A 55,859-nucleotide genomic window follows, 5' to 3' on the forward strand; every position below is an offset into this window, starting at 1 on the left:
CGTGATTGAGCGCGGCACGGATCTCCGACTCCCACGCGTCGGGGCCGCCCGCCGTCAGCCGCCGGGGCGGGACGTTGATCTCCAGGTTGAACCGGCCCAGCTCGGTGGACCAGGCAGGGTCGGAGATCGCCTCCAGCACATCGCTGTTGCGCATCGCCGGCTCGGCCGCGTCGTCGACCAGATTCAGTTCGATCTCCAGGCCGACCTGCGGCCGCTCGGACTCGAACCGTGCCTCGCGCAGCATCTGCGCCAGCGCGTCGAGGCACTCCTGCATCTTGACCCGGTACCGGCGGCGGTCCTCGCGGGTGAAGACGAGCGCCGGGACGTCCCGTCCCATCGGCCCTCCAGGGTTCGCCTCGGCGGACACTCTCCACCCAGCGTCGCACCATCGCGCGAACCGCACCAAGCGGATCCCGCCCGGCCACGGGTGAGCTTACGCCGCGAAGGCGTGACCGCTCCGAACCATGTACACGCCCCTCCCGTCGCCATCTGCTGACCGGAAGCGCCGGTCCGGCGCCGCCCGCGTCCGCCGGGTCGCTGGTCTCCCCGGCCCGGGCGGCCGCCGCCCGGGACATCCGGAGGAGTTCGAGAACCTCTCCCAGTGCCGCCTGCCTCGGCACCTACTCCTCCTCCGTCGACAGCAAGCTCGGCATGACCTGGGTCGTCCCGTAGCCCTTCCATGTCTGGAGCGTCAAACTCCTCCTCGCCGCAGCCCGCGGTGGCGCAGCCGGTTGCGGGCAAGAAGCAGATCGCCGGGGGACGGGTCAACGCGTTCGTGGTGGAGGGGCAGCACCGTCAGCGGGGCGCGTCCGGCGCCGGGAACGGTCGCGCGCACCGCCGGCCGGACTGGGCCCGCCGACGCGGTGGTCCGGTCAGGGGAGCCTGCGGGCCACGCCGCCGTGGAAACCGATCTCGGCGGACCGGGGCGGCGGGGTGCCGTCCGGGCGCCAGAACGGGACCTGGGCCAGGCCCGGCTCGACCAACTCGAAGCCGTCGAAGAACCGCTCGACCTCGGCCCGGGAGCGGAGGTTCAAAGAGGCGGTGGCCTTGTTGTAGACGGCCTGGGCGGCGCTGCGGTCGGCGAAGTCGCCCGTGCCGTGCGACAGCACCCGGTAGCTGCCCGACGGCAGCGCGTCGCGCAGGGTGGCGACGACGCCGGCGGGCTGCTCCGCGTCCGTGAGGAAGTGCAGGATGGCCACGAGGAGCAGGGCGACCGGCTGGTCGAAGTCGATGACCTTGCGGACTTCGGGGTGGTCCAGGACGGAACGTGGGTCACGGAGGTCGCCCAGGACGATGCTGGTCGTACCGGAGCGGCTGAGCAACGCGTTGCCGTGCGCGGCCACGATCGGATCGTTGTCGACGTAGGCGACGCGGACGTCCGGCGCCGCCTCCTGGGCGACCTCGTGCACGTTCGGCGAGGTGGGCAGGCCGGTGCCGATGTCCAGGATCTGCCGGATTCCGTTGCCGACGACGTACCGGACGGCCCGGTGCAGGAAGGCCCGGTTCGCCCGCACCCCGATCCGCGCCTCGGGTGCCGCGGCGGCGAGCTCGTCGGCCGCCCGCTGGTCCACCTCGTAGTTGTCCTTGCCGCCCAGGAGGTAGTCGTAGATCCGCGCGGGATGCGGCTTGCTGGTGTCGATGTTCACGGCCTGGACGCCGTCCTGGGTCACGCTGCGCTCCTCTCGGCGACCGTCACGGCCTCGGCCCGTGAACGGCTGGCCAAAGCTTCCCACGGCCACCCTCCCTTGCCGTGGGAAACCGATCGGTTTACGGTGGTGGAAACCGATCAGTTTCCCATCTGGAGAAAAACATGACTTCGATCAAGGGCTCTGTCGTCGTGGTCACCGGCGGCAGTCGTGGCCTGGGCAAGGCGCTGGTGGAGGAGTTGTACGCGCGCGGCGCCGCCAGGGTGTACGCCACGGCCCGCGACCCGCGCAGTGTGACCCATCCCGACGCCGTGCCCCTCGCCCTGGAGGTCACCGACCCCCGGTCCGTCGAGGCCGCGGCGGCACGGGCGCACGACGCCACCGTGCTGATCAACAACGCCGGCATCTCGCTCGGGGCGGCGCCCTTCCTCGACGCGGCAGTCGACGACGTCCGCCGGGAGTTCGAGACCAACTTCTTCGGGCCGCTGCTGGTCACGCGCGCCTTCGTGCCGGTCATCGAAGGCAACGGCGGCGGACACCTCCTCAACGTCCACTCCGTGCTCTCCTGGCTGGGCGTCGCCGGCTCCTACAGCGCCACCAAGGCGGCTCTGTGGTCGCAGACCAACTCCCTGCGCCTGGAGCTGCGTCCGCGCGGCATCGGGGTCACCGGACTGCACGTCGGCTATATCGACACCGACATGACCTCCGGTGTCGACGCACCCAAGTCCACGCCCCACGAGGTGGCCGCCGTGGCGCTCGACGGCGTCGAAGCCGGGGCGTACGAGGTGCTGGCGGACGACGTCTCACGCCAGGTGAAGGCGGGACTCTCGGGAGACCTGGCGGCGCTGTACCCGGAGCTGGCGAACGAGAGGCCCTAGGTGTGCTGACCGGACACCAGGGCCCGGGTCACCGGTCGCGCGCGGAGGTGGCCGGTGCCGGGACCGGTCATTTCCGGGCGCCCGGCGGGGAACCTGTGATCAAGTGGCGAACATGAGTTCCCTGATTCGTCATGTCACCTTCGACGCCGCCGATCCCTATGCGCTGGCGACGTTCTGGGCCCAGACCCTGGACGGTTCGCTCGCCGACGACGACTTTCCGGGCGACCCCGAGGCCCTCGTCAGGACCGCGACCGCCACCTTGCTCTTCGTCAGGGTCGCAGACCCCAAGACGACGAAGAATCGCGTCCACCTGGATCTCCAGCCCCGGGACCGCACCCGGGACGAGGAAGTGGAGCGCCTGCTGGCCCTCGGTGCCACGCTTCAGGGCGACCACCGCCGGCCGGACGGAACGGGGTGGGTGACGCTCCACGACCCCGAGGGCAACGAGTTGTGCGTCGAACGCGGCGCGGCGGAGCGGGCCGGCGGCTGAAGCGTCGGCCCGGATCCCATCCGCGGACACGCGGCCGGAGTGTGGCAGCTCTGGACAGGGCCCCCTGGACTGTTTAGCCTTCCAGTCCAGAAATGGAAGATCAGTCCAAGAGGGCTGGGGGATCCAGGGGGCGTGGTGGGCGACACGGTGGCCGACGCACGGCAGGGCCGGCACGGTGACGCCGCTTGCGTGGACGCGGACGAGCACCTCGTTCGGGAAGCCGAGAAGATCGCTGTCGCACTCGGCCGCATGTTCCCGGGCCTGTGCGAAGTCGTGCTGCACGACCTCCGGCATCCGGAGCAGGCGATCCGGGCGATCGAGAACAATCTGTCGGGCCGTCAGATCGGCGACGGCGCCACCGAGTTGGGACTGGCGCGGATCGCCGACCCCGAGTACCCCGGTGTCATCCAGAACTACCCCAACCGATTCCCCGACGGCCGCCCGGCGAAGAGCACGTCCATCGGCATCAAGAACGCGGCCGGGGAATACATCGCGGCGCTCTGCCTGAACCTCGACGTCTCCGTGCTGTCCGCCGTGACGCTCGCACTGTCGAACCTCGTGGCCACGGAGAGCGGGCACCGGGACCAGCCCCTCGAGACGCTGCGGGACCGCGGCGCCCGCGAGCTGCGCCAGGCGGTGGAGGAACTGTCCGCCCGGCGCGCCGCCACCCCCCGTTCGCTGAGCCGCGAGGACAAGAAGGCGCTCGTACGGCAGCTCCACCGGGACGGCTACTTCGACTCACGGGACGCGGCACAGACCATCGCGGATCTGCTCGGTGTCTCCCGGGCGACGGTCTACAACTACGCGAAGTGACGCAGCGAGAGACCCCACGCACCTGGACCCCACCGCATCTCGACACCGCCGAAAGAGGACACCGCCATGGCCGCCGACCCGCCCGTGACCTTCGACGACGTCCGTCAGGCCGCCGTCCGCCTCGAAGGCGTCGCCCACCGCACCCCCGTCCTCACCTCCCGCACCCTGAACGCCCTTGTCGGCTCCCAGGTGTTCATCAAGTGCGAGAACTTCCAGCGCGTCGGCGCCTTCAAGATCCGCGGCGCCTACAACGCCGCCGCCCAGCTCTCCCCGGAACAACTGGCCAAGGGCATCGCCGCCTACTCCTCCGGCAACCACGCCCAGGCCACCGCCCTGGCCGCCCGGGAGCTGGGCACCAGCGCCGTCATCCTGATGCCCGAGGACGCCCCACGCTCCAAGAGGGAGGCCACGGCCGGGTACGGCGCCGAGATCGTCACCTACGACCGCTACACCCAGGACCGCACCGCGCTTGGTGAGGCGCTGGCCGCGGACCGCGGGCTGGCCCTCATCCCGCCCTACGACCACCCCCACGTCATCGCCGGCCAGGGCACCGCCGCCCTCGAACTCCTCGAGGAGACCGGCCCGCTCGACGCTCTCGTCGTACCCGTGGGCGGCGGTGGTCTCATCGCGGGCAGCGCCATCACGGCCAAGGCGCTGCATCCCGGGACGCGGGTCATCGGCGTGGAGCCCGAAGCGGGTGACGACACCAAGCGCTCCCTGGAAAGCGGTGCGCGCGTCACCGTGCCGGTGCCACGCACGGTCGCCGACGGCCAGGCACTGCCCACCCCCGGTGAGATCACCTTCGCCATCAACCAGCGCCTCGTGGACGCCATCACCCTCGTCAGCGACGCCGAGATCATCAGCGCCATGCGCTTCGCCTTCGAACGGCTGAAGATCGTCCTCGAACCGAGCGGCGCCACGAGCCTCGCTGCGCTTCTGGCGGGCCACCTCGACCTGCCGCCCCGCATCGGCGTCATCGCCTCCGGCGGCAACATCGACACCCAGCGGTTCACCCGGCTCGTGAGCGGCTGACCGGCCGTAACGCCGGGCAGCACGACAACCGTCGGGGGCGAGCGCCGCGGGCAACGGCACGCGACCCTGCCCGGGGAGTGAGCGGAGCCGCCCCATAAGGTCGGCGACATGATCAGTGAATTCAGCGACGCGTTCCTGCTGGCGGCCGAACGGCATGCCGCCTGGGGCGCGGCGCAGCTCGAGGTGCTGACCGGCTTCCTGCCCGAGGGGCCGTGGAGTGCCGATCTCTCCGCCTGCGTCTACCGGCAGGGGGAGTTGGAGCTGCGGGTCGCCGTACTGGGTACGTACGACATGGCCGAGCAGTCCTGGATGTGGGGGTGGGCGAACCCGGACCTGCGGGGCACCGAGGCCGTGGCCCTGACCGGCGCCCTCGAGCGGTACGGGCGGACGCACGGGATCGCCGAACTGGGCGAGGAGATCCTGAACCTGTCCCGTTTCAGCGACCCCCGCCGCGCGGCGGAGATGCTCGCCTTCACCGGCATGGGAGTGGCCGGAGCGCCCGGGTACATCGGCGTTCCCGCCGGAGGCGGCACACAGGTCTACTTCCTCCCCGACGACCCACAGGTCCCGCGCGCGGTCCTGGACCCGGTCGCCCTGCCTCGGACGCTGCTCACCGGAGCGGGACTGATCGGCCACTCCGCCCGGCACGTCGTAGGCGGCTACTTCGACCACCACGGCCTGCCCCAGCGTGCCGAGGCCGGCCGGATCATCGCCGACCTGCCCGGCGGCAGCACGGCCGAGGTCGACTTCGACGCGGCCGGACGGATCGCGAACGTCGGGGTGAAGGTGCTGCCCTGACGCCCGCGGTGCCGGGGCGGCGCGCCCTGCGCGCCGCCGTCCCCGGACCGTCGATCCGGTGCCGTGGGTGACACGGCACCGGCTTCTCGGCACGGGTCGTTGTCAGTGGCCCCCCTTACGGTTCAAGCAGTGAGGGCCCGCCGGAACGGCCGCGGGTCCGTCCTGGGGGAGGGGTCTGCCATGTCCACGGCGTCCACGGTGTCGACGACGTATCTGGAGCTGTCGCAGGAGGGTGCCGGCGCCCACAAGTTCTACGAGGTCGTCGTCGACGGCCAGGTGGTGACGGTGCGATACGGGCGGATCGGTGCCGCCGGGCAGACACAGACGACGACGTTCCCGACCGTGCAGAAGGCGCAGGCCGCCGCCGCGAAGAAGGTGGGAGAGAAGGTCCGCAAGGGCTACGCCCCGGCCGTCCGGGGACAGCGCCCCCCGCGGGCGGTGACCCGGCGTCAGGTCAGCTCCGCCCCGTCCACCGCGCGAGCCGTGGCACCCGTGCTGTGGCGGTTCCGCACCGGCTCCGCCGCGTTCGGCATCCATGTCGACGACGACCATTGCTGGGTGGGCAACCAGGCCGGTGACGTCTACACCCTGGACCACGAAGGCGCCGTCCTGGCCCGGTTCAGCCTTCCGGACGGCGTGAAGTGCCTGGTCGCCGACGACTTCTGGATCTACGCGGGCTGCGACGACGGCAAGGTCTACGACCTCTCCTCCAAGCTGCCGTTCGCCGCCTACGACATCGCCGCCGACGTCGACATCTTCTGGCTCGACATCCACGAGGGCATCCTGAACGTCTCGGACCGCGACGGCCGGCTCACCGTCATCGACCACGAGGACGAACACCAGTGGGCCCGCCGCGGCCGGGGCGAGCACGCCTGGATGGTCCGTGCCGACGACCGGGCCGTCTACCACGGCCACCACAGCGGCGTCACCGCCTACGCCCCGGACGGCGGCGGCGAGTTGTGGCACACGCCCACCCGGGGCGGTGTCCTCTTCGGCTGGCAGGAGGACGACGCCGTGTACGCGGGCACCGCGCACCGCGTGGTCCAGCGGCTGTCGAAGGCGACCGGCGCTGTGGAGGCGACGTACGCCTGCGACAGCGCCGTGTACTCGTGCGCCACCTCGCCCGGCGGGCGGTTCGTCTTCGCCGGGGACGCGGCCTCGTCCGTGTACTGCTTCGACCGGGACGGTACGCGGCTGTGGAAGCTCGGCACGGGCGGTGGCTCGGCGCTGTCGATGCAGTACCGCGACGAGCGCCTGTACCTGGTGACCACGGACGGCTCGCTGGTGTGCGTGGACGCGAGCGAGGCGGCCATCGCAGCGGCCCAGCAGGGCACGGTGCCGGTCGTCCGGGACGTCAAGCTCGCCGCCGCCCTGCCGGCCTACGCGCCCGCCACGGCCGTGGAAGCGGTGGCCACCGTGACCCGGGCTCCGGCCGGAGCGGTCGTGGTCGAGTGCGTCCAGGAGTCCGGCCGGCTGCGGGTGCACGTGCTGAGCGAGGGCTACGAGTCCTCCTGGAACGTCCAGTTCCCGCGCGCGATACGGCAGCCCGGCGCGCGCTACGTCGTGGACGCGCTGCACCCGGCGGCGGGCGGCTTCTACCGGGTCCGCGGCGACATCCGGCGCCTGCTGTGACGCGACATCAGACGGCCCCGGGCGGCAGGCGGCACGGCATCGCCCGCTCGGCCGCGTCGCCTTCCCCGGCCGGCTCCACCCGGTACAGACGGGCCTCCGCCCGGCGTGCCACGGCCTCCGTCAGGCGCCCGTCCGCGAAGAGGACACCCACACCGTCCTCCACGGCCCAGCCGGCGGGCAGCGTGCCGTCGGCGACGGCCTGCCGGTAGGAGGGGCGGCGGCCCGGCTCGCTGTCGTAGTGCGGGCACACCGAACCCGGCAGCAGGCCGAGCCCGTCCCGGAGGAACGTCAGCGGCCCGAAGGAGTCGGTGTGGGAGGCCTCGGCCCAGCAGTTGGCACCGGCGCTGATCCCGCACAGCAACGTTCCGTTGCCGTAGGCCTCGCACAGCACCCGATCCACTCCGTGTGCCCGCCACACCGCCAGCAGGTTCGCGGTGTTGCCGAGCGGGCACTCCCGCCGCAATCGAACCAGGGCCGAGCCGGTGTGCCGGCCGTGCGTCAGGGCCGCGCGGCCGCCGTCCGCCCCAGTACCTCCCGCGCGGTCGTGAGCGCCTCGGTGCGGTCCTGCGGGACCAGACCGATGCGGGTGCGCCGGTCCAGCAGGTCCGACTCGTCGAGGGCGCCCTCGTGCAGGACCGCCCACAGGAGTTCGGCCCGGGTGACCGGCCGGCCCGGCAGCACCGGCTCGGCGAGGGCGGGGTCCTGCGCCGCGAGCGCGTGGACCGCCATGGCCTCGGTGCCGTAGCGGCGGATCAGGCGGTCGGGTGCGGGCAGGGCGCGCAGCCGCCCGGGGGCGGCGGCACCGACCAACGGCAGCGCGGCGGTGGGGGAGGGGGCGGCGCGCAGGCCCCGGGCCTCGGCCGCGGCGTCCACGGCGTCCTGCGCCATCCGCCGGTAGGTGGTCAGCTTGCCGCCGACCACCGTGGTGACACCCTCGGGCGAGGTCAGCACCGCATGCCGGCGGGAGATGTCGGAGGTACGGGCGGGCGCCCCCTCGCGGCCCTCGTGCCCGGACATGTCCAGCAGCGGGCGCAGCCCGGCGAAGGCGCCGACGACCTCGTCCCGGGCCACGGGCGCGTCCAGGACCGAACCCAGCACGTCGAGCAGGAAGCCGATGTCGGTCTCCGGAACCTCCGGCACGTCGGGTATCCCGCCCTCGACCGGCTCGTCGGTGAGGCCGACGTAGACCCGCCCGTCACCCTGCGGCAGCACCAGGACGAAGCGGTTGGTCTCGCCGGGGATCGGGATGTGCAGGCCGGCGGGCAGGGCGCCGAGCCGTTCCGAACGCAGGACCAGATGGGTGCCGCGGGAGGGCCGTATCCGGATGCCGTCGACCAGGGCGCCCGCCCACACCCCGGTGGCGTTGATCACGGCACGGGCCCTGATCTCGCCTTCCTCGCCGGTGAGTTCGTCGCGGATCCGGGCGCCGGTCCCGGTCAGCTCCAGCACCCTGACCCTGGTCAGCACCCTGGCGCCGTGCGCGGCGGCCGTCCGGGCCAGGGCGGTGACCAGACGCGCGTCGTCGGTCACCTTGCCGTCCCAGGACAGCAGTCCGCCCCGCAGTCCGTCCGCGCGCACCGCCGGCGCCAGATGACGCGCCTCCGTGGCGGAAAGCCGGCGCGGGGCGGGCAGGACCTGCCGGGGTGTCCGGGCCGCCAGCCGCAGCATGTCCCCGGCCCGGAACCCGGCCCACGCCAGCGAGCCCTGTGCCCTGGACACCAGCGGTGTCAGCGGCAGCACGAACGGCTGCGCGGCCACGAGGTGCGGGGCCGTACGGGTCATCAGCACCCCGCGCTCGACCGCGCTCTCGTGTGCCACGTCGAACTGCGCGGAGGCGAGATACCGCAGCCCGCCGTGGATGAGCTTCGAACTCCACCGGGAGGTGCCGAAGGCCAGGTCGTGGGCGTCCACCGCGACGACGTCCAGTCCGCGGGCGGCCGCGTCCAGGGCGGCCCCGGCCCCTGTGGCGCCGAGCCCGACGACCAGGACGTCGGCGACCCTGCCGTCCGCCGCCCCGGTCAGTTCCCGGGTACGCCGGGGTGCGCTGAGGGACGAGCCGGGTACGGCCTCGGTGTGGCTCATGGCGTCAGGGTCCTCTCCAGGAGGGTGCGCAACTCGCCGAGGAAGGCGGCGGAGTCGAGCTCCGGGTCGTCCTCGTCGGTCATCGTGCGCAGGGACAGGGTGAAGGACTGCACGGTCAGCAGCAGGGCGCGGGCCTGCCGTTCGGCGTGACCGGGGCGTACGGAGCCGTCCGCGTGGCCCTCGCGCAGGGCGTCGGCCAGCAGCGCCAGCAGCGCCTCCTGGCTCGCACCGCGCCGGTCGAGGACATAGGGGAGCAGCAGTTCCGGGTCGACGTCGACGATCTTCCGGAAGAGCGGGTGCGCCCGGAACGCCTCCACCCCCGCCACCAGCCCGTCCACGATCCGGGCGCGCGTACGGGTGCCGGTGGCGGGCTCGGGGATCGCGCGGGTGGCCACGTCGATCCACTCGCGGGTCATCAGGTCGCCCACCAGGGTCCGCAGGTCGGGCCAGCGCCGGTACAGCGTCATCCGGGAGACGCCGGCGCGGCGGGCCACGTCGGCGAGGGTCGTGCGCCGGACCCCGACGGCCAGGACGCAGTCGCGTACCGCGTCGAGCACATGATCGCTGTCCGAACCGTTGTGACGAATAGGCGTCATGTGTAACAGTGTAACGCGCCGGGGCGGGGCGGAAGCCGCAGACCGCCGCCGTCGCCCGGGGTACGGCCGCGGAGCCGCCGCGCGAACCGAGCACACCGACCTGTGAGGACGACCGTTCAATGGACATGCTGTGGAACGGCTGGGGCGACCCGGCCAAGGCGGCACCGCTGCCCGACACGGTGACAGGACTGCTGCGCGACCTGCTCGGCGTCAAGCCACGCAGCGCACCCGCGCTCGCCCTCGAGGACATCCGGCTGCCCGCCACCACGGCCGAGCGCGCCGCGCTGACGGCACTCGCCGAGGCCGTCGGCGGCGAGGAGCACGTCCGCACCGACGGGGACAGCCGCATCCGGCACACCCGCGGCAAGTCCACCCCCGACCTGCTGCGCATCCGCGCCGGCGACTTCACGGACGTCCCCCAGGCCGTGGTCCTGCCCGCCTCGCACGACGACGTCCTCGCCGTGCTGCGGGCCTGCGCCGCACACGGCCTGGCCGTCGTCCCCTTCGGCGGCGGAACATCGGTCGTGGGCGGACTCGCCCCCCAGCGCAGCGCGTTCGTCGCCCTGGACCTGCGCCGCATGAACGAGCTGCTCGACCTGGACCCCGTCTCGCGCACCGCCGTCCTCCAGCCCGGCCTGCGCGCCCCCCAGGCCGAAGCCCTGCTCGCCGAACACGGCTTCACCCTCGGCCACTTCCCGCAGTCCTTCGAATGGGCCACCATCGGAGGCTTCGCCGCCGCCCGCTCCAGCGGGCAGGCCTCGGCCGGATACGGCCGCTTCGACGAGATGGTGCTCGGCCTGACCCTCGCCACCCCCGAGGGCACCATCGAGACCGGCCGCGCCCCCCGCTCCGCCGCAGGTCCCGACCTGCGCCAGCTGATCCTCGGCTCGGAGGGCGCCTTCGGCGTCATCACCTCCGTCACCGTACGGATCCGCCCGGTGCCGCAGGCGCGCGTCTACGAGGGCTGGCGGTTCACCTCGTTCGAGGAGGGAGCCGCCGCACTGCGCAGGCTCGCCCAGGACGGGCCCCGGCCGACCGTGCTGCGCCTGTCCGACGAGACCGAGACGCTGATCGGCCTGGCCCAACCCGAGGCGATCGGCGGCGACCTGGCACAGCGTGACGCCGGATGCCTGGCGATCACCGGCTACGAGGGCACCGCCGAGGACACCGCACAGCGCCGCGTGCAGGCGGCTGCCGTCCTGACGGCCTGCGGCGGCACCCTCGTCGGAGCCGAACCCGGCGAGCGCTGGGCCCACGGCCGCTACTCCGCGCCGTACCTGCGCGACGCCCTGCTCGACGCGGGCGCCTTCGCCGAGACCCTGGAGACGGCGGCCTTCTGGTCCCGCATCCCCGACCTGTACACGGCGCTCCGTACCGCGCTCACCGACACCCTCACCCGGGCCGGCACCCCGCCCCTGGTGATGTGCCACATCTCCCATGTGTACGAGAACGGCGCCTCGCTGTACTTCACCGTCGTCAGCGCCCAGGGCGAGGACCCGGTGGCCCACTGGGCCCCCGCCAAGCAGGCGGCCAACGAGGCCGTGCTGGCGGCCGGCGGCACCATCTCCCACCACCACGGGGTCGGTACCGACCACCGCGACTGGTACGTCCGGGAAGCCGGCCCGCTCGGCATCTCCGCCCTGCGCGCCGTCAAGCGCCGCCTGGACCCCGAGGGCATGCTCAACCCCGGCGTCCTGCTGCCCACCGACTGACCCACCGGATCCACCCGGACCGGCCCCACCAGATCCGCCTGCCTCGGAGGCACACCGATGCGACAGTTCACCGCCGTCGTCAACCCCACCGCCGGCGGCTCCACCGGGGCGGCAACCCTGCTCCACCTGGCCCGTCTGCTCCGCGAAGCCGGGGCCGAGCTGGAGACGGAGTACAGCCGCAGCCTCACCCACGCCCAGGACATCGCCGTCCGGGCCGGTGAGCGCGGCAGGATCGTCCTGGCCGTCGGCGGCGACGGAATCGCCGGCGGCATCGGCGGCGCGCTCAGCGGCACCGGGACGGTCCTGGGCCTGGTACCCGCCGGACGCGGCAACGACTTCGCCCGCGCGCTGGACCTGCCCGCCGACCCCGCCGCACTCGCCCGCATCCTGCTGCACGCCGAACCCAGGGCGGTCGACACCATCGAGGTGGAGTCGGCCGTGCACCGGCGCACGGTGGTCCTCGGCAGCGTCTACGCCGGGGTCGACGCGCTGGCCAACCGGCACGCCAACAACGCCCGGTTGCTGCGCGGCGCCGCCTCCTACTACGCGGGCGGCCTGCGCGCCGTCACCAGCTGGCGCCCCGCCGACTACCGCGTCACCGTCGACGGCGAGGAGCACAGCCACCGCGGCTACACCGTCGTCGCCGCCAACTCCCCCTACTACGGCTCCGGACGGCTCATCGCCCCCGGCGCACGGGTCGACGACGGACTGCTCGACATCGTCATGATCCGCGAGGCGCCGCGCCGGCTCTTCTTCGTGCTCATGAACGAACTCAGGACCGGCGCCCACATCCACCGCCCCGAGGTGCGCGTCCTGCGCGGCAAGGAAATCCGCGTCGAGGCGAGCCGGGCGGTCCCCTACGGTGCCGACGGCGAGGTGGAGGCCACCTTGCCGGTGACGGTGCGGGTGCGGCCCGGAGACCTGCCCATGCTGTACTGACCGGACCGAGGCGGCAGACGTCGGCTTGCGAGGCACTCCGCGCAGGGGTTCAGTGATTACGGACCCCTCGCGCCCCCTGCGCACCAGGAGCTGCCATGTCGATGTCGTTCGGTGCACCGTTCGGTTCCCCGGATCCGTTCAGTGAACTGTTCAACCGCTTCTTCGGCATGTCCCCGGCGTCCTCGCCCCCCGCGGTGCAGCGTGTGCCCATCGGACGGCTGCTGACGGAGTCCTCGCACCGACTGCTCAATCTGGCCGCGCAACGGGCCGTCGAGGAGGCGGCCTCCGACCTCGACACCGAACACCTGCTCTGGGCGGCCACGCAGGTCGCACCGTCGCGCAGGCTGCTCAGCCAGGTGGGCGTCGACCCCGACAGCCTCGCCTCCCGGATCGACAAGGTCCTTCCGCGCGGGGCCGGTGAGCCCTCCGCCCAGCCCGGCCTCACCCCGGCGGCCAAGCGCACCCTCGGTGCCGCCTACGCCCGGTCGCAGGCCTCCGGCGTGTCCTACATCGGCCCCGAGCACATCCTGAGCGCCCTGCTGGGCGACAGCGACACGGGCGCCGCCCGGCTGCTGCGCTCCGACGGCCTGGACACGCAGCGGCTCGCGGGCCTCACCGAACAGGCGCCCCGCACCGAGGGGCCGGCCACCGAACGGAAGAAGCCGGCCACGGCCCTGGACGAGTTCGGCCGGGACCTGACCGAGCAAGCGAAGGCCGGCAGGCTCGACCCGGTGGTCGGGCGGGCCGAGGAGATCGAGCAGACCGTCGAGATCCTGTCCCGGCGCACCAAGAACAACCCTGTGCTCATCGGCGAACCCGGAGTCGGGAAGACCGCCGTCGTCGAGGGACTGGCCCAGCGCATCGTGGCGGGCGAGGTCCCCGAGAGCCTGAAGGACAAGCGGGTCGTCGCCCTGGACCTGTCGGGGATGGTGGCCGGCGCGCAGTACCGGGGACAGTTCGAGGAACGGCTGAAGCAGGTCATCGAGGACGTCCAGGCGGCCGGCGGCGAGATCGTCCTGTTCATCGACGAACTGCACACGGTCGTCGGGGCCGGGGCGACAGGCGAGGGTGCCATGGACGCGGGCAACATGCTCAAGCCCGCACTCGCGCGCGGTGAGCTGCATGTCGTGGGGGCCACGACCATCGACGAATACCGCAAGTACATCGAGAAGGACGCCGCACTGGAACGCCGGTTCCAGCCCGTGATGGTCCCGGAGCCCACCGTCGAGGAGGCGGTGCAGATCCTGGAAGGCCTGCGCGACGCCTACGAGGCGCACCACCAAGTCCGCTTCGACGACGCGGCGTTGGCGGCCGCCGTCGAACTGTCCGACCGGTATGTCACCGACCGGTTCCTGCCCGACAAGGCGATCGACGTGATGGACCAGGCGGGTGCCCGGGTGCGTCTGCGCGGCGTCGGCCGCTCCGCCGAGGTGGTCAGCCGGGAGGACCGTATCGCCCAGCTCCGCCGGGAACTCGACCAGGCCGTCGCCGCCGAGGACTTCGAGAAGGCCTCGGAGCTGAAGGGGGAGATCTCCCAGGTGGAAGGCGAACTCGCCGGAATCGAGGAGCGGCGCGAGGGCGTCGTCTCCGTCACGGCCGCCGACATCGCGGACATCGTCTCCCGCCGCACGGGTATCCCGGTCTCCCAGCTCACCGCCAGTGAGAAGGAGAAGCTCCTCAAGCTCGAAGAGGAGATGCACGCCCGGATCGTCGGCCAGAACGAGGCGGTCACCGCGGTCTCGCAGGCCGTGCGCCGCAACCGAGCGGGCATGGGCGACCCGAACCGGCCCGTGGGCTCGTTCCTCTTCCTCGGTCCCACCGGCGTCGGCAAGACCGAACTCGCCAAGACCCTCGCCGCCCTCCTGTTCGGCGACGAGGACCGCATGATCCGCTTCGACATGAGCGAGTTCCAGGAGAAGCACACCGTCGCCCGCCTCGTCGGTGCCCCGCCCGGATACGTCGGCTACGAGGAAGCGGGCCAGCTCACCGGGAAGGTGCGCCGTCAGCCCTACAGCGTGGTGCTGTTCGACGAGGTGGAGAAGGCCCACCCCGACATCTTCAACACGCTGCTGCAGATCCTCGACGACGGCCGTCTCACCGACGCCCAGGGCCGCACCGTCGACTTCCGACACTGCGTCATCATCATGACGTCCAACATCGGCGCGCACCGCATCCTCGACCACAAGGGCGATGTGTCCGAACTCAAGGACGCGTTGATGGAAGACCTGCGGTCCCGGTTCCTGCCGGAGTTCCTCAACCGCATCGACGACATCATCGTCTTCCACGGCCTGACCGAGGACGACCTGGGGCAGATCGTCGAACACCTGCTGGACCGGAGCAAGCGCCGGGTGCACGCCCAGGGCATCACGCTCGAGGTGACGGAAGCCGCCAAGAAGCTTCTCATCGCGCATGGCCACCAGCCCGAGTTCGGTGCCCGCCCGCTGCGCCGCACCATCCAGGCGGAACTCGACAACCGCATCGCCACCCTGCTGCTCAGCGGCGAGGCCGACGCCGGAGACACGATCGTCGCCGACGTGCGGGACGACTCACTGCACTGCCTGGTACGGAAGAACAGTCGGACGGAGAACTGAGCGGGAGCCGCCGAACGGCCTCGCGTACCGCGGAGGTTGTACGTCACGAGGTACTGCCACGGCCGCCCTCGCCGCAGGCAGCGTCGTCGCCGCGGGCACCAGCTTCGCCGCACCCGAGGCCGACCCACCGCGCCGGCAGCGGGCCGTGGCACGGATCAGGGATGGAGCTTCTTCCGTTCGGCGAGCATGGCGACGAACCTCGCGATGCGGGCCGCCCGCGTCTCCGGCTTCTTGGCGTCCTCGACCCGGTAAAGGATCGCGTACCGGTTGCGGCTGTCCAGGGTGGCGAAGAAGTCGCGGGCCGCCGGTGCCCCGTCGAGGGCCGCCTGGAGATCGCCGGGCACCGTCGCCTTGCTCTGCGCCGAGTACGCCGCTTCCCAGCGGCCGTCCGCCTTGGCCTTCTCCACTTCGCGCAGACCGGCGGGCCGCATCCGGCCCTGCTCGATCAGAGCGGTGGCCTTCTCCCGGTTCACCTTCGACCACTTGCTGCCCCGCCGTCGCGGGGTGAAGCGCTGCAGCCAGTGCCGCTCGTCCAGCTTCTTCTTCTGCCCGTCGATCCAGCCGTAGCAGAGCGCCGACTCCAGCGCCGTCGCGTAGTCGACGCCTTCGAGTCCGGAGCCTTTCCTGGCAATCCTGAACCAGACGCCCGGGACGTCCCCGTGGTTCTCCTCCAGCCACGTCTCCCACGCGTCCTGCGTGGCGAAGGAGAGCACCGGCTCCGCCGCTTTCCCTGATCCCTCGGACATGGCCCTCATGAAAGCCCAGCCCCGTGAGCCGGTCAACAAGCAGGCCGCCGGGGCGCACACCCGTGTGGGCCGGCCAGAAGGCGTCCCGCGAGAGCTGTGGCACGCCTTCCTCGACGACGCTTCGGGGGCTTGAGGCGATGCGGCCGGGTAACCCGGCCACTATGGCGAGACTGCACCTTCCAGGGCGTGAAGAGCATCAGGGCGGCGACGCGGATCCGGCGCCGCATGTGCCCGCCCCCGACGAGGTCGGACCCGACCCGGAGGTCGAGCAGGCGGCACCGGACACCCCCACGAAGCTCCCCGCGCGGGCGTGGGTCGCGGCGTTCAAGGGCTCGCTGCGCGAGTTCCAGGACGACGAACTGACCGACCGGGCCGCGGCGCTCACCTACTACGGGGTGCTGTCCCTGTTCCCGGCGCTGCTGGTGCTGGTCTCCATGCTGGCGCTGGCCGGCCGGTCGACCACCGACAAGGTACTGGCCGATTTCCGGCACCTGGCACCCGGCTCCGCGCGGGACATCGTCACCCGGGCGGTGGAGCAGCTGCGGGACGGCGCGGGCGTCGGCTCCCTCATGGCCGTGGTCGGCATCGTGCTGGCGCTGTGGTCGGCGTCCGGATACGTGGCCGCCTTCATCCGGGCCGCCAACGCCGTCTACGACATGCCGGAGGGCCGCCCGGTGTGGAAGATCCTCCCCGTGCGCGTCGGCGTCACCGTGGTGCTGATGGTGCTTGCCGTGGCCAGCGCGCTCATCGTGGTGTTCACCGGCGCCCTGGCCCGCCGCGCCGGACAGATCCTCGGGATCGGTGACACGGCGCTGACCGCGTGGTCGATCGCGAAGTGGCCGGTCCTGGTCCTCCTGGTCACGGTGATGATCGCGATCCTGTACTGGGCCACCCCGAACGCCAAGGTCAAGGGCTTCCCATGGATCACCCCGGGCAGCGTCCTCGCCCTGCTGATCTGGATGATCGCCTCCGGGGGCTTCGCGTTCTACGTCGCGCACTTCGCCTCCTACAACGAGACCTACGGCACCATGGCCGGCGTCATCGTCTTCCTGGTCTGGCTGTGGATCACCAACCTCGCCGTCCTGCTGGGCCTGGAGTTCGACGCGGAGGCCGTGCGTCAACGGGCCATCGCCGGCGGGTATCCGCCCGAGGCCGAGCCCTACACCCAGCCGCGCGACACCCGGAAGTGGGACGAGGAGGACGTACGCCGGGTGGACGGGATGTGACTCCCCTGCGCGTCCGCCGGGCGACGGGCGCTGCCAGGATGCGCGGGGCGCGCCGGGCCTGCCGGCCGGCGCGCCCCGCGCCCGGTCACGCGGCGTACCCGCCGTCCACCGAGAACTCCGCGCCCGTCACATACCTCGCCTCCGGTCCCGCGAGGTAGGCCACCGTGGAGGCCACCTCCTCGGCGGTGCCGAAGCGGCCCAGGGCGGTCATGGCCGCCTGGGCCTCCGCATGGGGACCGTCCGCGGGGTTCATGTCGGTGTCGATCGGGCCCGGGTGCACGACGTTCGCCGTGATCCCGCGCCCGCCCAGCTCCCGGGCCAGGGCCTGCGACAGCCCGGTGACGGCCGACTTGGTCATCGCGTACAGGGTGGCGCCGGGGCCCGGTACGCGCCGGGTGACACAACTGCCGACGGTGATGATCCGCCCGCCGGGCGCCATCAGCGCGGCGGCGGCCTGGGCGGCCAGGAACACTCCTCGGACGTTCACGGCGAGGAGGCGGTCGACGTCGGCGAGGGACATGTCCTCCAGCGGCCCCATCAGGCCGGCCGCCGCGTTGTTCACGAGTATGTCCAGCCCGCCGAACGCCTCGGCCGCACGCCCCACCGCGCCCACCGCCTCCTCGGCGTCCGCGGAGTCCGCGCGGAGGGCGACAGCCCGCCGTCCCAGCGCCTCCACGGCCCGTACGACCTCCGCCGCCGCGTCCTTGCCGCGCACATAGGTCACGGCCACGTCCGCGCCCTCGCGCGCCAGCCGCAGCGCCGTCGCCGCACCGATACCCCGGCTGCCGCCGGTGACCAGGGCCGTCTTTCCGTTCAGGATCGCTTGCGTTTTCATGTGCTCATTCCACCGGGCGGCCCCGGAGGACGCTGGCGGCGTACGGACGTGGACCCCGGGCCAGGGGATGGCAGGGGAGCGGCTCGGTGAACGAGGTACGGTCGCGAGGCTCACACGCTGACCGCGATACCCGGTTCACCGGTCGTGCCGTCGGCCTGCCGGTCCCGGGGTGTCCCGTAGGCGGCGCGGAAGGAGCGGCTGAAGTGGCTGGCGCCGACGAAACCCCAGCGCCGGGCGACGGTTGCCACGCCGCCCGACTGATCCTCCGGCCGCAGCAGGTCCCGCCGGCGGGAAGGCCCCGGGAAGAGCTTCGTGTAGTCGGGTGTCCGTGGATGGCTGGTACACGGGAGTGCTGCGGTCCGGGCTTCCGCACCTTGGTGTTCCACGGCTGCGGCCGGTCGTGGTCGAGGATGCCCGGGATGCCGGGCCGCGGCTGTGTCGAGGCCGCGGCGGTTCGCTGATGCCGTCGGTGAAGTCGGCGGCGTGTGCTGTTCGCCGGCCTGCCGTTCGCGGCACTGGCGCCGGACGCGGCGGGGACCGGACAACCCGTACCCTGAGCCCGGCTCGCCCTCCCGCGCCGGCGGAAGGGCGATGTCCGTGCGGGTCGTCAGCCGGCCGCGCGGACGGCGTCCCGGATGAGGTCGGCGACGTCCTTGGGCCGGGACACGGCGACCGCGTGCGAGGCGCCCTCCAGCTCGACAACGGTCGCCCCGGCCCGCTTCGCGCCGAAACGCTCGACCTCCGGGTTGATCGCCTGGTCCGCGCCGGCGACCAGCGCCCAGGACGGCTTGGTCTTCCACGCGGCGGCGGAGGCGGTCTCCTCGAAGGCGGCCGCGGCGAGCGGCCGCTGCGCCACCGCGAGCACCTTGGTGACCTCGGGGTCCACGTCGGCGGCGAACACCGACGGGAAGGCGTCCGCGGCGATGGTGACCTCGACGGCGTCCTGGCCGCCGGGGACGGGGTACGTCCACTGCTTCAGGTTGCTGACGAGCGGCGACGAGGGGAAGCGGCCCTGCAACTCGCCGAGGCTCTCGCCCTCCTCCAGGACGTAGGCGGCCACGTAGACGAGCGCGACCACGTTCTCCGCGGTGCCGGCGACCGTGATGAGCGCACCGCCGTAGGAGTGGCCGACCAGGACGACGGGGCCGTCGATCTGGGCGGCCACGGAGGCGATGTAGGCGGCGTCGGTGGCGAGGCCGCGCAGCGGGTTGGGCGGCGCGATGACGGGTATGCCGTCGCGCTGCAGCTCCTCGACGACCCCGGACCAGCCGGCGGCGTCGGCGAACGCGCCGTGGACGAGGACGACGGTGGGAGTCGAGGCGGTCATATGGGTGCTGTCTCCTGTCTCAGGCGGTGTGCAGTGCGGTGTGCAGGGTGCGGACGGCCAGTTCGATGGCCGCCTGGGCCGCGTGGGTTCCGCGCAGGGCGTTGAGCATCACGAAGTCGTGGATGATGCCCTGGAAGCGGACCGCGGTGACGGGTACGCCGGCCTGGCGCAGCTTGTTCGCGTACGCCTCGCCCTCGTCGCGCAGCACGTCGGCCTCACCCGTGATGACCAGCGCCGGCGGCAGGCCCCGGAGCTGCTCGGTGGTGGCGCGCAGCGGGGACGCGGTGATCTGGGCGCGCTCGGCCTCGTCGGTCGTGTACTGGTCCCAGAACCACTGCATGCCGTCGCGGCGCAGGTAGTAGCCGGTGGCGAACTGGTGGTAGGAGGGTGTGTCGAAGCTCGCGTCCGTGACCGGGTAGAACAGCACCTGCTGGACCAGGGCCGGCCCCCCGCGCTCCTTGGCCATCAGAGTGAGCGCGGCGGTCATGTTGCCGCCGACGGAGTCACCGGCCACGGCCAGCCGCGAGCCGTCGAGCCCCTTGGCCGCGCCCCCCTCCACGACCCACTGGGCGACGGCGTAGTTCTGCTCGATGGCGGCCGGGTAGCGGGCCTCGGGGGAAAGGTCGTACTCGGGGAAGACGACCGCGGCCTCCGCGCCGACGGCGAGTTCGCGCACCAGCCGGTCGTGGGTGTGGGCGTTGCCGAAGACCCAGCCGGCGCCGTGGATGTAGACGATGACCGGAAGGGTGCCGGTGGCACCGGCGGGCTTGACGATCCGCGCCCGGACGCTGCCCGTGGGACCGCCCGGGACGGTGATCCACTCCTCGTCGACAGCCGGCTTCTCGATGTCGCCGGACTGCACCTCGTCGACCGTCTTACGGCCCTCGGCCGGCGGCAGGTCGAACAGGTACGGCGGACTGGCGGTCGCCTCCGCGAACTCGGCTGCGGCGGTTTCCAGTACCGGCTGCACCGGCGCTACGGCATCGGACATCGGTTCTCCTCGTATTCCCTGGGCTGCCGGAAGATCCGGCACACGAGCCGGGCTTGTCGCTGACTGGTCCGGCGCCGCTGATCGCCACCGTAAATCGGCCGAGCGCAGGCAAATTGCCCGTGAGCGTACCGCCGGTGTACCCACAGTGCACGGATTCGTCCGGCTGCGCACGCGGTGCGCTCCGGGGAACGGACCGGTGCGCGCAGCGGGGACACGACGGAAACCGCCGGACCCGACGTGACGGCACAGGCCCGCGGCCGGCCCGTGCATGCTCCGTTCGATTCGGAAAGGGGTACTGCGAACGTGTCATCCATGCCGGCAGGTGCTCGGCGGTCAGTGGGGCCTTCCCGCGTCACCCGCCGCGGGGCCGAGGACGTCGAACCGCATCCCGGCACGCGCTCCGTCCCACGCGCGCACCCCGGTCCGCCTCAGCCGACGCGGTCGGCGATGGTCCGCGCACACACCAGGGACTCGGTGTGCGTCGTGTCCACCTCCAGGTCGTAGACGACCCCCTGGTGCACCAGGTCCGCCTGCGACGCGGCCATGCCCTGGACCCGGTTCCCCCGGGCGATCTCACGCCCCGCGGCGACGGCGCTGTCACACCTGACGCCGACCCATAGAACGGCCAGTCCGTCCACGGCCTTCCGCCACCGCTCCTGAGAGGCCGCTCCTCCCAGGAAGACGTCGTCGACGATGACCCTGGCGCCTGACCGGACCATGGCCGCGATGCCCTCCCGCCAGGCGGCCTCCAGCGCGCGGAAGTCCGCTCCGACACGCACCTCGCCGTCGTCCGCGAACGTGATGCCCTCGTCCGCCGTCCGCGTCTTCGCCGGCATCGCGTCGACGAGCGAGTCGATCCCGAACGCCAGCCAGGGCTCGGGCAGTACGGCCTGCAGGTACCGCACCAACCCGGACTTCCCGGAACTGGAACCACCGTTGAGCACGATCATCTGAGGCCTCACACCGCCACACTAGGCCGATACCTGGCGGACTGCCGCCGACGAGGCGCACGGCGTGCGCGTGTGAGCCCTGGACGCGCCCCCGCCTGGGCGAGAACACTGCGACTGTCGGCGAGGCGGTGGCCAACGAACTACCCGCCCATTACCCCAACTCCCCAGAAAGGCAGGTCGGCCGCCGTGCTGTTGCGTTTGCCCACATCCGTGTCCGAAGCGCAGGAGTGTCTGGCCGCGGGCGCTGTGCCGATCGGCGGGGCGACCCTCGTGTGGGCCACCTGGCAACGTGACGGCTTCCCCGAACTCGCCGTGTCCTTGCGCGAGTTGCCGGAAGCCAACATCATCGGGCGGGAGGCCGTGGGGGCCGCCGTGGTGCTGAGCCGGATCGACGACCGGGTGCCCGACGTACTCCGCCTGGCGGCAGCCACAGTGGGCACCGGCGCCGTACGGCGGACGGCGACGGTCGGCGGGAACCTCGTCGGCAGCACGCTGCGCTGTCTGCTGCCCGCGGCGCTGGTCCTGGACGCCCGGGCGAAGGTCCTGGACTCCGACGGCGTGCACGAGACGGATCTGGCCGAAGTGGTGGCCAAGCGTCCCGCGCTGCTCAGCCTCCAGTGGCGTGCGCCGATCGCCTCCGCGTACCGCAAGCTGCCGGCCGAAGCGGGCGGCGCGCCGCCGCTCGCCGTCGCCTCGGCGTTGCACGCCGGCGACGGCGCGGCCGGCCGTCTGCTGGTCGCCGTCCGCGACGGCTATGACGTGTTCAGCGGTGGCACCACCGGTGACACCGACGCCGGGCGGGCCCTTCACGCGTTGCGGGGGACGGCGCTCGGCGACCTGCCGGCCGCCGCATGGGAGGTCGTCGGCCCGCAGGTCACCGGTCTGCTGGAGGGCCGCGGCGACCGGAACGGCCTCCGCCCGTCCGACTAGGCGGTCTCGCCCACGCGAGGCGGAAGTGCCGGCGACGGCAAAACGGGTACACCCCTCGCAGGCGTCGATCCGTGCACCCTGCTGAAAGCCGCCGACGTGCCGCAGCTCGAGCAGGACAGCGTCGCCCAGCCCACGACGCAGGCCCTCCCGGGCAGGCCGACGTGCAGCGGGTACGACTACGCGGTCGAGATCGACGACGGCGGCGCGGACGTCCACGACATGGAGTTTCACAGCTCGGAGGCCGAAGCGCTGTCCGATGTCGCCGGACGCAGGGCGGTGATGACGCAGACCAAGGCCGGAGCGGCGACGGCCTGCGCGGTGTCGCTCGACGTGACCGCACAGGAGTTCGTGCGCGTCACCGTCACGGCAGGCGACAACCCTGCGCAGACCTGCGACATCGCCAAGAAGACCGCGGGGGTCGTCGCGGCAGGCTGTCCTCCTGACGGGGCGCGTGGTCATCGGCCCCTGCCGGCCGCACCGCGACGCGGCCATGGTGCCCGAGTTGTGACGCCTGGGCCGTGTCGTCCGGGCGTCGACCGCGCCGCGCCCGGCGCTGAGGCTGTGCCCCGCCTCAGTTCACCGGCACCACCCGTACCGTCGCCACCACACTGGAACCCTCCACGTTGAAGGCGACCCCGCTGCCGGGCAGGGCGGCGGGTGGTCCCTGGACCCACATGTTCTCGCCGAAGAAGGGGACGCGCAGGCGGAAGGAGAGGGCGGTGCCGTCCGGGCGTACCTCGGTCAGCAGGGTGCGGGGGCCGACTTCCGTCGTCCACGCCCGTGCGCATGGGAGCTGGCCCGCGGCGGCAGCACCGCACCCGCGGTGTCGGCGGTCGGCCAGTGCTGGGGTTTCGTCAACGCCGCCCACTTCAGCCGGGTGTTCCGCGGGGCGTACGGCCACGCGCCCCGCGAATGGCGCCGGTTGCGCACGGCGGGAGTACTCCGGGACGAGGAGTTCGACGGCACATCCCCCGCCGCCGGCCGCCCACCGCACGACACCCGCGGGGACCGCACCCGCGCGGCCTGACTCTGCCGCGCGCCGACTCCGGCCCCGACATGCCCGTCGACCAGGATCCCCCTACTCGGCAGCGGGGGGCTCTGCCCGGTCCTCGCTCGCAGCCGTCGCCTCCGGGGCGTTGGGGACCGTGTAGAAGACGGAGGAGCCCTGCTTGGTGCGCTGTGCACCGTTCCTGGCCACAAGGTTCTCCAGCGTGGTCCGTACGACCTTGGTCTGGATCTCCCGATCGGGGTGGGCCCGGCCCAGCGCCTCGGCGACCTCCGCTGCGGAGCGGGGTTCGCTCTGTACCGCCAGATGACCGCGGACGAGTTCGACGAGCGTGGGCTGAGCCGCCGTGGAAGCCGCCTTCCCGGCCGCGGGCTTGGCCGCGGGCTTGGTCACGGGTTTGACCACGGGTTTGGCCACGGTCTTCTTGGCGGTCCGCTTCCTGGTTCCGGACTGTTCGCCCGTTGCCGCCTTGCCCGTACGGCGCTTGCCGGGCTCGGCGGCGGACTTCTTCCGCGGGGAGGGCACAACCGGGTTGTCCGGCTCGGCGGTTGCCGTACCGGCCGAGGGCGCGACACCGAGCGCCTGCTGCATGTTCACCAGAACGGTGTGATCGCGCTGCAGCGTGGCCAACTGCTCCTGAAGGGCCGCGATCTCGGCCGTGATGCGCTGTTGTTCCTTGACGTTCCGTTCGAGGTCGCCGGCCACCTGGTCGACATAGTGCGATGTCATCTCGGTGACGGATGCGGTGGTCTCAGGCATCTGTCCTCCATTCGTAACCGTGTGCGCCCCGCGGCCGGTCGCGGCGTGCGGGGAGCAGGAGTGGGGTACTGCGGGGTGCCCGATACCCGGATCATACGGGCCGGTAGGCCCGTTTCCACTTGCTTCGGCTCACCTGCTCCTCGCCTTCGTCCAGTTCACGGACCCGTATGTGTGTCCCGACCGGTCCGCCGCAGGGAACCAGGCCGTGAACGTCGGCGTCCATCCGATCAACTGCGAGAGCGTGCACGCTGATGGAAGAAGGAAACCCGTACATGGCTGGAACAGCCCCGCGCTACCTGTACCTGGCCCGGCACGGAGAGGCATCGCCGGACGAGAGCAAGCTGACGGACACCGGCCGCAGGCAGGCGGAACTCCTGGGTGAACGGCTTCGTCACACCCCTCTCGCAGCCATCCACCACGGCCCGTTGCCGCGAGCGGAGGAGACCGCACGGCTGATCGGCGACCGGCTGGACAAGGTTCCCGTGCGGTCCTCGGAGCCCGCCGGTGACTACCTCCCGTACCTGCCGGCACGAGAAGAACTGCCGTCGGAATTCGCCGACGCCATGCTGGCCCGACTGACCCAGTTCCCGGCCGAGGAGCGCGAGAACGGGCCGCGGCTGGCTCGAAGGGCTCTCGCCGACTTCACCGGACCGGTCAGCGGTGACGAACCCCGGCACGAGCTGGTCGTCACGCACAACTTCCTCATCGCGTGGCTCGTCCGGGACGCGCTGGACGCACCGGCCTGGCGCTGGATGGGACTCAACCACGGCAACGCCTCACTGACCGTCATCCGCTACGCCCCCGACCGCGCCCCCTCCGTCCTCTTCCAGAACGACATGGGACACCTTCCCCCTGACCTGCGCTGGACCGGCTTCCCGCCCGAACTGCGCGCCTGACGGCCCGGACGACCGCAGGGCGCCGGCGAGTGGCCGCGGCGGTCGTCAGGGCGTGGTCGCGTGCGGGGTGTGGGCACGGACCGCGGCGGCCAACGCGGTGTCCTGGGTCCGGCCCCGGGCCTCCAGGCCGGTGATGACACCCTCGATGTTCTGCCGCGGCTGGTTCTGGCTCAGCTTGAACTTCGCCTCGACGCGGCTGATGACCACTTCGACGCCCACGACGGCGCGCAGCCGCCCCTCGATGTACTTCGCGGGAGCCTGGTCGACGGACCACGGCTCGGCGTTGGCGGCTTCGTGCCGGTCGGTCAGGCGGCGCATCTGCGCTTCGATCCACGCCGGGTCGTCGTGCACCACCAACTGCCCGTAGACATGCGCGGTCACGTAGTTCCACGTCGGCACCACCCGGTGGTGCTCGGCCTTCGTCGCATACCACGACGGGGTGATGTACGCCTCGGGTCCCCGGACGATCACCATCGCGTCGCCCCGCACCGGCTCACGCCACTGGTCGTTGGCGCGCGCCATGTGCCCGATCAGGGCGCCCTGTTCGCCCGCGTCCGGGTCGTACTCGAAGGGCAGCAGGGTGGCCAGCAGGCCCTGCGGGGTCATGGTGATCAGGTCGGACGCGCCGTGGTGGGCCAGCAGGTCATGGACGGCGGCCTCGTCGGGCGCGAAGTGTGTGGGCACGTACATGCGCGGTCAGCCTTTCCGGGCAGTCGTCATGAAGGGGCGTTCGCGGATGTCCCGGCAGGCAGATCCGGGAGCCGTCGGTCTGCGCCGTAGCCCTGCAGGGGGTTGTCGCGCAGCCAGGCCAGGACCTGCTGGGCGTGTTCGTTGGGCGGGAAGACCGGGTAGAAGGCGTGCTCGATCACGCCGTCGCGGACGACGAGGGTAAGACGCTTGAACAGCCTGGCCCCGCCGGCCTCGAACGTGGGCAGGCCGAGGGTGTCGGCCAGGCCGAGCGCGGGGTCGGAGAGCATGCCGAAGGGCAGCCCGAGCCGTTCCACGACCTCGTTCTGATAGCCGGTGTCCTGGCTGGACAGCCCGTAGACGCGGCCGGCGCCGGCTTCGAGGAGGTCCTGGAAATGGTCACGGAAACCGCATGTCTCGGGCGTGCAGCCGCGGGCTCCGGGAATGGAGTTCCAGCCCTCGGGCAGATCGGTGCCGGGACGGCCGGTGAGGGGGTAGACATAGAGCACCGTGCGGCGGGGCCCGAGTGCGTCCAGGCTGATCGCCCTGCCCGCGGTGTCGGTCAGGGTGATCGGCGGCACCCGGGTGCCCGGCAGGTGGTCCGCGGCGCCGTCGTCCTCCGGGACGGGCAGGTCCGCGGGCAGGGCCAGGTAGTCCTCGCCCGGCGCTCCCGTCTCCCCGGGGGGCTCGACGGTGCTGCCGCGGTGGGCGGCCGCGTCGAGGTTCGCGATCAGCGTCGCGCGGCGGGCGGTCAGGGCCTCGATACGCCCGGTGAGTTCGTCGATGGCCTCGCGATAGCTCGCCAGTGAGGCGGGGCAGTCGTCGGCGTGCGGGCTGCCGGCCGCCAGGCACTCGAGGAAGGGCCGGGTGCGCTCGACGGGGATCCCCAGCCGGTGCAGCGTCCTGATCTCCCGCACCAGACGTACGTCGTCCTCGGTGTAGTTCCGGTAGCCGTTGGCGAGGCGCTCGGGTGTGACCAACCCCAGCGCTTCGTAATACCGCACCGCCTTGATCGTCGCGCCGGCCTGCCGGGCGAGCTCACTGATCCTCATGCCGTTCACCTCGCTCGTACGCTAAACCCTGCCCTCCGGGGCAAGGTCAAGCGGCGGTCCGGTGGTCGCGGTGTGAGCCGCGCACGGCACAGGTCGGCCCGAGGCGCTGACGACCCGCCCGTCGAGGCCGGCAGGAACCGTCCGCCGACACGAGCTTGACGCCCGGTCACTACGATGTGAGACCAAGACAACCGTGTGACCGGCCCGTTGCACGCGAGCCGGTCGGGGTCGCCGATGCCAGGGACCGCTCCCCGGGTTGCGGTGATCTTCCTGCCCCAGGAGGACCTTCCGCATGTTCCGACGAATAGGCGCCACCGTCGTCCGACATCCCGTCTGGACGATCGTGGCATGGCTGATCGCCGCGGTGGCGATCGTTGCCACCGCTCCGAGTCTGCCCTCGAACAGTGACGAGAGCAGCTTCCTGCCCAAGAGTTACGAGTCGATCAAAGCGGCGAATCTTCAGGAAAGGGCGTTCCCCAGCGCCTTCACCCCGTCCGCGATCGCGCTGTACCAGCGCACCGACGGCGGCAAACTGACCGACGCCGACCAGAAGGACGTCGCCCGGATCACTTCCGAGCTGGGCAAGAAGCACATTGACCAGGTGCAGAAGGTCGTCCCCGGCCAGCCGTCGAAGGACGGCAGGTACGCCCTGACCCTGGTGCAGATGGACAGCAGGAACGCCGGCCAGCCCAAACAGGCCGACGCGGCCAAGGTGCTGCGCAAGGACGTCAAGGACCTGGCCAAGGGCACCCATCTCGACGTCAAGCTCGGCGGCTCCGCCGCGCAGGCCCTCGACCAGGAGGATTCTTCCAAGCGGGGCCAGACGCTGATCGGCGTCGGCACCTTCGTGATCATCCTGGTGACGCTGCTGATCATCTTCCGGGCGCCGATCCTGGCGGTGCTGCCCCTGGTCCTGATCGGCCTGGTGTCCGCCATCGCCAACGGGCTGATCGCCTACGCCACCAAGCTGTTCGACCTGCAGGCCAACAGCTCGATCTCGTCGATCCTCATCGTCGTGCTGTTCGGCGTGGGCACGGACTACTTCCTGTTCCTGATGTTCCGTTACCGGGAACGGCTGCGCGCCGGTGACGAACCGAAGGAGGCGATGGTGAACGCGGTCGGCCGGGTCGGCGAGGCCATCGCCTCGGCCGCGGGCGCCGTCATCATCGCCTTCCTCGCGCTGGTGCTGTCCACGCTCGGCTTCCTCAAGCAGATGGGCCCGGCGCTCGCCATCGCCGTGGCCGTCACCCTGGTCGCGGGCCTGACGCTGATCCCGGCCGTGGTCTCCCTCATCGGACCGAAGGTCTTCTGGCCCTCCAAGTCCTGGCAGAAGGAGCCGGAGAACGCCCGCTTCGCCGCCCTCGGCCGTGGCGTGCAGCGCCGCCCGGCGCTGACCGCCGCGCTGTCCGGCCTCGTCCTGATCGTGCTCTCGCTCGGCACCTTGGGTTTCCACGCCACGTTCGACCTGGCGTCCGGCTCCATGCCCAAGACCAAGGAGTCCATGGTCGTCCAGGACGAGATGCAGAAGGCGTACTCCGCGGGCGCCGCCGCACCCACCGACGTCTACCTGTCCAGCACCGGCGGCAAGCCGCTGGACAAGGCCTCCTTCGACGCGTACGCGAAGAAGCTCGGGGCCGTGGACGGCGTCGCGAACGCCCGGCTGACCCAGGTGAACAAGGCAGGCACCACCGCGGACTTCACCGTCACGCTCACCGACGAGGCGTCGACGGACAAGGCGATCGACGCGGTGGAGCGGGTGCGCGACGTCGCCCACTCCGACGCCCCCGACGGCACCGAGGCCCTCGTCGGTGGCATGTCGTCGATCTACAAGGACATCGACACCGCGGTCAACCACGACTACCGCACCGTCTTCCCCGTCGCGGCTCTCCTGATCATGGTCATCCTGGGGCTGCTGCTCCGCAGCGTGGTCGCCCCCTGGTATCTGATCGCCTCGGTGGGCCTCGGCTTCGGCGCCACCCTCGGTGCCACCGTCTGGATCTTCCAGAAGGGGCAGGGGCACTCGGGCCTGATGTTCATGCTCCCGGTGATCATGTATCTCTTCGTGGTCGCCATCGGCACCGACTACAACATCCTCATGATCGCCCGGCTCCGTGAGGAGGCCCGCGAGGGCCGTGACCCGCGTGAGGCGGCCGGCATGGCGCTGCGGCACGCCGGGCCGACCGTGGCAGCGGCCGGCTTCATCCTGGCGGCGACCTTCGCCACGATGATGCTCGCCGGCAACGCGCTGCTGACCGAGATGGGTTTCGCGGTCTCCTTCGGCATCGCGGTCGCCGCCTTCGTCATGTCGATGTTCTTCACCCCGAGCCTCACCGCGCTGATCGGCCACGCGGCGTGGTGGCCCGGGCACGGTGACCGGGCGGCGGTGACGACAGCCGGCACGGGTACCGCGACCGACGGTTCGGGACCGGCCGGCGGCGATGACGGCCAGGACGCGGTCGCCCGCGATACGGCAGGGCGCCGCAGCTAGGGCCTCTCGTTCGGATCATGCCGGGTCGCGGGCCCCTGGCGCGTACCGGGCCGCGCCCGGTCCGGCCGGGAGACGCCGTCGGCTGAGCCGGCCCGATCCGGAGGAAGGGCCCTGGCGGCAGAGTAGTGGGACGGTTCTGCCGGGCCGCGCGGCCCGGCAGAACCGCCCCCGGCGCACCTCGCGCCAGAGCCTCGGCGCGGCCGGTGCGGCGGCGTTCAGGCTCATGCGCTCATCGGCACCGAACGCATGGACGCGCCCCGCTGAGACACGCGGCGCATCACCGCGACCAGACCTTCCCGGCCCCACGGCCCGCTCGAAGCCACCTCTGCGCCCGCACGCGCCCGCACCGCCTCAGGAAGGCAGCAGGCGCAGGGCGTACAGCGCGGCGCCCAGGTCGGCGAGGGCGATCGGGTCCGAGAGCGGACGCTGCGTCAACTCCTCGACGCGGCGCAGGCGGTAGCGCACGGTGTTCGGATGGACGAAGAGCCGTTCCGCGGCCTCGGCGGCCACACCACCCGACGTGAACCAGTGCCCGAGCGTCTGCAGCAACCGGGCGCGCTCTGCCACGGGCAGTGCGAGGAGGGGCCCCAGGGACACCTCGACCAGACGGCTCGCCTCCGCCGGGGCCGCCGCGACCAGCATGGCCAGCGGGCTGTCGTCGAAGCGGGTGACCCCCGGCCCGTCGCCGGGCAGCCCGGTCAGGGCCAGCCGGGCGAAACGCAGCGCCTGTGGTGTGTCCCGCAGCGTGTCGAACGTGGGGCTGACGCCGACCCGCGCGCGCCGGCGGCGCAGCGCCCGCAGGCTCACCGACTCCGCGTCGCGGTGCGCGAGCGCGACCAGGCCGATCTGCTGGTCGGGCAGCAGCCGCCACACCGACGGCACCCCGGACCGGCGCAGTGCCGCCTCGATACCGGGCAACGGCTCCTGGCCGGGGTCGGGCACGGACGCGGCCACGACCGCGTACGGGCCGCGTTCCGGCAGACCGAGCTGCCCGGCCGCCTCCCACGGCGTCGTGCGGTCGGCGAGGGCGCCGGTGAACAGTGCCTCGGCCAGGGCCGAGCGGCGCGCCTCGCGTTGCAGCGCCAGTTCCGCGCTGGCTTCCCGGTAGGCGGCCGCCACCGCCTCCGCGTAGCGGCCGAACAGGGCCCAGATCTCCGACGATCCGGCCACCAGTTCGGCGTCCGTGACGTCCGGGTGCCTGCGGGCCTCGTCGACCAGCTCCGACCACAGGAACTCGAAACCGACCCGGTAGGCGTGCAGGGTGTCCGCCAGGGGCACGCCCTGCTCGGCGCGCAACCGCCCCGTCTGCTGCGCGGCCCCGACGTCGGGCCCGGCACCGAACGCGAAACGCGCGAGGAGCAGGTCGGCGTTGCCCTCGCAGGACTCCCTGAGCGAGGAGAAGGGGATGAGCGCGTCATCGGCGTACGACTCGACCTCCGCCCGTATGCGCTCGGTCATCAGCTCACCCAGCTCCGGAAGCCGCGTACGCAGGGCGGCACCCACACTCGACAGACCCATCCCCGCAGCGTAAGGCCCCTCGATTGGCTCGAGGAACAACACCGGGACGCCCGAACTGTCGGTACCGCCATGGACGCCCGCGAAGGTGCGGGCCACCATGCCGTGAGCGTTGACGACGGGACCTCGTGAACGCCCTTGAGCACGCATGCAAGGAGGCATGAATGGCCAACCTGGCGGAATTCCTGGTTGACACGGCGCGGCGACTGCCCGAGCGCCCGGCGCTGCGGCTGGGCACGGTGACCACCACCTACGCCGAGCTGGACCGGCTCAGCGCCCACGCCGCAGCCCTGCTGCACACCGAGGGCGTACGCGCCGGCGACCGGGTCGCGCTGATGCTGCCCAACGTGCCCGAGTTCGTCGTCCTGTACTACGCCGTCCTCCGCGCCGGCGGCATCATCGTGCCGATGAATCCGCTGCTGAAGGAACGCGAGACCGAGTACCACCTGCGGGACTCCGGCGCCGCGCTGCTCCTCGAGTGGCACCGGGCGCCCGGTGAGGGCGCCGCGGGCGCCGCGGCCGCCGGGGTACGGCACCTGGCGGTCGAACCCGCCGCCTTCGCCGCCGAACTGGCGCGCCTGGAGCCGCGTTACGAGACGGCCGCCACCGCCGGGGACGACATCGCCGTGCTGCTCTACACCTCGGGCACCACCGGCCGCCCCAAGGGCGCCGCGCTCACCCACGCCGGGATCCGCCACAACACCGAGGTCAACGTCAGCGAAGTGCAGCGGATGACGTCCGAGGACGTGATCGTCGGATGCCTCCCGCTGTTCCACATCTTCGGGCAGACGTGCACGATGAACGTCGCCGTGCGCAGCGGCGCGTCGCTCACCCTCGTGCCGCGTTTCGAGCCGCAGACCGTCCTCGACGCCATCGCCCGCGACCGGGCCACCGTCTTCGAGGGCGTGCCCACGATGTACGCCGCACTGCTCCAGCACCCGGGCGCCGCCGCGGCCGACGTGTCCAGCCTGCGAATGTGCGTCTCGGGGGGTGCCTCCCTGCCGGTGGAGGTCCTGCACGGCTTCGAACGGCGCTTCGACTGCATGGTGCTGGAAGGCTTCGGCATGTCCGAGACCAGCCCGGTCGTCTCCTTCAACCACCCCGACCGCCCGCGCAAGGCCGGGTCCGTCGGCACCCCCGTCCGCGACGTGGAGGTGCGGTTGCTCGACGGCACCGGCCGGGACGTCGCACCCGGGGAGGTCGGTGAACTCGCCGTGCGCGGACCGAACCTGATGAAGGAGTACTGGAACCGTCCCGAGGACACCGCCGCCGTCATGCCCGACGGCTGGCTGCGCACCGGTGACCTGGCCCGCCGGGACGAGGACGGCTACCTCTACATCGTGGACCGGAAGAAGGACCTCATCATCCGCGGCGGCTACAACGTCTACCCGCGCGAGATCGAGGAGGTCCTGCACGAGCACCCCGCGGTCGCCCTCGCCGCGGTCCTCGGCGTGCCGGACGAGCGGCTCGGCGAGGAGGTGGCGGCCGCGGTCGTGCTGCGGCCGGGCGCCCGGGCGGACACCGGGGAACTCCAGCGGTTCGTCCGGGACCGGGTCGCCGCCTACAAGTACCCGCGTCGGATATGGGTGACGGACGCCCTGCCGATGGGCCCGAGCGGCAAGATCCTCAAGCGCGAGATCGCCGCTCCACCAACCTGAGGAGTGGGGAACCGAGTTTATGAACAACTTGTTTACAACGCATAGTTGACGTTGGTCCGTTCCTTCCCTCACCATCGACTCATGTCATCCCCCCCTGGTCACACCGATCCCTTCACGCCCCCGCAGCCCGAGCAGGCGCGAGCCGAACGCGTGTACAGCTCGCTGTTCCGCATCGCCGAGCGGCATGCGGCCACGGACGACCAGCGTCGCCGGCAGGTCCACCCCTCGGTCCTCGGGCCCCACGAGGCCGTCCGGCTCGTGTCGTTCCTGCTCAGCGGGGCCGCTCAACTCGACGACGGGGAACCGGAGGTGGACCGCACAGACATCACCGCCGCGCTGAGCCTCGTGCCGCTGGTCCGCGGAGAGATGGACGAACTGGAGACCGCGCTCCTCCGGATGGCGCGCGGCCGCGGCATGACCTGGCACGAGATCGCTTTCGGCCTCGGCCTCGGCACTCCGCAAGCCGCCAGGCAGCGCTACGAACGCCTCGCCGGCCGCGCGGCCGAGAAGGAAGCCGCCGAGTAGCCGGTCGCCTCTTCGTCCGTGCTTTTGCGGTCCTCGCAAAAACGCTGGTCGGCGACGGTCGCCCTGCCGGAGCCTGACCGGCAGGACTTCCGGATGTGAGAGGCCGACCGTGACCGCGACAACGATTCATCCCGCCCAATCCGTTCTGAGTACACGCAGAGCCTGGACCGTGCTGGCCGTCTGCTGCCTGAGCATGTTCCTGGTGGGCCTGGACACCACCATCGTCAATGTGGGACTGCCCGCCATCGGCCGTGGTCTGGGCGTCGGCACGCACGGTCTCGAATGGACCGTGGACGCGTACACCATCGTCCTGGCCGCTCTGCTGATCTCCTCCGGTGCGCTGGCGGACCGGTTCGGACGCCGTCGGGTGTTCCGGTCCGGGCTGGCCGTGTTCGGCGCGGCCTCGCTGGTCTGCGCGTGCGCCCCGTCCGTGGCAGCGCTCGTCGCGGCTCGGGCGGTGCAGGGGATCGGCGCGTCGATGCTCGGTCCCGTGGCGCTCGCGATCGTGGTGAACGCGATGCCCGACCCGCGGCGGCGAGCGCAGGCGATCGGCATCTGGGCGTCCGTCTTCGGGCTCAGCATGGCCGTCGGCCCGGTCACGGGCGGAGCCCTCGTCGCCGGGCTCGGCTGGCGTGCGCTGTTCTGGATCAACGCTCCGGTCATCGTGGCCGCACTCGTGCTCAGCGCGGTGTTCGTGCCCGAGTCGCGGGCGCCGCGGGCACGTCGACTCGATGTTCCGGGGCAGGCCCTGCTGACCGTGGTCATCGGGGTCGGGGTCGGCGTGCTCATCGAGGGCCCCCGCATCGGCTGGACAGCACCTGCGGCGCTGGCCGCCTACGGGCTCGCCGCCGCGGCGACGGCCGGATTCGTACGGGTGGAGTCCCGGCGGCACGAACCACTGATGGACCTGCGCCTCTTCCGCGATCCCGTGTTCAGCGGGGCGGTCCTCGGCGCCGTGGCGGTCTTCGTCGCGCTGAACGCGACGATGCTGCTCAACACCCTCTACTTGCAGCACGCTCGCGGTTTCACGCCCCTGGCATCCGGGGCGGCGACCCTGCCCATGGCTGTCGGTGCGACCGTCTGCGCACCCTGGTCCGGCCGCCTCGTCGGCCGCATCGGACCGCGCCGGCCACTGCTGCTGGCCGGTGCCTTCATCACGGTCGGCGCGCTGTGCCTGATCGGACTCACCCCGCACACCAGCCTGCTGCTGCTTCTCCTCGCCCACCTCCTCATCGGGATCGGGTTCGGTTTCGCCAACGCCCCGATCACCAACACCGCGGTCGGCGGACTGCCCCCCGCCCAGGCCGGCGTGGCCGGAGCGATCACCTCCACGGCCCGGCAATTCGGCGCCGCACTCGGCATCGCCCTGGCCGGCGGCTTGGTCGCGGGCACGAGCCCCGCCGGGCTCGCCCGCGCCTCCCACCAGGGCTGGCTCCTGGTCGCCGCCTGTGGACTCCTGCTGGTGCCCGTCGCCCTCGCCTCACGACCCGAGAAGGATCATCGGACCGCATGAGGCACGGCCCAGCCGCGTCGCCCCGAAAGCTTTGCTGATTCGTATGCAAGTACGGGCCGGTTGGGGGCACACGGAGAGCAGAAGCACTGCTATCGGCAGGAGGCACGTCATGATCGCCCTCGGCATCATCCTGCTCATCATCGGATTCCTCACGGGCATATCGATCCTGTGGACCATCGGCATCATCCTGGTGGTGATCGGGGCCGTCCTGTGGATCCTGGGTTCCATGGGTCACGCGGTCGCCGGCCGACGGCACTATTGGTGACCGGACGCCCTTCCGGCCGCCCATCCTCGGAGGTCCGGCACCGACCGCCCGGGGTCACCGCCCCGCCGACCACGTCCAGCGCCCCTGCGCGGGGTCCTGAACGCCGGCCGGCGGGGCGGGCCACCCTCTCGGCGAAGATGGGCCTGCCGTCAAGTTCGACGTCCGTTCGCTCCCCGGGAGCGAGTGAGCGCCGCGTACTCCCCGCCCCGGACCTGGAGCCCGCCGCCGGTCAGTGACGGGCTGTCCCACGGGCGCGCCGCACCCCCACCACGGCCGGCGATCCGCTGACGACGCACAGCGCACTGGCGGTCAGCACGGAGGTGTGGACCCCGTTCCTGAACGCCTGATGGCCGTCCTCGACCACGGCCGCCTTGACCGGGTCGGGCATGTTGTCGCAGACCGGGGCGAGGCCCATCGGCACCGCGCCCTTCGCCTGCGCCAGGCCCGCTGCGGCGGGCGCGGGCACACCCGCGGTGGGCGGGCCGTGACCCGTCCACGGGACTGCGGGAGCCGGGCGGCCCGGCAGGCCGGTCGCGGGGGAGGAATCGGCTCACACGAGCGCACCCAGGGCGAACCCGAGGGCATCCAGTTCGCCATCGGTCAGGGGCACCACCGACACAGCGGGCCGGCGACCCGCGCGCCCCGAGGACTTGCCGGCAAGGCTGGAGATCAAGGATGCGACTCATGCGTGCCGCGTTCATTCAGGAGCTGGGTTCGCCGGGCGTCATCCGGTACGGCGAGATCGCCGCTCCCCGGCCCGGTCCCACCGACGTACTGGTGGACGTCCGGGCCACCGCGGTGAACCCCGTGGACACCTTCGTCCGGTCGGGTGTCTTCCGTACGCACGTGGACTTCCCCTTCGTCGTCGGCCGTGACCTGGTCGGCACGGTCGCCGAGGCCGGGCCCGGAGCAGTCGGGTTCCGGGCCGGGGACCGGGTGTGGTGCAACAGCCTCGGACACGGGGGCCGGCAGGGCGCCGCGGCCGAACAGGCGGTGGTGGCGGCCGACCGGCTGTACCACCTGCCCGAGGGAGTGGATCCGTACGCGGCGGTGGCGGTGTTCCATCCGGCGGCCACCGCCTATCTCGCCCTGTTCGTCCACGGGCGCATCCGGGTGGGCGAGACCGTGCTGGTCGCGGGCGCCTCAGGCAATGTCGGCAGCGCCCTGGTGACGCTGGCGGCGCGGGCCGGTGCCCGTGTGCTGGCCACGGCCGGCGCGCGGGACGCGGAGTACTGCACGGAGTCGGGCGCGGCCCAGGTGTTCGACTACCGGGACCCGGATCTGGTACCGAAGATCCGCCAGGCGGCGCCGTCGGGCCTCGACCTGTACCTGGACACGGCGGGTGTCAACGACTTGGAGACCGCGGTCGATCTCCTCGCCCGTCGTGGCCGTGTCGTGCTGTTGTCGGGGGCCCGGACCCGCCCCGTGCTGCCGGCGGGCCGGCTGTACATGAACGACCGCTCCGTCGTCGGCTTCGTCATCTCGCACGCGACCCCCGACGAACTCGCCGAAGCCGCCGCCTGCGTCAATGACCTGCTCGGCCGGGGGGCCCTGCGCCCGCGGAGGATCGAGGTCCACCCACTGAGCGCGGCCGGCGACGTACACGCCCGGATGGAGAAGGGCGAACTGCGCGGGACGCGCGTCGTCCTGCGCACGGACCCGGCCTGAACCCGCTGACCAGCTGCGGGAAGGGGCAGGGACGTCGACCTCTTCGCCAGCGGATATCGTATGACGGAAACGTCATGCCGCACAGCGGAAAAGGCGACGTGGGGGAGGTCTGAGTTTGCGGTGCCGCACGAGGGTGGGAGCAGTCGGTCCCGGACACGGGCCGGACTTCGGGCCGTACGCGCTGCGGGGCCTCGCCCAGGTCATGTTCCTGGGCAACGCGTGGACGGGCGCCGTCTTCGGCCTGGCACTGGTGGTGGCGGACTGGCGGTACGGCGCCTACGGACTGGGCGGCGCGGCCCTGGGCACCGGCACCGCATGTCTGCTGGGCGTGTCCCGCGACCGGGTGCAGGTGGGGCTGGAGGGCTTCAACTCCTGCCTGACCGCACTGTGTTTCGCAGTGTTCCTCGATGCGGGCAGACCGTCCACCGTGCTCCTCGCCGCCGCTGGGGGCGTCGTCGCCACCGTCGTCACGGCAGCGGTGGTCCGGCTGCTCCACGTGTGGAACCTGCCGGCGCTGACCATGCCGTACTGCTTGCTGGCGGGCGCGGTGACCGTCGCCGCGCCCGCCTTCCGGCGGATCCGGCCCCACGGTGACACCATCGCCGCCCTGCCCGGCGCGGCCTCCGGATCCAGCGCCCTCGGCCTGAACGATGTGTGGCGAGCGTTCTTCCGCAACGTGTCCCAGGTCTTCTTCCTCGATCAGTGGTACGCGGGGGCTCTGCTGCTCGCGGGCATCTTCCTGGCGAGCCGGGTGGCGGGTATGGCGGCCTGTGCCGGCAGCGCGACCGGCATCCTGACGGCTTGGGCGCTCGGGGCGCCGGCCACACGGATCGCCGACGGCACGATGGGCTGCAACGCGGTGCTCGTGGCACTGGCGCTGTGCGGTGTGTTCCTGGCGGCCACCCCCGCGACGCTGCTGTACGCGCTGCTCGGCGCCGCGACCGCGACCGCCGTCACACCGGCCGTCGCCGCTCTGCTCGCCCCGTCCGGCGCTCACGCGCTCACCTGGCCGTTCGTGCTGACGACGTTCGGCTTCCTGCTGGCCGCCCGCGCCTTCCCGCGCATGACCGGCCGAAGCCACGGCCGGGACAAGGCTCCGCCGCCGAGTCGGACGCGGGCCGCGGTCACTTCGACGCCGTAGCTCGCGACATCCCCGTCACGGGGCACCACGCGCGTCCGGGCGGGTGCGACTCCGCTCGATGAGCCTGCGGCGTCTTCCGGGGTGACCGGGGTGGTGCGGGGAGTCATGCGGCCGGGACGTCTTCGGCCGGCACGGCGGACTCGGGGGCGAACCGGGGTGTCCGTCCGGGCAGCAGGAGCGGGGTGGCGAGCAGTAGAACGCCGGAAGTGGTGATCGCGGCGAGGGGGCTGGTGAGTGTGGCGAGGATGCCCCAGACCACCGTGAGCGTGGCCTGTACGAGTTTGCTGCTGACACTCCAGGCGCTGAGGACCTGGGCGGCATGGTCCGCGGGAGTCCGTCGCAGGCGTTCCGTGGCGTAGACGGGGTTGAAGACGCCCATGCAGGTGATCAGCAGGCCCTCGACGATGATCACGGTGAGGAGTCCGGGGACGCCGGGACGGATGAACGCGAGACCGAGCGGGAAGAGTGCTCGCAGCCGGCCGGAGACGGTCATGACCCGGTGCCGGCCGTAACGCCTCACGAGGCGTGCGCTGAGGCGGGCGCCCACGAAGCCGCCGAGTGCCGGGATGCCGAAGGCGAGACCGTATCGCCAGGCCGGGAAGTGGTACTCGCCCAGCAGGAGTACGGCCAGGAGCGGAACGGTGGCCATGATCAGGCCGCCGACCAGGATCGAGTTGAGGAACAGGCGGCGTAGTACGCGGTCGTGGAGGATGAACCGCCAGCCGCCGAGAAGGCCGGCTCCGCGCGACCTGGTGGCCGGCTCGCGGGGTGCCGCGACGTCGCCTCCGCGGATGCGGAGTACCGCGAGCGCGGACAGCAGGTAACTGAAGGCGTCGGCCATGACCGTGATGACCGGGCCGAGCAGCCCGATGAGCGCGCCGCCGAGAGGCGGGCCGGCCGCGGTCGCCACCCAGCTCGTGCCCTCGAACCTCCCGTTCGCGGCAAGGAGATGATCGCTGTGGACGAGGTGTTTCAGGTACGCGCCGGACGCGGCGGTGAAGGCGATGCTTGCGGTCCCGGAGACGACCGAGACGACCAGCAGCTGGCCGTAGGACAGTAGGCCGAGGAAGTACGCGACCGGAACACTCGCCATCGCGAGGAACCGGGCCAAGTCCATCACGATCATCACCGGACGCTTGGCCCGGTGCTCGACCCACGGCCCGAGCGGGAACGCGACGATCGCCGCGACGGCAAGCCCGGCCGCATCCAGCAGCGAAACCGCGAATGCCGGCGAGTGCAGAACTCGGACCGCGATGAGCGGGAACGCTCCGAAGGCCGTCCACGTGCCGTACGTACTGACGGCGTAGGCCGACCACAGCCAGCCGAAACCGGACCCCAGTTCCCCGCGCACATGACTCCTCAGCGACAACCGACGTTTGGGTCCCCGCATCACATCGGCTCCGAGGGAGCAGGGCAAACAACCGCCTTCAGGCGAGCCACAACGATCAGTTGGGCGTGCCTAAGGTGGACCCATGGACACCGAGGCAGTGCGATCGTTCGTCCGGGCGGCCGAGCTGGGACAGTTGCGCCACGCTGCCGACGAGCTGGGCGTGACACAGCAGGCGGTCTCGAAGCGGATCGCCGCCCTGGAGCGCGAGCTCGAGGTCCGCCTGTTCGCCCGTACCGCCCGCGGGGTCGAGCTGACGCTCGACGGTCAGGCGTTCCTGCCGCACGCACGGAGTATCGTCGCGGGCGTCGATCGCGCCGTCACCGCGGTCAGGCCGGGCTCGCGGGCCCTTCGGATCGACGTCCTCGGCCTGCGAAGCGCGCAGGCCGTCGTGCTGCACGACTATTGGCGGTCGCATCCCGAAACCGACCTCGACGTGGTGACCCTCAGGGTCAACGACCCTCACGTGGTGGCCGCCGCCGTTCAGGCAGGCGATATCGACGCCTCGTTCCGCACCGTCACCGATCCGGCCACGCTGCCGCCCGACGTGCGAATGATCCACGCCTTCGACTCCCCGCTGGAACTCCTCGTCGGCCCCAGGCATCCGCTCGCCTCCGCACGCACACTGACACCACCCCAGCTGCGCAAGCTTCGGATCTGGGTGCCGGGTATCGCACCCCGGAGCGAATGGGCGGAGTTCTACGATCAGCTCGCCACCGACTTCGACCTCCGCATCGACGCGGCAGGCCCGAACTTCGGTAACGAGGTACTCCTCGACGCCCTCGCCGACTCCGCCGACGTGGCCACCCTCGTCGGCGCGCGCGACCGCTACATCTGGCCGACCAACCACGACCTGCGCCGCATCCCGATCGTGAACCCGACGCTCGCCTACCCGCTCTCCCTCATGCTGCCCAGATCGAATCCGCACCCGGGACTCCGGCCGATCATCAACCACTTGGCAAGCCTGGCACCGCTCCCCGAGACGGCCTGGCGTCCGTCCTGGGCGACGAGGCCCTAGGCTAGGTGACCCGTGCCTTGTAGGCGTCGGGGTAGCGCTGGGTGAACTTGATCGCGCACACCAGCAGTGCGATGGGGATGACCCAGTTGAACCAGTCGCTCTGGGACGGGTGGCGGATGGCCAGCCAGGTCGAGAGCGTCATCAGGGCGAAGGCCACGCCCCACAGCGCTGTGAGTACCCGGTTGATGTGCTTGAAGACGGGCGAGTCCCAGAGGTTCCGGGGAGTCGACTCCCGGGCGTACTGGGCGGTGAAGGGGTCGATGAGCAGCGACCCGAGGGCCACGACGGCCACCAGCCCGTTGGCGATGACCTGGGCGTACGTCTCGAGCCAGACGAGCCGGCCGCGGTCCAGGACCAGGGCGAGGACCGAGAGCACGGCGAAGAAGACGATGCCGGTGAGGTCGAGGACGCGGAGCTTTCTGTGGAGCAGGTCCTGCCCCGACAGCAGGAGCGAGGCGATCAGTGCCGCGAGGGCCGCGTACTCCCAGGTGCTGGGGCTGGCGACCACCCCGAAGATGATCCAGGGCGCGAACGCGAAGAACACGCTGCCCGTGTCGACAGGCTGTTTGGCCGGGGCCTTCGTCGCCGACTGCTGCGCCATGGCAGCTCTCCCATCAGATGTAGCGACTGTGTCCCTGCATCCCCTCGTCCCATCATGCCGTGGGCCGCCGCCGACCGCATGCCGCACCTGGCGCACCGCGCGACGCGACATCACGCTCCTCCGCACTCGTCAGCATGTCCACGCGGGAGAACAATGTGTCCCAGAGGAGGCGGACCGGCTTCGGGAGGCGTCATGAGCACTTCAGCGGAACCAAGGGTGTCCGGCCTGGAGGTCCGGTCCATCGACTATGTCCCCCTCGACGAGCGCCACGGCAAGCTCTGGCATCTGGGCCCTCTGTGGTTCATGTCGAACGCCCAGATCGCCACCCTGGCGGTGGGGCTGATCAGCATCACCGAGGGCGGCAACCTCATCTGGTCCCTGCTGGCCATCGTCTCCGGCACCGTCATCGGCACCTTCTTCATGGCCTTCCACTCGGCTCAGGGCCCCCAGCTGGGCCTGCCGCAGATGATCCAGTCGCGGCCGCAGTTCGGCTACGTCGGTGCCCTGCTGGTGTGGCTCTTCGCCTATGTGCAGTACGCGGGGTTCAACGTCTTCAACAGCATCCTCGCCGCCGAATCCCTGCACACCACGCTGCACGGCGGCGTCAAGCTGTGGGTGGTCGTCGTCACCGTCATCGCGCTCGTCATCGCGCTGGTGGGCTACGACATCATCCACAAGGCCGAGCGCTTCCTGACCTACACCTTCCTGGTCGTCTTCGGGATCTTCACCGTCGGCGTCCTGGTCACCCTGCACTACCCGGCCGGCTCCTTCGACCTCGGCGGCTTCAAGTGGACGCCGTTCCTGGCCCAGTTCGGCGTGGTCGCCGGCTACCAGATCAGCTGGGCCATCTACGTCTCGGACTACTCCCGCTATCTCCCGCCGGACGTCACCGTCCGCAAGACGTTCTACTGGACGTACTTCGGCTCCGCGCTCGGCGGCATCTGGCTGATGGTGCTCGGGACGCTGCTCGCCGCCTGGGCCGGGAAGGACTTCGACACCATCGCTTCCATCAACGCCGCCGGTGACAAGGTGTTCAGCGGATTCGGCGTGATCGTGCTCCTGTTCGCCGCGCTCGGCCTGATATCCGTCACCGCGCTGAACATGTACGGCGGGTCGCTGACACTCATCAGTGCCATCGACTCGTTCAAGCGGGTACGGCCGACGCTCGGCGTACGACTGCTGACGATCGGGCTGACCGCGGCACTCTCCCTGATCGGCGCGCTGTCCGCGACCTCCGACTTCCTGACGAACTTCAGCAACTTCCTGCTGCTGGTGCTCTACCTGTTCATCCCGTGGACCGCCGTGAACCTCATGGACTACTACGTGGTGCGCCGCGGGCACTACGCCATCGCCGAGATCTTCAAGCCGCACGGCATCTACGGCCGCTGGGGCTGGCACGGCATCATCGCGTACCTGGTCGGCTTCGCCGTCATGATCCCGTTCTTCTCCGTGGGCACCCTGTACGTCGGGCCCGCGGCCAAGGCGCTCGGCGGAGCCGACATCTCCCTGTTCCTCGGACTGCCGGTGTCCGCGTTGCTGTACTGGTGGCTGACCCGCTCGATCGACGTGGCGGCCGAGACCCGCCTGGCCCAGGCGGAGGAGCAGGAACTGGAGCGTGCGGCGCACGAGCACCGCGAGCCCTGAACGAGGTGCCGGATGGGAAGGTGCCGGGCGCGCCGTGGTGGGGGATTCTGTAGGGGTGCGGGGTGTCCCAGCCGGCCGGATACCGGCGGCCTACGCCGCCGCGGGCCGCCGGGCGGTACCCGTGACGCTGGTCGCCGCAGCCGGGTTCTATCTCTTCCGCTACGGCCTCGACCGCCCTGTCGCGGGGACCTACGCTCTGTTCGCCGTCGTGGCACTGGGCGGACTCTCCAGGATCCCGGGCACCGGGCGGCAGCGTGCCGCGCTGGTGTCCCGCCTGCTGCCCGTGTGCTGGGCGCTGGTGGCCATCGGCACCAGTCTCTCGGTGCGGACGTGGAGCGCGGTCCTCGGCATGCTGGTGGTCGGATTCTCCCTGGCCTTCGCCGCCGTCGGCGGACCCCGCGCGGCGGGGGCGGCGCCGGGCCTGCAACTCCTGTACATCCTGCCGTCCTTCCCGCCGTACGATCCCGCCTCGCTCGGCGAGCGGCTGATCGGGACGACCACCGGGCTGGTCCTGTTCGTCGCCGCCGAGGTGCTGATCTTTCCCGAGCCGGGCCCGCCGCCGTACCGGGAGCGGGCCGCCCGGGCAGCGGGGACCGTCGCGCACTGCGCGACGCTCCTCGCCGCGCCCCCGTACGCCCTGACCGCGACGGACATCCGGGCGGCGCACGAGGCCGGCCAGACACTGCGGCTCCTGACCGTGCCCGAGGCGGAGCGTCCGGCGGGGCCGGGGGCACGCGCGCGCGCCCTCGCGCACACCGGTCTCGCCACCCGAACCCTGCTCAGCCGGCTGGCCCGACTGCCCGCCGTGCCGGCGGAGGGTCCCGGACCCGAAGCGGCCGCCGTACTGCACGCCGTGGCGCGACTGGCCACGGCGACCGGAACCTGCCTGCACGCGGGGACATCCCCGGTGGCGGCGCAGGAGGAGCTGGTCATGGCCCGCGCCCACCTCTCGGCCTCGTCCGCGGGCCCCGCCCCCACCCGGACTTCCGGCTCGGTCTCCGCCGACGGCACCGCTCCCGTGTCCGGCATTCCGCCCGCCGTGCTGCGCCGGCACGCAGCCGTGCTGGAGATCGCCGACGCCGCGCTGGCCATGGGCACGGCGGCCGATCTGGCGGTTGAAGGCCGGCACGCCTCGGTGCAGGTGCCTCCCGGCCGCTTCTGGTACGCCAGGACCTGGGCCCCGCTCCTGTGGTGGCACCGCATGCGCGGCCATGCCGGGCGACGGTCGGTCTTCTTCCAGAACGCGGTGCGCATAGCCCTGGCCCTGACGGCGGCCCGGCTCGTGGCCGGGGTGGACACGTTGCCCCACGGGTTCTGGGCCATGCTGGCGACCCTCACCCTCACCCGGACCACCATGGACCAGACCTGGAGCGCCGTCCGCCTGGCGCTCACGGGCACACTGGCCGGCGCCCTGCTGACCGCGGGGATACTGACCGTCGTCGGAACCGACGCGGCGGTGTACGCCGCCGTGCTGCCGGTATGGATGCTGGTCGCCTTCACGGTGGGCCCGGTCAGAGGTGTGGGCTGGGCCCAGGGCATGTTCACCGTGCTCGTGGCGCTGGTCTTCGCCCAGCTGGCGCCGCCGACGTGGCGGCTGGCGGAGGTCAGGATGCTGGACGTGCTGGTCGGCAGCCTGATCGGCGCCGTCTTCGGTCTGCTGGCCTGGCCCCGGGGGGCCCACGACGAGCTGCGTCACACGGCGGCGGAACTCCTGCGCAGGGCAGCCGAGATCGTCGTGGCGACCAGTGCCTCGGTCGCGGAAGGCGGCGCCGTGGCCGCTCCGCCCGGGGTGCCCGGTCATCGGTCGCTGCGACGTGCGGTCGTCCTCGCGGAGTCCGCGTACGCCCAGTACCAGAGTGAGCCGACATTCTTCGGGGGCAGGGCACGCGGCGTGGCGCTGCCCGGCGTGGACTGGCAGGCGACCCTGATCGCGGGGCACCACACCCTGTGGGGGGCCGACCGGTTGCTGGAGCCGCCGCTGAGCGGGCTCGGCCCGGCGGCGGCCGAGTCGGTCGCCGGGCTGGGGGAGCGGGTGGCCGGGCGGATGCTGCTGGTCTCGGCGGCCCTGGACCCCGGGGACGACACCCCGACCGCGCGGTTGCCGCTCATCGATCCGGACCTCGCGGGATTCGGCACGGAGCCGCACAACGCGCCCCGGCTGTACTACGCGACCGTGTCATGGCTGGACTCACTGCTGACCGATCTGACCCGTATCGCGCACGGCGGGGCCCCGCGTGAGGCCGGCTCGGAGCCGAAGCCGGCCCACGGCCATACGCGGACAACACCTCGCCGGTGACCATCCGTTTCCCCAACAAGTGTTATCCGGGGCGCACCGAGCGGTCTCCCAAGCATCGGACACAATCGTTCGGCGTCGAGGACAGGAAGCATTGATGGGTACACAGCACGCCGGGGAGACGGCGGCACTGGTGACCGCTGCCCGGGAGGGTGACACGCAGGCTCAGGACGCCCTGGTCAGCGCGTATCTTCCGCTTGTCTACAACATCGTGGGGCGGGCTCTGAACGGCTCGGTGGACGTCGACGACGTGGTGCAGGAGACCATGTTGCGCGCCCTGGACGGGCTGGGCGGCCTGCGGACTCCCGAGCGGTTCCGCTCCTGGCTCGTGGCGATCGCGATGAACCAGGTCCGCGCGCACTGGCAGGGCCGGCAGTCCGCCCCGGGCGCGGTGGAGGAGGCCGAGGACCTGGCCGACCCGGGCGCCGACTTCGTCGACCTGACGGTGGTGCGGCTCCAGCTGTCCGGGCAGCGCCAGGAGACCGCGCGCGCCACGCGCTGGCTGGAGCCGGACGACCGGGGACTGCTGTCGCTGTGGTGGCTGGAATGTGCCGGCGAGCTGACCCGGGCCGAGGTCGCGGCCGCCCTGGATCTGCCACCTCGGCACACGGCGGTCCGGGTGCAGCGGATGAAGGCACAGCTGGAGGCGGCCCGCGTGGTGGTACGGGCGCTCGACGCGCGTCCGCTCTGCGAGGATCTCAGGGTCGTGCTCGCCTCCTGGGACGGCAGGCCCTCGGCGCTGTGGCGCAAGCGAATAGCCCGGCACGCCCGCGGCTGTGCTCGCTGCTCCGGACTGTGGAGCGGACTGATGCCCGCGGAGGGGCTGCTGGCCGGTCTGGCGCTGGTCGCGGTGTCGTCCGCACTGCTCGCGAGCGTGCGCTCCACCTCCGGCCGGCCGGCCCTGGCCGCTTCCGCGACCCGGCCCGGCACCTCCGGCGGCCATCCCGGCTCCGGCCCGGGAACCGGGCAGCGCGCCACTCGGCGCAGGACTGCTTCCCGCAGTGAGTCCCGCCGGCGCCGGCGCGTCCGGCGCCGGGCCGTGAGCGGTGCCGTCGTCGCGGCCTGCGTGGCGGGCGGTGGCCTCTGGTACTTCGGCACCGATTCCGGGACCGGTACCGAGGGCACGACCGCCGAGCGGACCGCAGCCGCCCCCCTGGTGGACCTCTCGGCACCCAGCGCCGTCCCGACCGTGCCGTCACCCCGGCCGTCGGTGTCGCCGTCCGCCTCCACGTCGAAGAAGGCGACCGCATCCAGGACCCCGGCCCCCGCCAGGAAGAGCACCCCACCTCCCCGGCAGCCGGCCCGGCCGGCTCCGGTCCCGTCCGGTACACCGCAGGCGCGGACGGCCCCGGCGGACACCGTCGGGCAGGTGGTCGCGCTGGTGAACAAGGAGAGGGCGGCCGTCGGCTGCGCTCCGGTCAGCGAGGACCCGCAACTGGAGAAGGCGGCACAGAGCCACTCGGACGACATGGCCGCCCGCACCTTCTTCGACCACACCAACCCGGACGGTGCCGACCCCGGACAGCGCATCACCGCGGCGGGCTACCGCTGGTCCACGGAGGGGGAGAACATAGCTCAGGGCCAGCAGAGCGCGGGAGCCGTGATGGACTCCTGGATGAACAGTCCCGGCCACCGCGCGAACATCCTCAACTGCTCCTTCAAGGACATCGGCGTGGGCGTCCACAAGGGCGCGGGCGGCCCCTGGTGGACGCAGGACTTCGGCGCCGAGCTGTGACGCCGCCCCGGCAGTGGCCCCGGCGCGGTCCGGCTGAGCCACCGCGCCCCTGAGCCGCCATCACGCCCACGACGGTGAGTGTCCTCGGGTGACGTCGGCGGACGCCGCCCGTAACGGCCGGGTCCTCGCCCCCCCCGATCGCCGCGGGGGCACTGCCGAGTGCGGGCGATTCCGCCGGCGCCGCGTCCCGCAGGGGCCGTTGGCCGGTTGCCCGCGGGCGGTAATAGGCTGGGTGACCGTGTAACCGGCACGTCGACGACCGCGCCGGGCTCGAGCGTGAGGGAGCGACCGATGACAGTGGGAACCGAGCGAGCCGTACTGGCGGGCGGTTGTTTCTGGGGCATGCAGGACCTGATCCGCAGGCAGCCGGGCGTCGTGTCCACACGCGTCGGCTACAGCGGCGGTGACACCCCGAACGCCACGTACCGCAATCACGGCGACCACGCCGAGGCCATCGAGATCCTCTTCGATCCCACGGCCACCAGCTACCGCGACATCCTCGAGTTCTTCTTCCAGATCCACGATCCGACCACGAAGGACCGTCAGGGCAACGACCTCGGGCGCAGCTACCGGTCCGCCGTCTACTACGCCGACGAGGAGCAGCACCGCGTCGCCGTGGACACCATCGCGGATGTCGAGGCGAGCGGCCTGTGGCCGGGGAAGGTGGTCACGGAGGTCGAACCCGTGGGCGACTTCTGGGAGGCGGAGCCCGAGCACCAGGACTACCTGGAGCGCTACCCCGACGGCTACACCTGCCACTTCCCGCGGCCGAACTGGAAGCTGCCGCGCCGAGCCCCGTCCACGACGAACTGAGCCCGGCGCACCTTCGGCACGGCTCCGGCCGCCGGGCCCGGCTCAGGGACGTGGCGCCGCGCCCTCGTCGACGGGCAGCGGAACGGGCTCGTCCGGCGACCGCACCCCGGCATCGCGGTGGCCGGTGTCGGTGCCCCGTCCCTTGGGCGGGACCCGTTCCGGCGTCATGCGGTGCAGCCCCAGATGAAGCGCCGGTATGAGCACGCAGGTGACCGCTGCACTCTGCCACAGCAGTGCGTCGAGGCGGCCCGCCGCCAGGTAGGCGCCCGCGGCGACGGCGGCCACCGCGCAGACGCCGCGGTCCACGATGCTCTCCACCGAGAGCAGCGTGGCCCGCGGAGCGTCCGCCGGGATGGCGTCGTTGACGAGCTTGCGCTGCACCGGATAGACGAACCCGGTGATCGCGGCGAACCCACACAACAGCCCGACCACGGCCCAGGGCCCGCCGACGGCGGTGCCCGCGAGGGTGGCGGCGAGCGCCACGCTCAGCAGGGACACCCACACCGCGGGTGGCAGCCGGCGTCCCAGCCACTGCGGGCGGGCCGAGGCCACCGCCTCCGCGACCGTCATCGCCGCGAGCACGCCGCCGTGCGCGCCCTCCCCGATGCCGTGCTCCAGCAGCACCGGCTGGAACAGGTTGACCTGGCAGATCCGGGACAACGTGAAGACCGCCACCCCCTGCACCATCAGCAGGGCCAGCCACGGTGAGGACCGAAGCGTGCGCCAAGCGGCGCCGGTGTCCCGCAGGAGGGATCCGCTCCGCCGCGCGGGGGCGCGCGGCCGGGTGTCCGAGCCGTGCGCCACCAGCCGCGGCAGTGCCAGTGCGCAGCCGAGGGAACCGGCCGCGCTCGCCGCACTGAGCACGTACGGCGTCTGCGGGGCCAGCGTCATCAGCGGCCCGACGAGCGGCCAGCAGACGACCTTGGCGGCGAGCCCGAGGGCGCGCGCCGTACCCTCCGCCCGCAGGTAGTGGGCGTCCGCCCCCTCGGCGCGCAACCCGTCGTAGAGGTAGGCGCTCGCCGCGCCCGACGTGAGGGACCGTCCGGCGGCGATGGCGAGGAAGTGCACGAGGAAACCCGTGTACGACGGGGCCAGTACCGGCGCCATGTTCGCCGCCGTCATGACCACCGCCCCCGCACGCAGACAGTTGCGGGCACCGATGCGGTCGGCGACGACTCCGGTCGGTATCTCGAACAGGCAGAAGGCGGTGTAGTAGATGCTCTGGATGCCGAAGATCTGGCCGTCGGACAGGCCCGCGTCGCGCTGGTAGGCGTAGAAGACGGGCATCCACCACAGCAGGTTGAACAACAGCTGGAAACCGTTGTTGAGGCGGATGATGCGCCGCGCGGCCGGAGCCGGAACCGGCCCGCGGGAAGGGCGCCGAAGAGAGGGCATACGGCGCCTCACCGGGCGTAGGGGCGGACCTGCACCAGATGGAAGGCCCCCTCCGCGGTCATGAGCCACTCGATGTCCAGGGCCTCGTCCGGGTCGCCCGCACTGAAGTGCGACTGCAACAGACGTCCCACCAGAGCCAGTCGGCCCAGCGACGCGCGTGTCCCGGCCGCAAGGTCCTCGCCCGACGAGCCGACGTCTACCGTGCGCCCGCCGCCTTCGACGGTGTTGTAGAGGTACTGATGCGGCAGGACCGTGCCGTCGACCACCCGCTCGGGCGAGCCGGGCGTGCAGTTGAGGTACACGTTGCGGAAGTCCTCGCGACGGGTCGGATTGCAGGTCACCAGCACACCCCCGAGGCCGGCCGGCACATACTCCTGGACGATCACGCCCATGTAGGTGTCGTCCAGGGAGATGCCGACCTGGTGCCGCAGGCGCACGCTGCGCGGTGACAGCAGCGACGCCCACACCTGCCGTACGGCGTCCATGAGTTGCTCCGGGCCACGCACCGTGGTGACCGAGTCGTAGATCCCGGCGGCGGAGAAGCCGGGCAGGTCCTCGGCGTTGGAGGAAGAGCGCACCACCAGGCGGCGTCCGTCGGCCGTCAGCCCCGCCACGGACCCGGTGATCGCCCGCGCCACCTCGTCGGGCATCGGCGTGGCGCGCATCAGGTGCTGAAGGTTCAGGGACAGCGAGTCGATCATGTCGAACGCTTCGAGTTCGAGCGCCATCTTCAGCTTGCCGATGCCCTGTTGCAGGGCGGGTGACGAGATCAGGAAGAGATGATGCAGCCGGAACGGCAGCGCCGCCCCCTCGGGGGCCCGGACCGTCTCCGCCACGCGTTCGGCCGCCGCGGCCCGCAGCCGTTCCGGCGACGCGCCCGGCTCACCGAGCCGGGTGGCGAGATGCGCCAGCAGATCGGGTCGCGGCGGCCGCGGACGTGCGTAGAACGTCGTCAGGTCCGCCGTGCGGCTGTCCAGGACGTGGTGCAGTTCCCCGAGGTGGGCCGCCTTGGTGCCGTAGCTGTCGCGGTCGGCGCGCCGCAGCCGGTGCAGCGCCAGGACCGGCGCGTCCTCCAGCAGTGGTGTCTCGATGCGGATGCGCTGCTGGTGCCAGGCAGGCCGCCGCAGAGCCGGTGCGTGGGCCAGCCGCTCCAGGGTGATGGCGTCTTCCCGCACCCGGTAGCGCACCCACGCGCCGTCGAGGCCGTCCCGCCGAACAAGGGCGTCGAGGTCGCGGACGATCGCGTTGGGGATGCCCCAGCCCGAGGCGAGGACGTTGGTGTGCGAGAGCGGAGTGATGGGGACCGTGTTGATGAACCCGGCGATCCGGGGCACGTCGTCGGGCAGACAGGGCATCGCGACGATGTCCGACCAGTCGAGTTCCGCTGCGGCGCTCCGGTACTCCGCCGTGCTGCGGAAGTAGCGCAGCCGTCCCTCGGCATCGCCCGGGTTCAGGCAGGTGCGGGTCCGGTTGCCGAACAGTTCGTGACTGAGGATGCGTGGTACGCGCACCTCGCCGACCGAGGCCAGCTCGTGTTCCTGTGCGTGGTTGGCGGGCTTCAGCAGCAGCGGCAGGCGCCCGTCCACCCTGCCCCGCACGTAGAGGTAGAACTCCTCCAGCAGTGCGGCGTGCATGGTGTCCGCCTCGGTCGTCTCCAGTACGAGGAAGGGCCGTTCGGAGCCGTCGGCCTCCTCGTCGGTGTGCAGGGACAGCACGCCCAGCAGGAACCGGCGTTCGGGAGCCATGTACACGGAGGCGTTGAACGCGTCGAGTTCCGCGTCCAGTTCGTCCAGCGTTAGGCCGAGAATCCGGGTCGCGATGTAGTTGACGTGGAAGGGGTGCACCCGGGTGTCGAGCAGATGCCAGGTGTGCTCGGCACGGTCCACCACGACCTTGAGGTACGGGTGCCCGGCCAGCACCCCGGACAGGGCGCGGAACAGCGGCAGCGACAGGTTGGCGCCGACGACGGTGCGGTCGCCGGAGGCGTCGGGCATGCCCGCCTCGTTCAGTGCGAGGGTCATGCCCGGGCCCCCTCGGTGACGTCCGTGGGCAGGATCCGCGGCAGGGCGTCCACCAGAGCGGCGAAGTCGCGGACCACGGCCTGCGGCCGGTCGGCCGACAACAGGCACAGTCCCGCCATGGTGTTGGCGCCGGCGGCAGGGTCGTAGACCGGCACGGGGGCGCCGTCCGGCAGGGAGCTCTCGCGGACGACGGAGAGCGTGCTGCCCGAGCCGACCGGGGCGGAACGGACCACGGCCGCGGAGTCCCACCGGTGGCGCCGGAGCCAGGGGGAGCCGTCACCGTGCACGGCGAGGACCACCAGGGACCCGGCCGCGCCCTCGGCGTCCTCCGACGTCAACGCGTCCGCGGGCCAGGCGGGGCAACCGCCGAGCAGCTGGTCGGTGAACATACCGACCAGGTCGAGCCCGAAGACCTCCTCGATCTGCGGCACCGTCATCGCGCCGCCGAACCGTGCGGCCGTCTCGATCACCCACATGCGGCCGTCCGCACCCAGCTTGATCTCGGTGTGGGTGCCGCAGTCCTCCAGCCCCAGGGCGTCCACGGAACGCCGGGCCAGCTCCACGATCCTGCTCTGGGCCTCGCTCCCGAGCGCGGCCGGGGTGATGCCGGCCCGCTCGGTGAACGGCGCCACCGTCGGCATCCGTCCGCTCAGGCAGACCGGACGGAAGACACCGTCGGCGACCACGCCCTCGACACTGACGTAGTCACCCCAGCCGGAGCCGTCGAACCACTCCTCGGCACATCCGCTGACGATCTCCTCCACGATGAAGTCCTCGCAGGCACCGGCCACGTGCAGCTCCGCGAACCCGAGCAGCGCCGACTCCGCCATCACCGCGCGCGACCGCTGCCAGGCGTCCCGCACGTCGCCGGGCGCCTCGATGATCTGGTGCGCGGTCGAACCGGCGCTCCAAGCGGCCTTCAGCAGCAGCGGGAAGGACAACTCGGTGGCGGCGCACTCCAGTTCGGCGGCGGTCGTGACGGCGCGGAACCGGGGCTGCGGTATGCCACGGCGCTCCCAGGCGGCGCGCATCAGCCGCTTGTCACGGGCGAGCGCGGCGGCGGGCCCGGCCCCCCGCAGCCCGAGCCGCCGGGATGCCTCGGCGACCGCGACCACCGCGTACTCCGAGAAGGTGATGACCGCGTCCGCGCCCACTTCGCGGGCTCGGGCGGTGATGAGCCCGACGAGGTCGCGTCCCTGCGCGTCGGGGGCCGTGACGACCGAGGCGCATCGTCGTCCGGCGTCCGCCGCCACGGCGGCGGGCAGTTCGCTGAGTGCCAGCAGGTGCACCGCGGCCCTCGCGGCCACCCGCGTCAGGGCGTACCCCGCCGGGGGCCCACCCTTGGCATGCACGTACAGCACCTTGCTCACGAATACCCAACTCCTCTGATGTCCCGGTGAACGTTTCGCCGTCTCCTTCAAGCGAACCAGCCCCGGCTCCCGTCCGAGGGGCACCGATGCGCGAACCGCTCAGGCAAATGCCCAACTGGTGCGCGCCGTTGCCGCCATGTGAAGGTCCGGTGATGCGCTAGTGCCCGTCGGGCGCGCGGGGGTGCGGCGCCGGGCCGCCCCGCATGCCTGCGGCGCCACGGGATACGCATGAAGTGTTACTCAAAGTAATGTGATGGAAGATTGAAGGAGTTGGGCCGTGAACGAGTCCGATTTCAAGGCATTGCTCGCGTCCCTTCCGGTGTCCTGGTGGGAGGCCGACGGCGGACTGAGAATGGTCGACAGCGGGGGCGGTGCGTTCGACGACGAGCGCACCGCCCGCCGCTTCCTGGAGGCTCTCCGCGCCGATCGCGACGACCCGTCCGGTTCCCCCGGCGCCGGTCCCTATCAGGCGTGCTTCGAGGGCCGGATCTTCGACGTGAACTGGCCGGCCCGCGATGAGGGCCCGGACCGGCACGGCAGCCGGGGAGTGGCGGTCGAGGTGGCGGGCCGGCCGGAGGTGAGTCCGTATGCCTCCTTCGCCGACCTCACGCCGGCCGCGGCATTCGTACGGGACGCCACCGGCCGCTACCTGTGGGCCAATCACGCCTATGCCCACCTGTACGGCACCACGCGCGACGCCGTGATCGGCCGCCACCTCACCGACCTCGACGGCCCCGACGACGTCACCCGGTTCCTCGCCCTGGACCAGGACATCCTGACGCGCGGCAGATCCGTACGGCACACCCTCACCTACCGGCGTGCCGACGGATCCTCCGGGCATGCCGCGGGCTACCGCTTCCCCGTCCGCTGGGGCACGGAACGCTGTGTGGCCGGTATCTACGTCGACGTCACCGACTACACCCAGGTGCTGGACCAGCGCCGCCGGGCCGAAGAGGACTTACGGGCCCTGCGTGACCACAGCGGGCTGCCCTGCGTCCGTCTGTCCCCGGACGGACGGGTGGGGGAGGCCGGCACCGCGGTCGCCGAACTCCTGCGTGTCCGCCTTTCCGACCTCATCGGGCTGCCGGCCGACAGCCTGCTGGCGAGGACACCCGAACGCAGCGCTCTGCACCGGATCTGGGGCGACCTCGTCGGCGGCCGGCGCCGCAGCGCCCGTGCCTCCGCCGTGCTCGTCGACGGGGAAAGCTGGCAGCGCCGGGCCCGGGTGCATCTGAGCGTCGTGTGCCGCACGTCGGGCCGCGTGTCCAGTGTGTGGGCGGTCCTCACACAGGTGGGCCTGCGCCATGCGGCACAGCCGCCCCTGACGGCCACCCAGGTGCGGATACTCGCCCTGCTGGCCGCCGGACGCAGCAACGCGGACATCGCGGGAACGCTGCGTCTCTCGCGGCAGACGGTGGACTACCACCTCAGCCGCCTGCGCGACCTCCTGGACGCCGCCACCCGCCCGGCGCTGATCGCCCGCGCCTATGTGCTCGGCATCCTCTCCCCGCAGGCGTGGCCGCCGCGCTCCACCACGGCAGCACATCCGCTGAGTCCGGTCTGATCCGCCGAGCCCGGCCCCCGAGCGATCAGGCCCCCGGACACCGGCGCGCGGGTGAACGGCCGGTGAAGAGATCGGCACGGATAATTCCGGACCGCTCCTTGGAGATTCAACCAGCGTCACGTGCTGAGCGTTTGCTTTCGGGTTGCCTCGTGCCTGCGTAAGTCCTGTGGAGATCACCCCTCCTGGGGCCTCACGGCCAGCCTGGGAATTGATCTGCTCGCGACAAGGCGGCACGCTCCAGACCGCGAGCAGGACTTCGCTGCTCGCGCGAATCCCCCCACACGACGAGGAGACCCCTCTTGACGGCGCATCACAAACGCACAGGCAGGGCCAGGACCGTCACCGCGATCGCGGCCGCCGCCACCGTCGCCGGCACCGCCCTGTACGTGTCGCCCGCCGCCCAAGGCCATCGCCTCGGGCGTCACGTTCGCGGTCGCCGCCGGCAACGAGTCTGCGGACGCGGGACACAGCTCACCGGCCCGGGTCCCCGAGGCCATCACGGTCGCTTCCAGCACGAAGGACGACGCCCAGTCGGACTTCTCCAACTTCGGCTCCGTGGTGGACATCTACGCGCCGGGCTCGGACATCACCTCCGACTGGAACGACAGCGACCAGGGGACCAAGACGATCTCCGGCACCTCGATGGCCACCCCCCACGTCACCGGAGCCGCCGCCGTCTACCTGGCCGGGCACCCGGACGCCGCTCCGGCTCAGGTCGCGTCCGCGCTGACCGGCGGCGCGACCAGTGGCAAGATCACCAACCCGAGCAGCGGAACGGCCCACAAGCTGCTGAAGGCGACCGAGTAGGTATCGACACAGCCTGTCGACGGCATGACCCAAAAGGGCCGGATCGCCTCCGGTTCCCACCCGAACGAGTGAGGTCATCCTGGCGCGGTGCTTCGGCATCCGGGCTCAACATTCCTTGTGGTGTTGCTGGCGGAACTGCTGGAAGGTGTGCACTTCACTGCCGGTCAGGGGGGTGCCGTGGGCGAAGCCGACTGCCTTGAGGTTGTGGGGGATGCGGGCCAGGCTGCCGGGTCGCAGGTCGGGGTCGGCGGCGAGTGCGGCGGGGCCGATGGCGAGTTTGCCGCGGTTGAAGGCCGCGTCTCCCATGAGGATGGTCCGGCTCGGTTCGTGCATCAGCACGATGTGGCCGGGTGAGTGGCCGGGGGTGTGGATGACGCGCAGCCCGTCGCTGCCTTCCACTACTTCTCCGTCGGAGACGGTGCCGTCGGCGGTGGTGGGGGTCCAGTGGAGTCTGGGCAGGTGGTCGATGAAGCGGCCGATGGCGCCGGAGCGTCCTTGGGCCGGGACGCGTCCGGCTTCCAGCCAGGCGCGGTCGGCGTCGTGGATGAGGATGTCTGCGCCGGTGTGGCGGCGGAGTTCGGCGGCGCCCTGTACGTGATCGGGGTGGGCGTGGGTGAGGATGACGCGGCGGATGTCGGAGGGTTTGCGGCCCAGGTCGGCGACCGTGTGGAGAAGTATGCCGGGGGCTTTGGCCCAGCCGACATCGATGAGGGTGAGGCCGTCGTCGCCCTCGATGAGGAAGGCGTTGTCACGTTTGCTGGTGGCGATCCGGGTGACGCCGGGGGCGAGCTGGCTGTGCATGAGAGGTCCTTGAATCGTGGCGGGTGCAGTCCTTGATGGGGGGCGGTGCCGGGGCAGCTTCGAAACCGCCCCGGCTCCGCCTCAGTGGCCGCGTGCGGCCGGGAGGGGTATGTAGCCTTCGCGGGCGAGTTTGGGCAGGATGCCGCCGTTGGCGAGGATGTCGAGGACCAGGGGCGGCAGTGCGCCTGCGTTCAGGCGGGTTCCGGACGCGGTGTTCTCGGCCCAGCCTTCGGCGAAGTCGAGGCGTGCGGTGTCGCCGTCGGCGAACGCCTCGGTGGCGCCGGGGACGGTCAGGGCGGGCAGGCCGTGGTTGATGCAGTTGCGCAGGAACAGGGAGTTGAACTCCTCCGCGATCAGTGCGGCGATGCCCAGTTCACGGAAGAGCGCGGCGACGGGGCGGGACGAGCCGAGGCCGAAGTTGCGGCCCGCCACAAGGATGTCGCCTGCCTCGACCTCGTCGGTCCATCCCGGGCGCAGCTCGTAGAAGATGTGGCGTGCGGCTTCGGGCACGGGCAGTTTCATGGCGAAGGCGGGGTACATGGCGTCGGTGGTGACGGAGTCGCCGACTACCCAGACGCGTCCGGTGATGAGGGTGTCCATCAGCTGAGTTCCCCTCGCGGGTCGGTGACGTGGCCGGTGAGGGCGGAGGCGGCGACGGTGGCGGGGGAGGCCATGTAGATCTGGGCGTCGGTGCTGCCCATGCGGCCGGTGAAGTTGCGGGTGGAGGAGGTCAGGCAGACCTCACCGGGGGCGAGCAGGCCCATGTGGTAGCCGAAGCAGGCGCCGCAGGTGGAGTTGGTGACCACCGCGCCGGCGTCGGCGAGGTCCTGGAGGTAGCCGGCGCGCATGGCCTCCTTGTAGACCTCCTGGGAGGCTGGGGTGATCAGCAGCCGTACTCCCGGCGCGACGGTGCGGCCACGCACGATGTCTGCGGCGATCTTGAGGTCCTCGAGTTGTCCGTTGGCGCAGGACCCGATGAAGCACTGGTTGACCGGACGCTTCTCGATCGCTGATATCGGCAGC

General features: G+C 71.8%; 50 protein-coding genes and 3 pseudogenes (2 of these 53 cut by a window edge). 28 read left to right on the forward strand and 25 right to left on the reverse strand.

Annotation, left to right across the window (positions count from 1 at the left end):
- Both AC07C1_RS13765 and AC07C1_RS13770 read right to left on the reverse strand, forming a co-directional pair.
- Window positions 1-337: the start of a glutamate-cysteine ligase family protein gene (locus AC07C1_RS13765; RefSeq protein WP_478938871.1), read on the reverse strand. It extends 1,142 nt beyond the left edge of the window; 337 of the gene's 1,479 nt are visible here — the first part of the coding sequence; the start codon lies at window positions 335-337; the stop codon falls past the left edge of the window.
- 535 nt (window positions 338-872) lie between these two features.
- Window positions 873-1,670 carry an SAM-dependent methyltransferase gene (locus AC07C1_RS13770; protein ID WP_478938872.1) on the reverse strand — a complete coding sequence of 266 codons (798 nt, stop codon included), beginning with the start codon at window positions 1,668-1,670 and terminating at the stop codon, window positions 873-875.
- A 140-nt stretch (window positions 1,671-1,810) separates the two neighbouring features.
- Here AC07C1_RS13770 and AC07C1_RS13775 point away from each other — a divergent pair, with 140 nt between their 5' ends.
- From AC07C1_RS13775 to AC07C1_RS13800, 6 genes are all read left to right on the forward strand, one after another.
- The gene (locus tag AC07C1_RS13775) at window positions 1,811-2,524 is read left to right on the forward strand and encodes an SDR family oxidoreductase (protein WP_478938873.1); all 714 of its coding nucleotides are present in this window, start codon (window positions 1,811-1,813) and stop codon (window positions 2,522-2,524) included.
- 112 nt (window positions 2,525-2,636) lie between these two features.
- Entirely contained in the window at window positions 2,637-3,014 is a 378-nt protein-coding gene (locus AC07C1_RS13780) for a VOC family protein (RefSeq protein WP_478938874.1), read from the forward strand.
- Between the two features lie 147 nt (window positions 3,015-3,161).
- A complete protein-coding gene (locus AC07C1_RS13785) occupies window positions 3,162-3,827 on the forward strand; it encodes a helix-turn-helix transcriptional regulator (RefSeq protein WP_478939028.1) in 666 nt (221 codons plus the stop codon).
- A 66-nt stretch (window positions 3,828-3,893) separates the two neighbouring features.
- Window positions 3,894-4,859 carry a threo-3-hydroxy-L-aspartate ammonia-lyase gene (locus AC07C1_RS13790; protein ID WP_478938875.1) on the forward strand — a complete coding sequence of 322 codons (966 nt, stop codon included), beginning with the start codon at window positions 3,894-3,896 and terminating at the stop codon, window positions 4,857-4,859.
- Between the two features lie 108 nt (window positions 4,860-4,967).
- Window positions 4,968-5,657: a DUF6882 domain-containing protein gene (locus tag AC07C1_RS13795; RefSeq protein WP_478938876.1), complete on the forward strand. Its 690-nt coding sequence runs from the start codon at window positions 4,968-4,970 to the stop codon at window positions 5,655-5,657.
- Window positions 5,658-5,837: 180 nt separating this feature from the next.
- Window positions 5,838-7,289, forward strand: coding sequence for a WGR domain-containing protein (locus AC07C1_RS13800; RefSeq protein WP_478938877.1), 1,452 nt, complete (start codon window positions 5,838-5,840; stop codon window positions 7,287-7,289).
- 7 nt (window positions 7,290-7,296) lie between these two features.
- On the opposite strand, the pseudogene AC07C1_RS13805 reads toward AC07C1_RS13800, so the two are convergent.
- From AC07C1_RS13805 to AC07C1_RS13815, 3 genes and pseudogenes are all read right to left on the reverse strand, one after another.
- Window positions 7,297-7,731, reverse strand: a pseudogene (locus AC07C1_RS13805) (Type 1 glutamine amidotransferase-like domain-containing protein); the annotation flags it as partial.
- 56 nt (window positions 7,732-7,787) lie between these two features.
- Window positions 7,788-9,371, reverse strand: coding sequence for a glycerol-3-phosphate dehydrogenase/oxidase (locus tag AC07C1_RS13810; RefSeq protein WP_478938878.1), 1,584 nt, complete (start codon window positions 9,369-9,371; stop codon window positions 7,788-7,790).
- Window positions 9,368-9,967: a TetR/AcrR family transcriptional regulator gene (locus tag AC07C1_RS13815; protein ID WP_478938879.1), complete on the reverse strand. Its 600-nt coding sequence runs from the start codon at window positions 9,965-9,967 to the stop codon at window positions 9,368-9,370. The genes AC07C1_RS13810 and AC07C1_RS13815 overlap by 4 nt, the downstream gene beginning before the upstream one ends.
- Window positions 9,968-10,086: 119 nt before the next feature.
- Here AC07C1_RS13815 and AC07C1_RS13820 point away from each other — a divergent pair, with 119 nt between their 5' ends.
- The 3 genes from AC07C1_RS13820 (at window position 10,087) to AC07C1_RS13830 (ending at window position 15,209) form a co-directional block, all read left to right on the forward strand.
- Complete coding sequence (locus AC07C1_RS13820; RefSeq protein WP_478938880.1) at window positions 10,087-11,679, forward strand: FAD-binding oxidoreductase; 1,593 nt, start codon at window positions 10,087-10,089, stop codon at window positions 11,677-11,679.
- Window positions 11,680-11,736: 57 nt separating this feature from the next.
- Window positions 11,737-12,618 carry a YegS/Rv2252/BmrU family lipid kinase gene (locus AC07C1_RS13825; protein WP_478938881.1) on the forward strand — a complete coding sequence of 294 codons (882 nt, stop codon included), beginning with the start codon at window positions 11,737-11,739 and terminating at the stop codon, window positions 12,616-12,618.
- 95 nt (window positions 12,619-12,713) lie between these two features.
- Window positions 12,714-15,209: an ATP-dependent Clp protease ATP-binding subunit gene (locus AC07C1_RS13830; RefSeq protein WP_478938882.1), complete on the forward strand. Its 2,496-nt coding sequence runs from the start codon at window positions 12,714-12,716 to the stop codon at window positions 15,207-15,209.
- A 155-nt stretch (window positions 15,210-15,364) separates the two neighbouring features.
- Here the strand turns inward: AC07C1_RS13830 and AC07C1_RS13835 are convergent, their stop codons facing one another.
- Window positions 15,365-15,955, reverse strand: a complete 591-nt coding sequence (locus AC07C1_RS13835; RefSeq protein WP_478938883.1) for a YdeI/OmpD-associated family protein — start codon at window positions 15,953-15,955, stop codon at window positions 15,365-15,367.
- On the opposite strand from AC07C1_RS13835, the gene AC07C1_RS13840 reads away from it, so the two are divergent.
- Window positions 15,954-16,088 (forward strand): hypothetical protein, encoded by a 135-nt coding sequence (locus AC07C1_RS13840; protein WP_478938884.1) that lies wholly within the window; start codon window positions 15,954-15,956, stop codon window positions 16,086-16,088. The two genes, AC07C1_RS13835 and AC07C1_RS13840, sit on opposite strands and share 2 nt — an antisense overlap.
- A 28-nt stretch (window positions 16,089-16,116) precedes the next feature.
- Window positions 16,117-17,181, forward strand: coding sequence for a YihY/virulence factor BrkB family protein (locus AC07C1_RS13845; RefSeq protein WP_478938885.1), 1,065 nt, complete (start codon window positions 16,117-16,119; stop codon window positions 17,179-17,181).
- 85 nt (window positions 17,182-17,266) lie between these two features.
- On the opposite strand, the gene AC07C1_RS13850 is transcribed toward AC07C1_RS13845, so the two are convergent.
- The 5 genes from AC07C1_RS13850 to cpt form a co-directional block, all read right to left on the reverse strand.
- On the reverse strand, window positions 17,267-18,016 hold the full coding sequence (locus AC07C1_RS13850) for an SDR family oxidoreductase (protein WP_478938886.1): 750 nt from the start codon (window positions 18,014-18,016) through the stop codon (window positions 17,267-17,269).
- A 110-nt stretch (window positions 18,017-18,126) separates the two neighbouring features.
- Entirely contained in the window at window positions 18,127-18,264 is a 138-nt protein-coding gene (locus tag AC07C1_RS13855; RefSeq protein ID WP_478938887.1) for a hypothetical protein, read from the reverse strand.
- Window positions 18,265-18,623: 359 nt separating this feature from the next.
- Complete coding sequence (locus AC07C1_RS13860) at window positions 18,624-19,343, reverse strand: alpha/beta fold hydrolase (protein WP_478938888.1); 720 nt, start codon at window positions 19,341-19,343, stop codon at window positions 18,624-18,626.
- Between the two features lie 19 nt (window positions 19,344-19,362).
- The gene (locus tag AC07C1_RS13865) at window positions 19,363-20,334 is read right to left on the reverse strand and encodes an alpha/beta hydrolase (protein WP_478938889.1); all 972 of its coding nucleotides are present in this window, start codon (window positions 20,332-20,334) and stop codon (window positions 19,363-19,365) included.
- Window positions 20,335-20,762: 428 nt separating this feature from the next.
- The gene (gene cpt, locus AC07C1_RS13870) at window positions 20,763-21,284 is read right to left on the reverse strand and encodes a chloramphenicol phosphotransferase CPT (RefSeq protein ID WP_478939029.1); all 522 of its coding nucleotides are present in this window, start codon (window positions 21,282-21,284) and stop codon (window positions 20,763-20,765) included.
- Window positions 21,285-21,470: 186 nt separating this feature from the next.
- Between cpt and AC07C1_RS13875 the strand changes: the two genes are divergently transcribed.
- Together AC07C1_RS13875 and AC07C1_RS13880 are read left to right on the forward strand one after the other, a co-directional pair.
- The gene (locus tag AC07C1_RS13875) at window positions 21,471-22,214 is read left to right on the forward strand and encodes an FAD binding domain-containing protein (RefSeq protein WP_478938890.1); all 744 of its coding nucleotides are present in this window, start codon (window positions 21,471-21,473) and stop codon (window positions 22,212-22,214) included.
- Between the two features lie 42 nt (window positions 22,215-22,256).
- Window positions 22,257-22,841, forward strand: a pseudogene (locus tag AC07C1_RS13880) (DUF3558 family protein); the annotation flags it as partial.
- Here AC07C1_RS13880 and AC07C1_RS13885 read toward each other — a convergent pair.
- Both AC07C1_RS13885 and AC07C1_RS13890 read right to left on the reverse strand, forming a co-directional pair.
- Window positions 22,786-23,082, reverse strand: coding sequence for a hypothetical protein (locus tag AC07C1_RS13885; protein WP_478938891.1), 297 nt, complete (start codon window positions 23,080-23,082; stop codon window positions 22,786-22,788). The pseudogene AC07C1_RS13880 and the gene AC07C1_RS13885 overlap by 56 nt on opposite strands.
- A gap of 210 nt (window positions 23,083-23,292) precedes the next feature.
- Window positions 23,293-23,979, reverse strand: a complete 687-nt coding sequence (locus tag AC07C1_RS13890) for a hypothetical protein (RefSeq protein WP_478938892.1) — start codon at window positions 23,977-23,979, stop codon at window positions 23,293-23,295.
- Window positions 23,980-24,251: 272 nt separating this feature from the next.
- Between AC07C1_RS13890 and AC07C1_RS13895 the strand changes: the two genes are divergently transcribed.
- Window positions 24,252-24,875, forward strand: coding sequence for a histidine phosphatase family protein (locus AC07C1_RS13895; protein ID WP_478938893.1), 624 nt, complete (start codon window positions 24,252-24,254; stop codon window positions 24,873-24,875).
- Between the two features lie 45 nt (window positions 24,876-24,920).
- Here the strand turns inward: AC07C1_RS13895 and AC07C1_RS13900 are convergent, their stop codons facing one another.
- Window positions 24,921-25,565 carry an FMN-binding negative transcriptional regulator gene (locus AC07C1_RS13900; RefSeq protein WP_478938894.1) on the reverse strand — a complete coding sequence of 215 codons (645 nt, stop codon included), beginning with the start codon at window positions 25,563-25,565 and terminating at the stop codon, window positions 24,921-24,923.
- A gap of 26 nt (window positions 25,566-25,591) precedes the next feature.
- The gene (locus AC07C1_RS13905; RefSeq protein ID WP_478938895.1) at window positions 25,592-26,614 is read right to left on the reverse strand and encodes a MerR family transcriptional regulator; all 1,023 of its coding nucleotides are present in this window, start codon (window positions 26,612-26,614) and stop codon (window positions 25,592-25,594) included.
- Between the two features lie 292 nt (window positions 26,615-26,906).
- Here AC07C1_RS13905 and AC07C1_RS13910 point away from each other — a divergent pair, with 292 nt between their 5' ends.
- Window positions 26,907-29,102, forward strand: coding sequence for an MMPL family transporter (locus tag AC07C1_RS13910; protein WP_478938896.1), 2,196 nt, complete (start codon window positions 26,907-26,909; stop codon window positions 29,100-29,102).
- 351 nt (window positions 29,103-29,453) lie between these two features.
- On the opposite strand, the gene AC07C1_RS13915 is transcribed toward AC07C1_RS13910, so the two are convergent.
- The gene (locus AC07C1_RS13915; protein WP_478938897.1) at window positions 29,454-30,620 is read right to left on the reverse strand and encodes a PucR family transcriptional regulator; all 1,167 of its coding nucleotides are present in this window, start codon (window positions 30,618-30,620) and stop codon (window positions 29,454-29,456) included.
- 161 nt (window positions 30,621-30,781) lie between these two features.
- Between AC07C1_RS13915 and AC07C1_RS13920 the strand changes: the two genes are divergently transcribed.
- The 4 genes from AC07C1_RS13920 (at window position 30,782) to AC07C1_RS13935 (ending at window position 34,578) form a co-directional block, all read left to right on the forward strand.
- Window positions 30,782-32,275, forward strand: coding sequence for a long-chain-fatty-acid--CoA ligase (locus AC07C1_RS13920; RefSeq protein ID WP_478938898.1), 1,494 nt, complete (start codon window positions 30,782-30,784; stop codon window positions 32,273-32,275).
- A gap of 81 nt (window positions 32,276-32,356) precedes the next feature.
- Window positions 32,357-32,800, forward strand: a complete 444-nt coding sequence (locus AC07C1_RS13925; protein WP_478938899.1) for a DNA-binding protein — start codon at window positions 32,357-32,359, stop codon at window positions 32,798-32,800.
- A 169-nt stretch (window positions 32,801-32,969) separates the two neighbouring features.
- Complete coding sequence (locus tag AC07C1_RS13930) at window positions 32,970-34,313, forward strand: MFS transporter (protein ID WP_478938900.1); 1,344 nt, start codon at window positions 32,970-32,972, stop codon at window positions 34,311-34,313.
- Window positions 34,314-34,422: 109 nt separating this feature from the next.
- Entirely contained in the window at window positions 34,423-34,578 is a 156-nt protein-coding gene (locus AC07C1_RS13935; RefSeq protein ID WP_468604676.1) for a DUF6131 family protein, read from the forward strand.
- 229 nt (window positions 34,579-34,807) lie between these two features.
- On the opposite strand, the gene AC07C1_RS13940 is transcribed toward AC07C1_RS13935, so the two are convergent.
- A complete protein-coding gene (locus AC07C1_RS13940; protein WP_478938901.1) occupies window positions 34,808-35,044 on the reverse strand; it encodes a hypothetical protein in 237 nt (78 codons plus the stop codon).
- Between the two features lie 218 nt (window positions 35,045-35,262).
- On the opposite strand from AC07C1_RS13940, the gene AC07C1_RS13945 reads away from it, so the two are divergent.
- Window positions 35,263-36,246, forward strand: coding sequence for an NADPH:quinone reductase (locus AC07C1_RS13945; RefSeq protein WP_478938902.1), 984 nt, complete (start codon window positions 35,263-35,265; stop codon window positions 36,244-36,246).
- Window positions 36,247-36,379: 133 nt separating this feature from the next.
- The gene (locus AC07C1_RS13950) at window positions 36,380-37,387 is read left to right on the forward strand and encodes an urea transporter (protein WP_478938903.1); all 1,008 of its coding nucleotides are present in this window, start codon (window positions 36,380-36,382) and stop codon (window positions 37,385-37,387) included.
- Between the two features lie 103 nt (window positions 37,388-37,490).
- Here AC07C1_RS13950 and AC07C1_RS13955 read toward each other — a convergent pair whose 3' ends face one another.
- The gene (locus tag AC07C1_RS13955; protein ID WP_478938904.1) at window positions 37,491-38,738 is read right to left on the reverse strand and encodes an MFS transporter; all 1,248 of its coding nucleotides are present in this window, start codon (window positions 38,736-38,738) and stop codon (window positions 37,491-37,493) included.
- A gap of 121 nt (window positions 38,739-38,859) precedes the next feature.
- Here AC07C1_RS13955 and AC07C1_RS13960 point away from each other — a divergent pair, with 121 nt between their 5' ends.
- Window positions 38,860-39,792 carry a LysR family transcriptional regulator gene (locus AC07C1_RS13960; RefSeq protein WP_478938905.1) on the forward strand — a complete coding sequence of 311 codons (933 nt, stop codon included), beginning with the start codon at window positions 38,860-38,862 and terminating at the stop codon, window positions 39,790-39,792.
- A gap of 1 nt (window position 39,793) precedes the next feature.
- Here AC07C1_RS13960 and AC07C1_RS13965 read toward each other — a convergent pair whose 3' ends face one another.
- Window positions 39,794-40,393, reverse strand: a complete 600-nt coding sequence (locus AC07C1_RS13965) for a DUF3159 domain-containing protein (RefSeq protein ID WP_478938906.1) — start codon at window positions 40,391-40,393, stop codon at window positions 39,794-39,796.
- A gap of 192 nt (window positions 40,394-40,585) precedes the next feature.
- Between AC07C1_RS13965 and AC07C1_RS13970 the strand changes: the two genes are divergently transcribed.
- From AC07C1_RS13970 to msrA, 4 genes are all read left to right on the forward strand, one after another.
- Complete coding sequence (locus AC07C1_RS13970; protein WP_478938907.1) at window positions 40,586-42,037, forward strand: purine-cytosine permease family protein; 1,452 nt, start codon at window positions 40,586-40,588, stop codon at window positions 42,035-42,037.
- Window positions 42,038-42,092: 55 nt separating this feature from the next.
- Window positions 42,093-44,333, forward strand: a complete 2,241-nt coding sequence (locus AC07C1_RS13975) for an FUSC family protein (RefSeq protein ID WP_478938908.1) — start codon at window positions 42,093-42,095, stop codon at window positions 44,331-44,333.
- A 94-nt stretch (window positions 44,334-44,427) separates the two neighbouring features.
- Window positions 44,428-46,065, forward strand: a complete 1,638-nt coding sequence (locus AC07C1_RS13980) for a sigma-70 family RNA polymerase sigma factor (protein ID WP_478938909.1) — start codon at window positions 44,428-44,430, stop codon at window positions 46,063-46,065.
- A gap of 291 nt (window positions 46,066-46,356) precedes the next feature.
- The gene (gene msrA, locus AC07C1_RS13985) at window positions 46,357-46,878 is read left to right on the forward strand and encodes a peptide-methionine (S)-S-oxide reductase MsrA (protein WP_478938910.1); all 522 of its coding nucleotides are present in this window, start codon (window positions 46,357-46,359) and stop codon (window positions 46,876-46,878) included.
- Window positions 46,879-46,920: 42 nt separating this feature from the next.
- Here the strand turns inward: msrA and AC07C1_RS13990 are convergent, their stop codons facing one another.
- From AC07C1_RS13990 to AC07C1_RS14000, 3 genes are read right to left on the reverse strand one after another with little or no spacing between them, the layout of a single operon-like run.
- Window positions 46,921-48,273: an MFS transporter gene (locus AC07C1_RS13990; RefSeq protein ID WP_478938911.1), complete on the reverse strand. Its 1,353-nt coding sequence runs from the start codon at window positions 48,271-48,273 to the stop codon at window positions 46,921-46,923.
- A gap of 8 nt (window positions 48,274-48,281) precedes the next feature.
- On the reverse strand, window positions 48,282-50,294 hold the full coding sequence (locus tag AC07C1_RS13995; RefSeq protein WP_478938912.1) for a PEP/pyruvate-binding domain-containing protein: 2,013 nt from the start codon (window positions 50,292-50,294) through the stop codon (window positions 48,282-48,284).
- Complete coding sequence (locus AC07C1_RS14000) at window positions 50,291-51,664, reverse strand: ATP-grasp domain-containing protein (protein ID WP_478938913.1); 1,374 nt, start codon at window positions 51,662-51,664, stop codon at window positions 50,291-50,293. Before AC07C1_RS14000 ends, AC07C1_RS13995 begins: the two co-directional genes overlap by 4 nt.
- Window positions 51,665-51,941: 277 nt before the next feature.
- Between AC07C1_RS14000 and AC07C1_RS14005 the strand changes: the two genes are divergently transcribed.
- Both AC07C1_RS14005 and AC07C1_RS14010 read left to right on the forward strand, forming a co-directional pair.
- A complete protein-coding gene (locus AC07C1_RS14005; protein ID WP_478938914.1) occupies window positions 51,942-53,228 on the forward strand; it encodes a PAS domain-containing protein in 1,287 nt (428 codons plus the stop codon).
- A gap of 402 nt (window positions 53,229-53,630) precedes the next feature.
- A pseudogene (locus AC07C1_RS14010) lies at window positions 53,631-54,035 on the forward strand (S8 family serine peptidase); the annotation flags it as partial.
- 105 nt (window positions 54,036-54,140) lie between these two features.
- Here AC07C1_RS14010 and AC07C1_RS14015 read toward each other — a convergent pair.
- From AC07C1_RS14015 to AC07C1_RS14025, 3 genes are all read right to left on the reverse strand, one after another.
- Window positions 54,141-54,836, reverse strand: coding sequence for an MBL fold metallo-hydrolase (locus tag AC07C1_RS14015; RefSeq protein WP_478938915.1), 696 nt, complete (start codon window positions 54,834-54,836; stop codon window positions 54,141-54,143).
- An 81-nt stretch (window positions 54,837-54,917) separates the two neighbouring features.
- A complete protein-coding gene (locus AC07C1_RS14020; protein ID WP_478938916.1) occupies window positions 54,918-55,436 on the reverse strand; it encodes a LeuD/DmdB family oxidoreductase small subunit in 519 nt (172 codons plus the stop codon).
- A protein-coding gene (locus AC07C1_RS14025) for a 3-isopropylmalate dehydratase large subunit (protein WP_478938917.1) crosses the window boundary here: on the reverse strand, window positions 55,436-55,859 show its 3' portion. The gene runs 830 nt beyond the window's last position; 424 of the gene's 1,254 nt are visible here — the last part of the coding sequence; its start codon lies off the right edge, out of view; its stop codon occupies window positions 55,436-55,438. The genes AC07C1_RS14020 and AC07C1_RS14025 overlap by 1 nt, the downstream gene beginning before the upstream one ends.

Source organism: Streptomyces sp. NPDC045022 (assembly GCF_056432605.1).

Excerpts from the sequence above, each read along its gene's own strand:
- AC07C1_RS13960 (WP_478938905.1), top strand. The coding sequence starts at position 38,860 with ATGGACACCGAGGCAGTGCGATCGTTCGTCCGGGCGGCCGAGCTGGGA.
- AC07C1_RS13795 (WP_478938876.1), top strand. The coding sequence starts at position 4,968 with ATGATCAGTGAATTCAGCGACGCGTTCCTGCTGGCGGCCGAACGGCAT.
- AC07C1_RS13990 (WP_478938911.1), bottom strand. The coding sequence starts at position 48,273 with ATGCCCTCTCTTCGGCGCCCTTCCCGCGGGCCGGTTCCGGCTCCGGCC.
- AC07C1_RS13995 (WP_478938912.1), bottom strand. The coding sequence starts at position 50,294 with ATGACCCTCGCACTGAACGAGGCGGGCATGCCCGACGCCTCCGGCGAC.
- AC07C1_RS13860 (WP_478938888.1), bottom strand. The coding sequence starts at position 19,343 with ATGACCGCCTCGACTCCCACCGTCGTCCTCGTCCACGGCGCGTTCGCC.
- AC07C1_RS13925 (WP_478938899.1), top strand. The coding sequence starts at position 32,357 with ATGTCATCCCCCCCTGGTCACACCGATCCCTTCACGCCCCCGCAGCCC.
- AC07C1_RS13815 (WP_478938879.1), bottom strand. The coding sequence starts at position 9,967 with ATGACGCCTATTCGTCACAACGGTTCGGACAGCGATCATGTGCTCGAC.
- AC07C1_RS13905 (WP_478938895.1), bottom strand. The coding sequence starts at position 26,614 with ATGAGGATCAGTGAGCTCGCCCGGCAGGCCGGCGCGACGATCAAGGCG.
- AC07C1_RS13800 (WP_478938877.1), top strand. The coding sequence starts at position 5,838 with ATGTCCACGGCGTCCACGGTGTCGACGACGTATCTGGAGCTGTCGCAG.
- AC07C1_RS13840 (WP_478938884.1), top strand. The coding sequence starts at position 15,954 with ATGGCCCTCATGAAAGCCCAGCCCCGTGAGCCGGTCAACAAGCAGGCC.
- AC07C1_RS13810 (WP_478938878.1), bottom strand. The coding sequence starts at position 9,371 with ATGAGCCACACCGAGGCCGTACCCGGCTCGTCCCTCAGCGCACCCCGG.
- AC07C1_RS13890 (WP_478938892.1), bottom strand. The coding sequence starts at position 23,979 with ATGCCTGAGACCACCGCATCCGTCACCGAGATGACATCGCACTATGTC.
- AC07C1_RS13910 (WP_478938896.1), top strand. The coding sequence starts at position 26,907 with ATGTTCCGACGAATAGGCGCCACCGTCGTCCGACATCCCGTCTGGACG.
- AC07C1_RS13965 (WP_478938906.1), bottom strand. The coding sequence starts at position 40,393 with ATGGCGCAGCAGTCGGCGACGAAGGCCCCGGCCAAACAGCCTGTCGAC.
- AC07C1_RS13790 (WP_478938875.1), top strand. The coding sequence starts at position 3,894 with ATGGCCGCCGACCCGCCCGTGACCTTCGACGACGTCCGTCAGGCCGCC.
- AC07C1_RS13920 (WP_478938898.1), top strand. The coding sequence starts at position 30,782 with ATGGCCAACCTGGCGGAATTCCTGGTTGACACGGCGCGGCGACTGCCC.
- msrA (WP_478938910.1), top strand. The coding sequence starts at position 46,357 with ATGACAGTGGGAACCGAGCGAGCCGTACTGGCGGGCGGTTGTTTCTGG.
- AC07C1_RS13775 (WP_478938873.1), top strand. The coding sequence starts at position 1,811 with ATGACTTCGATCAAGGGCTCTGTCGTCGTGGTCACCGGCGGCAGTCGT.
- AC07C1_RS13895 (WP_478938893.1), top strand. The coding sequence starts at position 24,252 with ATGGCTGGAACAGCCCCGCGCTACCTGTACCTGGCCCGGCACGGAGAG.
- AC07C1_RS13835 (WP_478938883.1), bottom strand. The coding sequence starts at position 15,955 with ATGTCCGAGGGATCAGGGAAAGCGGCGGAGCCGGTGCTCTCCTTCGCC.
- AC07C1_RS13970 (WP_478938907.1), top strand. The coding sequence starts at position 40,586 with ATGAGCACTTCAGCGGAACCAAGGGTGTCCGGCCTGGAGGTCCGGTCC.
- AC07C1_RS13915 (WP_478938897.1), bottom strand. The coding sequence starts at position 30,620 with ATGGGTCTGTCGAGTGTGGGTGCCGCCCTGCGTACGCGGCTTCCGGAG.
- AC07C1_RS13780 (WP_478938874.1), top strand. The coding sequence starts at position 2,637 with ATGAGTTCCCTGATTCGTCATGTCACCTTCGACGCCGCCGATCCCTAT.
- AC07C1_RS13845 (WP_478938885.1), top strand. The coding sequence starts at position 16,117 with ATGGCGAGACTGCACCTTCCAGGGCGTGAAGAGCATCAGGGCGGCGAC.
- AC07C1_RS13980 (WP_478938909.1), top strand. The coding sequence starts at position 44,428 with ATGGGTACACAGCACGCCGGGGAGACGGCGGCACTGGTGACCGCTGCC.
- AC07C1_RS13900 (WP_478938894.1), bottom strand. The coding sequence starts at position 25,565 with ATGTACGTGCCCACACACTTCGCGCCCGACGAGGCCGCCGTCCATGAC.
- AC07C1_RS13935 (WP_468604676.1), top strand. The coding sequence starts at position 34,423 with ATGATCGCCCTCGGCATCATCCTGCTCATCATCGGATTCCTCACGGGC.
- AC07C1_RS13830 (WP_478938882.1), top strand. The coding sequence starts at position 12,714 with ATGTCGATGTCGTTCGGTGCACCGTTCGGTTCCCCGGATCCGTTCAGT.
- AC07C1_RS13850 (WP_478938886.1), bottom strand. The coding sequence starts at position 18,016 with ATGAAAACGCAAGCGATCCTGAACGGAAAGACGGCCCTGGTCACCGGC.
- cpt (WP_478939029.1), bottom strand. The coding sequence starts at position 21,284 with ATGATCGTGCTCAACGGTGGTTCCAGTTCCGGGAAGTCCGGGTTGGTG.
- AC07C1_RS13865 (WP_478938889.1), bottom strand. The coding sequence starts at position 20,334 with ATGTCCGATGCCGTAGCGCCGGTGCAGCCGGTACTGGAAACCGCCGCA.
- AC07C1_RS14020 (WP_478938916.1), bottom strand. The coding sequence starts at position 55,436 with ATGGACACCCTCATCACCGGACGCGTCTGGGTAGTCGGCGACTCCGTC.
- AC07C1_RS13825 (WP_478938881.1), top strand. The coding sequence starts at position 11,737 with ATGCGACAGTTCACCGCCGTCGTCAACCCCACCGCCGGCGGCTCCACC.
- AC07C1_RS13820 (WP_478938880.1), top strand. The coding sequence starts at position 10,087 with ATGGACATGCTGTGGAACGGCTGGGGCGACCCGGCCAAGGCGGCACCG.
- AC07C1_RS13945 (WP_478938902.1), top strand. The coding sequence starts at position 35,263 with ATGCGTGCCGCGTTCATTCAGGAGCTGGGTTCGCCGGGCGTCATCCGG.
- AC07C1_RS14015 (WP_478938915.1), bottom strand. The coding sequence starts at position 54,836 with ATGCACAGCCAGCTCGCCCCCGGCGTCACCCGGATCGCCACCAGCAAA.